Origin of the sequence: uncultured Anaerobiospirillum sp. (assembly GCF_902485895.1) — a bacterium.
Taxonomy (GTDB): domain Bacteria; phylum Pseudomonadota; class Gammaproteobacteria; order Enterobacterales; family Succinivibrionaceae; genus Anaerobiospirillum; species Anaerobiospirillum succiniciproducens.
Window position 1 is genome coordinate 1 of record NZ_CABTML010000014.1, and the last position, 43,743, is coordinate 43,743.

Annotated in this window: 28 protein-coding genes and 2 tRNA genes; 7 read left to right on the forward strand and 23 right to left on the reverse strand. The window is 44.0% G+C overall.

Annotated elements, in window-relative coordinates; translation table 11 throughout:
- Positions 1 to 798: transposase (locus tag RDO37_RS01465; RefSeq protein WP_308497872.1), on the forward strand; the 798-nt coding region annotated here is incomplete at its 5' end.
- Between the two features lie 705 nt (positions 799 to 1,503).
- On the opposite strand, the gene RDO37_RS01470 is transcribed toward RDO37_RS01465, so the two are convergent.
- The 5 genes from RDO37_RS01470 to prfB all read right to left on the reverse strand — a co-directional run bounded on the left by RDO37_RS01470 (position 1,504) and on the right by prfB (position 8,096).
- Complete coding sequence (locus RDO37_RS01470; protein ID WP_308497873.1) at positions 1,504 to 2,724, reverse strand: phosphotransferase; 1,221 nt, start codon at positions 2,722 to 2,724, stop codon at positions 1,504 to 1,506.
- A complete protein-coding gene (trmB, locus tag RDO37_RS01475) occupies positions 2,717 to 3,505 on the reverse strand; it encodes a tRNA (guanosine(46)-N7)-methyltransferase TrmB (RefSeq protein WP_308497874.1) in 789 nt (262 codons plus the stop codon). Before trmB ends, RDO37_RS01470 begins: the two co-directional genes overlap by 8 nt.
- 157 nt (positions 3,506 to 3,662) lie before the next feature.
- Positions 3,663 to 4,544: a 4-hydroxy-tetrahydrodipicolinate synthase gene (dapA, locus tag RDO37_RS01480; RefSeq protein WP_027939519.1), complete on the reverse strand. Its 882-nt coding sequence runs from the start codon at positions 4,542 to 4,544 to the stop codon at positions 3,663 to 3,665.
- Positions 4,545 to 5,233: 689 nt separating this feature from the next.
- Entirely contained in the window at positions 5,234 to 6,766 is a 1,533-nt protein-coding gene (lysS, locus tag RDO37_RS01485; RefSeq protein WP_027939518.1) for a lysine--tRNA ligase, read from the reverse strand.
- Positions 6,767 to 6,997: 231 nt separating this feature from the next.
- Positions 6,998 to 8,096, reverse strand: a protein-coding gene (gene prfB / locus RDO37_RS01490) for a peptide chain release factor 2 (protein WP_169726132.1) whose coding sequence is annotated in 2 segments (ribosomal slippage) — positions 6,998 to 8,020 and positions 8,022 to 8,096 — 1,098 coding nt in all. Because the reading frame shifts where the segments join, the coding sequence is not laid out codon by codon here.
- A 398-nt stretch (positions 8,097 to 8,494) separates the two neighbouring features.
- Here prfB and nadC point away from each other — a divergent pair.
- On the forward strand, positions 8,495 to 9,340 hold the full coding sequence (gene nadC, locus RDO37_RS01495) for a carboxylating nicotinate-nucleotide diphosphorylase (RefSeq protein ID WP_027939516.1): 846 nt from the start codon (positions 8,495 to 8,497) through the stop codon (positions 9,338 to 9,340).
- 401 nt (positions 9,341 to 9,741) lie between these two features.
- Here nadC and alr read toward each other — a convergent pair whose 3' ends face one another.
- The 8 genes from alr to parC all read right to left on the reverse strand — a co-directional run bounded on the left by alr (position 9,742) and on the right by parC (position 21,442).
- Positions 9,742 to 10,824: an alanine racemase gene (gene alr, locus RDO37_RS01500; RefSeq protein WP_027939515.1), complete on the reverse strand. Its 1,083-nt coding sequence runs from the start codon at positions 10,822 to 10,824 to the stop codon at positions 9,742 to 9,744.
- A 467-nt stretch (positions 10,825 to 11,291) separates the two neighbouring features.
- On the reverse strand, positions 11,292 to 12,755 hold the full coding sequence (gene dnaB, locus RDO37_RS01505; RefSeq protein WP_273324664.1) for a replicative DNA helicase: 1,464 nt from the start codon (positions 12,753 to 12,755) through the stop codon (positions 11,292 to 11,294).
- 703 nt (positions 12,756 to 13,458) lie between these two features.
- Positions 13,459 to 13,535 (reverse strand) — tRNA-Arg (locus RDO37_RS01510).
- Positions 13,536 to 14,029: 494 nt separating this feature from the next.
- Positions 14,030 to 14,123: transfer RNA gene (locus RDO37_RS01515), tRNA-Ser, on the reverse strand.
- Between the two features lie 556 nt (positions 14,124 to 14,679).
- The gene (locus RDO37_RS01520; protein WP_044121767.1) at positions 14,680 to 14,871 is read right to left on the reverse strand and encodes a carbon storage regulator; all 192 of its coding nucleotides are present in this window, start codon (positions 14,869 to 14,871) and stop codon (positions 14,680 to 14,682) included.
- A 167-nt stretch (positions 14,872 to 15,038) separates the two neighbouring features.
- Positions 15,039 to 17,669, reverse strand: a complete 2,631-nt coding sequence (gene alaS, locus RDO37_RS01525; RefSeq protein ID WP_308497875.1) for an alanine--tRNA ligase — start codon at positions 17,667 to 17,669, stop codon at positions 15,039 to 15,041.
- Between the two features lie 435 nt (positions 17,670 to 18,104).
- Positions 18,105 to 18,863, reverse strand: coding sequence for a 1-acyl-sn-glycerol-3-phosphate acyltransferase (locus RDO37_RS01530; protein WP_303073844.1), 759 nt, complete (start codon positions 18,861 to 18,863; stop codon positions 18,105 to 18,107).
- A 284-nt stretch (positions 18,864 to 19,147) separates the two neighbouring features.
- A complete protein-coding gene (parC, locus tag RDO37_RS01535) occupies positions 19,148 to 21,442 on the reverse strand; it encodes a DNA topoisomerase IV subunit A (RefSeq protein WP_027939819.1) in 2,295 nt (764 codons plus the stop codon).
- A 471-nt stretch (positions 21,443 to 21,913) separates the two neighbouring features.
- Between parC and RDO37_RS01540 the strand changes: the two genes are divergently transcribed.
- Positions 21,914 to 22,756, forward strand: coding sequence for a L,D-transpeptidase family protein (locus tag RDO37_RS01540; protein ID WP_308497876.1), 843 nt, complete (start codon positions 21,914 to 21,916; stop codon positions 22,754 to 22,756).
- Positions 22,757 to 22,806: 50 nt separating this feature from the next.
- Positions 22,807 to 24,060: a hypothetical protein gene (locus tag RDO37_RS01545; protein ID WP_308497877.1), complete on the forward strand. Its 1,254-nt coding sequence runs from the start codon at positions 22,807 to 22,809 to the stop codon at positions 24,058 to 24,060.
- A 118-nt stretch (positions 24,061 to 24,178) separates the two neighbouring features.
- Here RDO37_RS01545 and RDO37_RS01550 read toward each other — a convergent pair whose 3' ends face one another.
- From RDO37_RS01550 to RDO37_RS01585, 8 genes are all read right to left on the reverse strand, one after another.
- On the reverse strand, positions 24,179 to 24,613 hold the full coding sequence (locus RDO37_RS01550) for a hypothetical protein (protein ID WP_308497878.1): 435 nt from the start codon (positions 24,611 to 24,613) through the stop codon (positions 24,179 to 24,181).
- Between the two features lie 291 nt (positions 24,614 to 24,904).
- Positions 24,905 to 25,888, reverse strand: a complete 984-nt coding sequence (locus RDO37_RS01555; protein WP_027939815.1) for a DNA-directed RNA polymerase subunit alpha — start codon at positions 25,886 to 25,888, stop codon at positions 24,905 to 24,907.
- A 511-nt stretch (positions 25,889 to 26,399) separates the two neighbouring features.
- Positions 26,400 to 26,777, reverse strand: a complete 378-nt coding sequence (gene rplQ, locus RDO37_RS01560) for a 50S ribosomal protein L17 (protein WP_027939814.1) — start codon at positions 26,775 to 26,777, stop codon at positions 26,400 to 26,402.
- A 26-nt stretch (positions 26,778 to 26,803) separates the two neighbouring features.
- Positions 26,804 to 27,799, reverse strand: coding sequence for a DNA-directed RNA polymerase subunit alpha (locus RDO37_RS01565; protein WP_027939813.1), 996 nt, complete (start codon positions 27,797 to 27,799; stop codon positions 26,804 to 26,806).
- Between the two features lie 41 nt (positions 27,800 to 27,840).
- Complete coding sequence (gene rpsD, locus RDO37_RS01570) at positions 27,841 to 28,464, reverse strand: 30S ribosomal protein S4 (RefSeq protein ID WP_027939812.1); 624 nt, start codon at positions 28,462 to 28,464, stop codon at positions 27,841 to 27,843.
- Between the two features lie 31 nt (positions 28,465 to 28,495).
- The gene (rpsK, locus tag RDO37_RS01575) at positions 28,496 to 28,948 is read right to left on the reverse strand and encodes a 30S ribosomal protein S11 (protein WP_044121765.1); all 453 of its coding nucleotides are present in this window, start codon (positions 28,946 to 28,948) and stop codon (positions 28,496 to 28,498) included.
- A gap of 11 nt (positions 28,949 to 28,959) precedes the next feature.
- On the reverse strand, positions 28,960 to 29,316 hold the full coding sequence (rpsM, locus tag RDO37_RS01580) for a 30S ribosomal protein S13 (protein WP_027939810.1): 357 nt from the start codon (positions 29,314 to 29,316) through the stop codon (positions 28,960 to 28,962).
- Positions 29,317 to 30,090: 774 nt separating this feature from the next.
- Entirely contained in the window at positions 30,091 to 31,251 is a 1,161-nt protein-coding gene (locus RDO37_RS01585) for a hypothetical protein (protein ID WP_308497879.1), read from the reverse strand.
- A gap of 791 nt (positions 31,252 to 32,042) precedes the next feature.
- Between RDO37_RS01585 and RDO37_RS01590 the strand changes: the two genes are divergently transcribed.
- The gene (locus RDO37_RS01590; RefSeq protein ID WP_308497880.1) at positions 32,043 to 33,428 is read left to right on the forward strand and encodes a multidrug effflux MFS transporter; all 1,386 of its coding nucleotides are present in this window, start codon (positions 32,043 to 32,045) and stop codon (positions 33,426 to 33,428) included.
- A gap of 103 nt (positions 33,429 to 33,531) precedes the next feature.
- Entirely contained in the window at positions 33,532 to 35,388 is a 1,857-nt protein-coding gene (locus RDO37_RS01595) for a polysaccharide deacetylase family protein (protein WP_308497881.1), read from the forward strand.
- A gap of 216 nt (positions 35,389 to 35,604) precedes the next feature.
- Here RDO37_RS01595 and RDO37_RS01600 read toward each other — a convergent pair whose 3' ends face one another.
- Entirely contained in the window at positions 35,605 to 39,228 is a 3,624-nt protein-coding gene (locus RDO37_RS01600; protein ID WP_308497882.1) for a mechanosensitive ion channel domain-containing protein, read from the reverse strand.
- A 1,367-nt stretch (positions 39,229 to 40,595) separates the two neighbouring features.
- Between RDO37_RS01600 and rho the strand changes: the two genes are divergently transcribed.
- Positions 40,596 to 41,861: a transcription termination factor Rho gene (rho, locus tag RDO37_RS01605; RefSeq protein WP_273326040.1), complete on the forward strand. Its 1,266-nt coding sequence runs from the start codon at positions 40,596 to 40,598 to the stop codon at positions 41,859 to 41,861.
- A 266-nt stretch (positions 41,862 to 42,127) separates the two neighbouring features.
- Here rho and RDO37_RS01610 read toward each other — a convergent pair whose 3' ends face one another.
- On the reverse strand, positions 42,128 to 43,435 hold the full coding sequence (locus RDO37_RS01610; protein WP_308497883.1) for a glycosyltransferase family 9 protein: 1,308 nt from the start codon (positions 43,433 to 43,435) through the stop codon (positions 42,128 to 42,130).
- Between the last annotated feature and the right edge of the window lie 308 nt (positions 43,436 to 43,743).

Genomic DNA, 43,743 nt, shown 5'->3' on the forward strand with positions numbered 1-43,743 from the left:
CATTTCAATGAGGAGGCAAGTAAAGCAATTGTTCAAGACATACGTTTTGTGCCTTATGGTAATTGTTATTACATTGAAGTAGTCTATGATGATGGTCAAGCATCATCCAATAATGTCTTACTTAATAAAAGCAATATCATGGGTATTGATCTTGGCATTAATAATCTTGCAACCATAGTATTCAATCAGCCGGGTATTTGCCCTGTTCTGATTAACGGCAAGCCTATCAAGTCAATCAACCATCGCTTTAACAAATATAAGAAAGAACTACAAGAAGCTCGCGAAGCTAAGCACATCAATTGTATTGTTGTAAAACGCAGGAACAGGATAAACGATTACTTTCACAAGGCATCAAAGCGCATTATAGATCTATGCCTGAAAACCGATACTGGCACGATTGTGATCGGGTATAACAAAGGATGGAAGGAATCGTCCAATATTGGTAAGGTTAATAACCAAAACTTCACCAATATCCCGCATCTAGATCTGGTCAATAAGATCAAATATAAGGCTAAAAAGTACGGCATTGATGTGATTGTGACTGAGGAAAGTTATACTAGTAAAGCAAGTAGTTTAGATCTAGATGATATTCCTACTTACGGTCTAGTTAATAATAAAAAGCCAGTGTTTAGTGGTACTCGAGTAAAGCGCGGTCTTTATAAAGCAAAGAATGGTGTCTTACTCAATGCTGATGTTAATGGAAGCATTAATATCATTAGAAAAGTATTCGAAAATGCTTCTGTAAAGAAGCTATTTGGTAGCGGCTGCGTGTTTCAGCCGATACGGGTAACTTGTTAGCCGTATGAGATTTGGCGAGATTAATTTGGGCCCTACAAGCTCACGTTAGCTACGCCATGAAGCTCACGCCATAATCGTAAGATTTGGCGGGAGTAATTCACTCTGCGACTTAGTCGATCACGAATCAACTCCAGTTGTAGCCAAGCTCTACGTTAATGGTGTCAAAGTAATTTCTGGTGATAGAGATGGGCTATGTGGCCTAAACGGCAACTTCTTTGGCTTATATAAGTAGGTCACTGTCCAAGCTGCTAATAAGTAGTATTGTGTACATGTGCTTCGACTCATCAAAAAAGCGTCATATTAATTCTCAAAGCCTGCAGATTTTTATCTAAGATCGCAGGCTTTTTTGTTAAACGCTAAAGCCATATTGGGCGCATCAAAGGCCTCACGACACAAATAACGCCTCTAGCATCTAGTAGCTGAGTCAAATGAGCATGCCTTATTTATCGAGGGCTGTAATGGGGCACTAAATATACACTGTAATGAGCCACTACATTTACACCCAATGTGATATTTATCTTGAGTTTGTTTACAGGTATCAAAGGGAGTAGTGCTGAGGCTTTTTAACTATGGGGGTGTATAAACAAAAGCGGCACTGACCACATTAAAGGTGGACAGTGCCGAAGTAAGACTCCATAGCGTATATGCACTATGGGTAGTGTCTCTAGCAAAAAGGTAAGCGTAGCCTATGCTTTTTAAGAAATGTTAAACCTTGCCCTGAATCTTAGTCTCAAGGAAAGCTTTGAAATCTGTAAGCTCATCAAACTTAGCGCAGTTAGCAATCAGGTAGTTTAAGACACGTGGAAGGTCTTTTAAGTATCCAGACTTGCCATCACGTAAGTTAAGTCGATTGAACAGGCCTAGCACCTTGATATGACGCTGAATTGCGCAGATGTAAACAAAGCGTGCAATGTCTGCCTCAGTTACCTTCTCACCATCAATGATGCCAGAAGCACTATAGACACGATGTAAGTGGCCTATTAACATCTGACGTAACCTATCTTCAATCTCGAAGTAGCAATCATAGGCTAAAGAGGCTAAATCGTAGCCAATTGGGCCTAAGACCATGTCCTGATAGTCAAGGATAGCTAGACGGGAGAGAATTGATGGCTCACCACCGCCTGGGGTTACGAACATGATGTTGCGGCTGTGGAAGTCGCGGTGCATAGCACGCTGCGGCTGCATAGCACACTGAGCAGCTATAAAGTCAAAAGAGCGCTTAAGCATCTCATTTTCAGCATCGCTCAGCTCTAAATGTAGCGTCTTATCTAAAAGCCACTCGGTGAAGATGCCCATTTCCATCTGCATAAAGTCATGATCAAACTTAGGCAGATTTTGCATGGTCACATAATCACTCTCATCAAAGCTATATTCAGGGATGATTTGTGCCATAGAGGCGTCATCTTGTTGAGATTGTGCTTTCTTTTGTGCAATTAATGCTGCTTCTTCCTTAGAAAAAGGCATGCAACCAATCTTGGTCATCTCTACGACAGCCTTAAAGAGGTAGGCTGGCCTAAGGTCCTCTTGCAGGGTCTTGAACAGATCACGATCACCAAAGTCCTCGAGCACCATAAAGCCTTGTTCAATATCACAGGCAACAATGGCTGGGACTAGGACTTTAGAGTTCTTAAGAGCATGGTTGATTGCAAAGAACTCACGGTTCTTTTGTGTCTCAGGCGGAGCATCCATAACGATGACCGAGCCTGAGTAGGCGCTAAAGCCTTTTTTCACACCAGCCTTATCACAAAGCTCGTTGAACTTAGCCTCATCGAGCTTTAAGCGATAGTAACGGCGGAAAGAGGCGTCACCATTGAGTGGAGCTAAAGAGCCAGCGCACTGACAGCCACAATCGCAAGGGTTGCAATCAGAGCAAGGAATGTCGCAGGACTTTAAGAATGCAATTAGTTGGGAATAACGATCAGACACGTTTAAATACTAAATCCCACACTCCATGGCCTAAACGCTCGCCGCGCTTTTCAAACTTGGTGAGTGGACGCCATTCAGGACGCGGGATATAGCCTCCAGATGGGTTGGTATTCTCAAGACCTTCAGCGGCATTTAAGCACTCAAGCATCTGCTCTGCGTACTCTTGCCAATCTGTGGCCATACGGATGTTGCCACCATGCTTTAAAAGTGGGGTGACAAGCTTTAAAAACTCTGGGTTGACTAAGCGACGCTTGTGATGGCGTGCCTTTGGCCAAGGATCGGGAAAGAAGATTTGCAAAATGTCGATGCTTTCAGGGCCTAAGCACTTAGTTAAGACCTCAAAGGCATCGTACTTAATTACCTTGGCATTGGAAATCTGAGCTTCTTCAATAAGCTTCATACAGGCACCAACACCAGGTGGGTGTACTTCGATTCCGAGATAATTTCGCAATGGGTCTTTTTGCGCCATTTCAACAAAGGATGCGCCCATACCAAAGCCAATTTCAACCACTAATGGAGCTTCACGACCAAAGATAGCAGCAGTGTCTAAGCGCTCAAGTGAGCTTACATCAACTGCATACTTTGGAGAGAGTTCTTCTAAAGCCTTGGTCTGAGCATTGGTCATACGACCAGCGCGGATGACGAATGACTTAACGCGGTGGTTCTTGTGTTCGTTATCATCACCTTGAGTGGCACACTCGCCTTGTGAATCACAGGCTTGCTCTTGTTTGTTAAGGTCAAGTTCTTGGGAGTCTAACCCATTACGGATATCTTCAGTCATAAAGCCTTTTTTAAAAAAAACAAAAATGCCGTCGCGTTTCAGACTTAACAAGCTAACATGTGCTTATTAATCTGAGAAGTGACGGCCAAGACAATAGAATATTCGCACTATGCACTGCAAGCGTATGCTTATGAGTATGCTCAATTATGATCTAAATTTAGATCAGCTGCAGTTCCTGCATAGCGCTCTTAATGGCGCTCTTAGTCTCATCGCTAAGTGGCATAATAGGCAGACGAACCTCATCAGAGCATAAGCCTAATAAAGATACTGCGTACTTAGCGCCTGCTGGAGATGGCTCACGGAACATGAGGCCGTGGAGCTTCATGAGCTTGTCTTGTAATTCACGAGCTTCAACCCACTTGTTTTGTGCAGTGAGCTCTTGAACTTGATGGACTAAGTGAGGGGCAACGTTGGCAGTAACAGAAATACAGCCTACACCACCTGCTACGTTATAGCTAACCTGGGTAGCGTCTTCACCAGATAACCAGGTAAAGTCTTCACGCTTGATTAAAGCGCGTTCAAGCCATGGTCGAGCTAAATCACCTGTAGCGTCCTTAACACCTGCAATACGTGGCAGGGTAGCAATTTTAGCTAAGGTTTCTGGCAGGATGTTAACTACTGCACGGCCTGGGATATTGTAAACAAAGATCGGCAGGTTAGTCTCGTCATGAACGAGCTTAAAGTGCTGATATAAGCCTTCTTGGTTTGGACGGTTGTAGTAACCGGCTACATGTAAAAGACCATCGGCACCAGCCTTTTGAGCCTCTTGAGAGTAGTGAATGGCTTCCATTGGATTGTTAGAGCCAGCACCTGCCATAACTGGGATACGTTTTTTGGCAGCTGAGGCAACAATCTCGATAACCTTGGAGTGTTCTTCTGAGGTGAGGGTAGGACATTCGCCTGTAGTACCTGCAGGTACAAGACAGTCGGTGCCGTTTTCAATGTGCCACTCAACCAAACGCTCTAAAGCCTGCTCATCAAGCTTACCGTTCTTAAACGGTGTAATAAGAGCAACTAGGGATCCGTGAAACTTGTGCATATCAGCTCCGTGTGGGACGAAAAGTGTCATCTAGACTAAGGAGCTAGCAAAAGCTCCTATAGCTTAATGATCCAGTGTATAGCAGGGTCAATGCACAGTGCTTTAAGCAGGGATACAAAGACTCTTGTTAATCTTGCGTACAAAGCTTCATTACAAAAGGGCAGCAAGCGCCAGCATGACTATATGAAGCGTGCCATGAAATATACATGACCTTGTGTTAACAATTTTAAGCAACGCAAGGCAGTCTATAAAGATCAAATATAGCTATACGCACTGTTTTTGCGATTTTTGCGCCCTTTTACTCCCTAACTTGCACCTGATAGCGCCAAAGTTGTGCAACAATCACATTCTCGCCTTGGCAAAGTTAGTTTTTGCATCATACTGGTGCGCTTGCTAAGTTCTTAGTGTTTCAACCTTTAATGACAAAGGCAGCAAGGCAGTGAATATTGGATAAGCACAACGACAAAGAGCAGCTCTCCTCTCTAGCAAAATATGAAAAGCCCGCACGAGGCGGGCTTTTCAATACTATGGGCTTACATGAGTACAGCGCACTTGTAATCTCTTAGATGTCTTTGACATCTAAGAGTGTTAGCCCATGTAAGGCTCTAAGAATCAAGATAAGCTAATTGCCTCTTAGCATTTAGAGCCTCATGTTGCGTACAACAAACTAGAGAGGCTTAAAGGTACTCTTACTTGTTGTTTTGCAGACGTAAGGTTGGGAATAAGATTACGTCACGGATGGTGTGGCAGTTAGCAAAGAGCATAACTACGCGATCAATACCGATACCCTCACCAGCAGTAGGAGGCAGACCGTGCTCTAAGGCTACAATGTAGTCCTCATCGTAGTACATAGCCTCGTCATCACCGCACTTCTTCTGCTCTGCCTGCTGACGGAAACGACCTGCCTGATCATCTGGATCGTTAAGCTCAGAGAAGCCGTTACCCATTTCACGGCCGCCAATGAAGAACTCAAAGCGATCGGTGAAAGCTGGGTTTACGTCAGAACGGCGAGCTAATGGAGAAATCTCAGCTGGGTACTCAGTAATGAAGGTAGGCTGCTGTAACTTAGACTCAGCAACTTCTTCGAATAAGGCAGCAATGTAGTGGCCTAATACCCAACCCTTATTCATCTCAACGTGCAGCTTCTTACACCACTCGCGTGCCTTGTCTTCATCTTCAAGATCCTCCATAGTGATCTTGCCATCAGAGTACTTAACAATAGCCTCACGCATGGTCAGACGCTCAAATGGCTTAGCAAAGTCGAGGTCTAAGCCCTCTTCGCCTTCCTTGCCATAGTGAACCTTGGTGTCGCCTAAAACATCTAAGGCCATCTTACGGAAGAGGTCTTCAGTAAAGTCGATGAGATCGTTGTAATCATGATAGGCCATATAGAACTCAATCATGGTGAACTCTGGGTTATGACGAACGTCGATACCCTCGTTACGGAAGTTACGGTTGATCTCGTAAACACGCTCAAAACCACCCACAACCAGACGCTTTAAGTAAAGCTCTGGTGCGATACGTAAGTACATGTCCATATCGAGGGCATTGTGGTGGGTGATAAATGGCTTAGCGTTAGCACCACCTGGGATGACGTGCATCATAGGAGTTTCAACTTCCATGAAGCGAGCCTCATCCATGTAACGGCGGATAAAGGAAACAATCTTAGTACGGATCTGGAATGCACGACGGGACTCTTCGTTAGCAATCAGGTCTAAGTAACGCTGACGGCAACGTGCCTCTTGATCTACTAAGCCCTTGTACTTCTCAGGCAGAGGACGCAGAGCCTTTACTAACAGACGCAGTGAGGTAACGTGCAGGGTAAGCTCACCAGTCTTGGTCTTGAAGGCATAGCCAGTAACACCAATGATGTCACCTAAGTCTAACTTCTTGAAGAGCTCCTGGTACTGACCCTCTGGCAGAGCATCGCGGGTAACGTATACCTGAATCTTACCGCCCATATCCTGTAAGGTAGCAAAAGCAGCCTTACCCATGATGCGGCGGGTCATGATACGACCAGCGATAGTGTAGGTGTTCTTCTCTTGCTCAAGGGTGTCAGCATCTTTATCTGCGTTAGCCTTGACGATGTCGCAAGAAATAGCATCACGGTGGAAGTCGTTTGGATAGGCTTGGCCTTGCTCACGTAAAGCAGCAAGCTTCTCGCGGCGCTCAAGAATTTGAGAGTTGGTGTTCTCAGTGTTTGGAGTAGTAGCCTGAGTCATGGTCGTTATGGATCCTGGTTAAAAGGCTTAAAAAATTCTGTAAAGATAATCGTATGCCTTACAAGAGCATCTAGATTATCTTGTTTAAGGCTCTATCAAGCACATACACTATTGATGCACTTACTATCAGTATGTTTGACCTTGTAACTTACCTAAGTTACAGGACTGATAAGAGCACAGTGAATTTTGTTGCGTGTATGGACTTAGCTTTAATCGTACAAATAGCCTTAACTATAGGCCTTGCTTTAAGCTTGCCTCAATAAATTGGTCAAGGTCTCCGTTTAAGACCTTGGTAGTGTCACGACATTCAACGTTGGTACGTAAGTCTTTAACACGGGCGTCATCGAGCACGTAGGAGCGAATTTGAGAGCCCCAGCCGATGTCGTCTTTACTATCTTCGATGGCTTGTTGTTCACTGCGTTGTTTGCGCAGCTCTAATTCATAGAGCTTGGCACGCAATTGCTTCATAGCCTGATCGCGGTTTTGAAACTGCGAACGCTCATTTTGGCAAGAGACCACAATGCCTGTCGGAATGTGAGTAATACGTACTGCTGATTCAGTCTTGTTTACGTGCTGACCTCCGGCACCTGAAGAGCGGAATACATCGGTCTTAAGGTCGGCAGGGTTGATATCAATGGTGATATTGTTGTCGATTTCAGGGTAAACGAAAGCTGAGCAAAATGAAGTATGACGACGGTTATTTGAGTCAAATGGTGATTTACGTACTAGGCGATGAATGCCTGTTTCGGTACGTAGCCAGCCATAGGCATATGGGCCCTCAAACTTAACAGTGGCTCCTTTGATGCCTGCAACTTCACCTTCAGTAAGGTCGGTTACAGTGCACTTAAAGCCGTGTTTTTCACCAAATTTGACGTACATGCGCATGACCATCTCAGCCCAATCTTGAGCTTCGGTACCGCCTGAACCTGACTGAATGTCTAAGTAGCAGTCGGAATTGTCATGCTCTTTGGAGAACATTCTTTCGAACTCTAAAGTCTCTACTTTTTGTTCTAAAGCATCGCACTCAGCGACTGCCTCATTGAGAGTGTTCTCATCATTCTCTTCTGTGCCTAGCTCATAGAGCATAGCCACATCTGAAAGTCCGCTGTCAATGTCATCAAAGGTTTGAATGACATGCTCTAAAGTCTGGCGCTCTTTACCAAGAGCTTGTGCTTTCTCAGAATCACCCCAGACCTCTGGGTCTTCCATCAGACCGTTTACCTCTTCCAAGCGCTCGCGTTTGGAAGCTAAATCAAAGATACCCCCTGAGGGAATCAGTACGCTCTTGCAAGTTATCAAGGCGCGTTTGTAAAGAAATGTTGTCTAACACTTTGTATTCCCGTGAAAAAAGTGCGATCAATGTCAACAAAATTCAAAAGGGGATTATAACAAAAAGCCCGCGTTAAAGCCGCACAAAAACAAGGAATGCTACAGAAAAATGCTAGAATCTCTAATTGAGTTGCTGCTCTTTAGTTAAAGTAGAGTATGCACCTGACACAACAATACGTACTCTCAACCGTACTTATGCCTTGTCACGCAAAGTAGCTCAAGAGTGCAGATGTATCTACTAAGTAGATGCAAGCTCGTTATTTATGTGCATAAATTAGTATATAGCTAGGCTCATACAGTGCTAAAGTAGCCTAAAGCTTGTATGTACAGCGTATGACAAAAGCAAATTTTGCTCTAGCTAAACTTGCAGCTAAGGTAGGATGAGATTAGGAGAAAAAAATGTTAGCTGACGATATCAAAGTTTCTGTTGAAATGGCCTTAAGAGAGGATTTGGGCGGTAAGGTAGACCCATCATTAGATGTTACTGCTCAGCTTATTCCTGCAGACCACGTCAATGAGGCTACTGTTATTACCCGTGAGAGCGGTATCTTCTGCGGCAAAGAGTGGGTTGAAGAGGTATATCGTCAATTAGGCAACAAGGTTGAGATTACCTGGTTTGTAAAAGACGGCGACGCGGTAGAGCCAAACCAAAAGCTCTTTAGCCTCAAGGGTGATGCTCGTACCATGCTCACTGCTGAACGTACTACCTTAAACTTCGTTCAGACCTTATCTGGTACTGCAACTTTAGTTAATCAGTACGTGAAGGCTATGGGCGATACCAAGACTCAGCTTTTAGATACCCGTAAGACCGTTCCAGGCTTACGTACTGCCTTAAAGTATGCAGTAACTGTAGGCGGTGGTCATAATCACCGTATTGGCCTTTTCGATATGTACCTCATCAAGGAAAACCACATCATGGCTTGTGGTGGCATCTCCAAGGCTATCGCTAAGGCTCATGAGCTGACCCCTGGTATCAAGGTTGAAGTTGAGGTAGAAAGCCTTGAGGAGCTCAAGGAGGCTTTAGCAGCTAAGGCTGACATCATCATGCTCGATAACTTCAAGTTCGAGGATATGATTGAGGCCGTTAAGATCACTGCTGGTCAGGCTAAGCTCGAGATTTCTGGTAATGTAAACTTAGAGACCATTGGTAAGTATGCAACTACTGGTGTAGATTTCATCTCAGTAGGCTCCTTAACTAAGCACGTACGTGCCATGGACCTCTCCATGCGCTTTGCTAAGGACTAAGCAAGGCCAAAGCCAGTCTAAGCAGTAGCTAAAATAGACTATGCTAGTGCCAATAAAGTCTAAGCAAGAGCTAGGAAAGCAGCGGCCTTTGCATGCATGCATTCATACATGCATGCTAAAGCGCCGCTACTTAGCTTACAAAGAAAAAGCCCTGTTAGCATTAACAGGGCTTTTTCTTTGGATTAAGCCTATGCCAATCTTAAAGCTATGTGCCTCCTGCAGCTACAGCTGCATGAGAAGCGTTGCTGCACTCGCTGCAAGGCTGCAGCGATTAGAGTGTTACTACGTGGCTTTAGCCGCATCCATGAGAGTGTTACTACGTGGCTATGGCCGCAGCGATGAGAGTGTTACTACGTGGCTATGGCCGCAGCCATGAGGGCTGGGCTGTGTGACTATAGCTGCTAGTTGATGGTCTCGATGTTCACACGAGGCATAATGCGGCAGACTAACTCATATGGAATAGTATTGGCTAAAGCAGCAATACGCTCTACAGGCAGACCATCGCCCCACAATATCACCTCATCACCGATCTTATCGGTACTTTCTGGTCCTAAGTCGACAAAGAGCATATCCATACAGACGTGGCCTGCGGTTGGGACGTTGCGACCATTAATGCGTACTGGTGTGCCATTAGGCATAGAGCGAGGGTAACCATCGCCATAACCAGCTGCAACAATACCAATAACGGTGTCATATGGGGCTGTCCATGCAGCACCATAGCCAACCATTGCGCCCTTTTTAACTTTGCGCATAGCAATGAGGGAGCTTTTTAAAGTCATCACAGGGGTAAGACCTAAGTCTGAGCCAGTACGATCGGCAAAAGGTGAAATGCCGTACATAATGATGCCAGGACGTACCCACTGAGTTCGAGCATTTGGACAAGCAATGATGCCTGCACTGTTAGCTAAACAGATATCACCACTAAAGCACTTAGCTACTTTATTGAAGTATTCAATCTGCTGCTGATTGTACTCATCCTTTTCAGGGGTATCGGCAACGCTTAGATGGGAGATAAGGCCGATTGGTTTGGCAACCTTGTCAGAGCTCTCTAAAAGCTGCTTCATCTTGGCCACTTCGTCTTCAGCAGCACCTAAGCGATGCATGCCAATATCAATCTTTAACCAGGCATTAATAGGCTTGCTGATGTGGCTTTGCTCAATGGCTTTAATCTGTTCCATATCATGGACAGCAGTATAAAAGCCGTGCTCTGAAATAACAGGGATATCCTCAGCGTTTAAAAAGCCCTCTAGTAAGATAATCTTCTTTTTGATACCAGAGAGTTTAAGCTCCATAGCCTCAGGCACACGGGCCACAGCAAAAGCTTCAACGTAAGGCTCTAAGGTGCGGGCGACTTGAACTAAGCCATGACCATAAGCATTGGCCTTTACCACCGCGACCAGATTTGACTCAGGCACTTTTGATCTAATGAGCTTAAGGTTGTCAACTAAAGCCTGACGGTTAATTACTGCGGTTACTGATTTCATTTTGTAATACGCCGATGATGCTATGCCATTAGAAAAAAGTGCATGGACATAATCACAAGTTATTACGAGCATGTCCTTACACTTTTGTACTGCCTCATCAATGAGGCCTGTCTATTGTACAAGATATGCTCATAAGGGTCTTACTATTTCTTATTCAAGTGCAAAATAGCACTGCACCATAACGTTTAGTCTCATAAAGAAAAAGAGAGCTAAGGGCAAAGAGAGTCTGTTGCCCAAGATAAAAGAGATGCATGCCTAGCCAATGTAAATGGTCACACTTAGCCTTAGCGGCCATATCCAAGGAAAGTTAAGCGTAGGTAGATATGTGGCAGGCAAGCTTAGGATTTTAAAGATGAGCGCTTAGAAAGCTCAAAGTATGTGGAACAATTAACAGTAGATGGGCTAGATATACTAGCAACAACTACCAGATGAGATCTGGCAGTTGTGATGGTAGTAGTTAATGATGCCTAGCTGTAGGCGATGACATCTGATGTTGGGACAGGGGCGGCATTATCGAAGTTGGCCTCAGCATAGCCCTTGTCGTAGAAGGCAGTGTACTCACCGATAAAGTGAAGATCGATGTCAGCAATGGCACCGTTACGGTTTTTGCCAATGATTAAGGTAGCCTCATTAGAGTTGTCATGACCGCCAGGACCTGGGCCATAAATAGCCTCACGCTGCAAGAACATAATCATATCAGCATCCTGCTCTAACGAACCTGACTCACGCAGATCGGAGTTTAATGGACGGTGATCTTTTCGGCTATCAACTTCACGATTAAGCTGTGCTAATGCAAGAACTGGCACTTTAAGCTCTTTTGCAAGCATCTTTAAAGAGCGTGAGATCTCAGCAATTTCTAAGGTACGGTTAGCTGCTTTACTTTGAGCACGCATTAACTGCACGTAGTCGATCATAATGACGCTAAGACCGCCATATTCATTGGCAAGCTTACGAGCACGACTACGTAGCTCTAATGGAGTTAAATCAGAGCTATCGTCGATATACAGCTTGTCCATATAGCGATCTTGAGGCAGCACCATAGTAAGCATTTTGAGCTTACGAATAATGTCAGACCAGTGGGTATTGTTTACCTTACCTGATCTTAAGTCATTCATACTGATGCGACCAAATGTGGACAGAAGACGCAAGAGGATCTGTTCTGTAGGCATTTCAAGCGAGAAGACTAATGCAGGCTTAGTAACATCTGGATTCATGGCGATATTGGCCACGATGTTCATCGCAAAGGATGTCTTACCCACAGAAGGTCGTGCGGCAATAATATTAAGCGAGCCAGGCTGCAAACCTTGAGTAATATTATCTAACTCCGCAAACCCGCTTGGGACACCCGACATCATATTTGGGTTGCGCATGTCCTTCTGGATTTTTTCGAGTAATTCTACGGCCTGAGCTACTACAGGTTTAGGACCTTCAGTATTGTTATTGGAGTTTTCAACTAGCTCAAAGATAGAGCCTGCGGCCTTATCGTAAATCTCTTTAACGGACAGACCATTAGGCTCATAGCACATGTTAATGATGTCTTCGCTCAGCTCAATCATGGCGCGACGTCGAGCTTTATTGCGGATAATTTGCGCAAACTCAATCACAGCTGATGTAGGCAGGCTAATGCCAGTGATCAAGCTTGCGATATAGCTATAGCCACCCGCTTTGTCGAGATTGCCGTCGGTCTCAAGCATGTCACATAAGACAGTACGGTTAAAGTCATCTGAAGATGCAGAGCGCTGCAAGATGGTCTTGTAGATAAGACGGTTCTTGTTTGAGATGAACTCTTCTTCGTTTAAAGCACCTACTGTCTCTGATACTTTTGAGAGCAAAGTGCCATCCTGGATCAGGGCTCCTAAGAAGCTACGCTCAGCATCGAGGTCTTTAGGTGTGTCTCTAGAGACTGACTGGCTGCTACCATAATCACTCATTTAGGCAACTCCTGATCTAAAGAAAAGTTGAACAAACTAAAAGCACAGGCCTTAATCTTGAGATCTCAAAGTAATGCGATCTCTTAGTATTGTGATCTTAGATCCTGCTTTTAATATCTTGCTGTGTGCAGCTATATAGCCATTATTGTATATGAGATCGCTAGAGTCTAAAAATGACCAAGATCTCTATGTGTAAAGGCTAGATTGTTAAAAGCATGTATATCTTGTTTATGTGCTAAAACAAGATAAATATCAGCGTTTTTTAGCAAAAGATGGATCTAGTAGTGATCTTCTTCGTGTTTGCGGGGCCACTATCTTAGGATCTTGGAAAGGCTCTGACAAGGTATATTTTTTTTGATTTTCAGTGAACTTTTCTAGGCAGTTGCAGATGCTTGTAAGTACCGTAAATGATCTCCACTGAGATCTTTTAAACAATCAAAATATCAGTTCTTGCATGCCTAGATGGTGCACATCATGGATACGATCTCTTGCATACGCAACGAGGTGATATGAAAGGCTTTTGTGGCAATTGAGCTTGCTGATCTTAAAACGAAAGCCGATTTACAAAATGACAAATCTTTAAACGAAAGCGGATAAACAAATAGCAAACACTCAAGACGCAATAAGGGCGTTGAGTAAAATTTGTTTATTTAAAGGGGATTGTGAACGAGGTGTTCAAGATTGAGCGAAAGCTCGAGAGGAGTGGCGCACCCGAAGAGATTCGAACTCCTGACCGATCGGTTCGTAGCCGATTACTCTATCCAGCTGAGCTACGGGTGCGTGATTGTCACTTGACAGGCTTGTGCTCATCAAGTGGCGCTCATTATAGCAAAATAATTTGAAGTGGCAAGCAATTTTCACAAAAATTTAAAGGATTTTTCATCTTTTCTGTGTAAAAGGCTTGCATATGGGATTCTTATGCGGATTTTTTACAGCTAGTTAGATGGTTCTCTATGTTGAAAAAGCCATAGCTGCAGAAAGACTCCCCATAGCTATGTACTCACTCACATTCATGCATATATGATCATGCATGCACTGGCATGCGATAAGTTTGGCATTAAAACAAGGTACAAACATTTGCCTAGAAAGTGCGTTGTTTGGGCACTAAAGGCTTAGGTGAATAGATAGTAGTAAGGCAGGAGGGAATTGTTTGTAAGCTGTAAGCGTGAGATCGATTATCTAAACAAGATAAATATGTGGGTGTTTTATGTTGCATAGATACAACATAAAGATATAAAAAAACAGCATCAAGTGCTGTTCATTTTTTATCACGGTGGCGGAGAGAAAGGGATTCGAACCCTCGATACAACTTTTTGGTCGTATGCTCCCTTAGCAGGGGAGTACCTTCAGCCTCTCGGTCATCTCTCCGCAACGGTGTGCGCGCATTATCAGGCTTTTAGCTATCCTTGTCAAGCATTTGAGAGCAAGTTTTTTCATATGCTTCACTTGCACGTTTAACAAACACCTTATATATGCTTTTTTGTGGCAAGGTGCTAAGCTAAAGATCAAATTCGTCTAGGCAAGTATCCATAGTTAATGATGGCCTTAAAACCAGTGCCTTTGGTTGGTCTTATGGCCATATTGCCTGATGGTGCTAAGAGATTCTAATAATGCCTTATACATATGAGCATGCATTTAAGAGCGCAAATCATCGGTGACTAAGACAAGCTATAGGCTAGTTAAAGCCTAGATGAGCTAGTTGAAGTGGAATATATCAGTAGATGCGTGAAAGTAGGGCTTGTGCCAAGCAATGGTCGTAAGCTAGAGCAGATGGGGACTCTTAGTCGTCTAACCTAGAGTAGATGAGGAGTTTTAATGGCCGTAAGCTAGAGCTGAGGTGAGCTTTTGATGGTTTTAAGCTAGATTTGATGGGGTCTTTTGTACAAGAAGGCAAAAAATAAGGCAGTCATAGACTGCCTCTAGCTTATGAGTTGTAATCTTGATCATAGTCGACAAGAAAGTCTTCCTCATTGTCGCGACCATCTCGCACAATGCGGCAGTCATCAGGAGCCTCAATTCCTAGGCGCACCTGTCCTGAACGTATCTCAACTACAGTGACATAAATGTCTTTGCCGATACGTACTTTCTCGTCTTTACGTCGTGAGATTACAAGCATCGAAAGCATCCGTATATTTGCATATACGGCTCCTGTTCTATAGTCGTTACACTTAATGAAGCTTAAGTTACAGACTGTAGTTTTATATGTAGTGCTGCACTTGGCACTAAAAGTGGTGCAGCACTACATTCAGGCTAGTTTAGCCTTTTAGAACTGTAGATAAGCTATTACAGGTTCTGCTCAAGGAAAGGAGCTACTGCAGCAATTGCAGCATCCAGACCTGCCTTGTTAGTACCGCCTGCCTGAGCCATGTCAGGACGACCGCCACCCTTGCCATCAACGTGTGCAGCAACGGCGTTAACTAAGTCACCAGCCTTAACCTTAGCGGTCATATCCTTAGAAACTGCACCAATGAGGTTAACCTTATCGGTCTTCTCATCAACAGAGCCTAAGACTACTACACAGGTCTTTAAGGTGTTCTTGAGCTCATCAACAGCTAAACGCAGCTCGCGCATGGAGTAGCCATCAACCTTACGAGCAACAACCTTAACTCCCTTGCACTCAGTAGCTTCGTGAGCGAAGTTTACGCACTCAAGATGAACCAGCTTCTCCTTTAAGAGCATGTTCTCGTGCTCGATAGAAGAGGTGTGCTCAATCATGTACTTAGCACGATCTACTACAGAGAAGTTATCAGTCTTTAAGATGTTGCAAGCTTGAGCAACAGCCTGTGATAAGGACTGCTGATATTCAATAGCAGCTGCACCAACTAAAGCTTCAATACGACGAACACCAGATGCGATAGACTCGTCTGAGGAGATCATGAAGTAGCCTAAGTCACCAGTACGCTCAGCGTGGGTACCACCGCACAGTTCTTTAGAGGCATCGCCCATAGTAAGAACACGTACTTCACCATCGTACTTCTCATCAAACAGAGCCATAGCGCCGCACTTCTTGGCAGCCTCTAAGTCCATGATGTCAGTCTGAATTACATAGTTGTCGCGGATCCACTCGTTAACGCGAGCAGTAATCTGCTGACGCTCCATGGAAGTTAATGGCTGAGGATGTGAGTAGTCAAAGCGTAGACGGTCAGGACCTACAGAAGAACCCTTCTGATGGACATGGTCGCCTAAGATCTCACGCAGGGCAGCGTGGAGTAAGTGGGTAGCACTGTGATGAGCGGCAATAGCCTTACGACGCTTAGCATCAACAATGGCCTTGCACTCGTCGCCAGCCTTGAACTCACCTAGCTCAACACGGCCTAAGTGAATAGTTGCCTTACCAACAGCCTTGGTATTCTCAACGATAAAGAGGTTGTTACCGCAACGAATCTCGCCGGTATCACCAATCTGACCACCCTTTTCAGCATAGAAAGGAGTGTTATCTAAAACGATTACAGCCTGCTCATCAGTTAAGATGCCATCAGTTTCTTCAGTGCCCTTGAACAGAGCGATGATCTTGCCGTTATCTTCAGTGCGATCGTAGCCTGAGAAGGTGGTCTGAGCGTTTAACTTAAGCTCCTTGTTGTAGTCGATGCCGAAACTAGAGGCGGACTTAGCGCGAGCACGCTGCTTTTCCATCTCGCTCTCAAAGCCATCCATATCAACTACATAGCCACGATCACGAACTACGTCCTGAGTTAAATCTGCAGGGAAGCCGTAGGTATCGTAGAGCTTAAAGGCAACCTCACCCGGAATAGTACGCTCAGCACCGAGCTTTTCAAGCTCAGAGTCAAGCAGAGCTAAGCCACGGTCTAAGGTATTTAAGAACTGCTCTTCTTCTTTCTTTAAGGTGCGCTCGATTAATGATTGCTGCTCAACGAGCTCTGGATAAGCCTTGCCCATCAGCTCAGCAAGCTTAGCGACCATCTTGTAGAAGAATACGTCCTTAGCGCCTAACAGACGGCCATGACGAACAGCACGACGGATGATGCGGCGCAGTACGTAACCACGACCCTCATTAGATGGCAGAACACCATCTGCAATTAAGAATGCACATGAGCGGATGTGGTCTGAAATTACGCGCAGAGACTTAGAAGACTTGTCGGTAACATTCAGGATGTTAGCAGCAGTATCGATAAGATCGCGGAACAGATCAATATCGTAGTTAGAGTGAACGCCCTGCAGAACAGCAGCAATACGCTCTAAGCCTAAGCCGTTATCAATCATTGGCTTGCCTAATGGCTCAAAAGTACCATCAGCTAAGCGGTTGTACTGCATGAACACGATGTTCCAAATCTCAATGAAACGATCGCCATCTTCCTCAGGTGAGCCTGGAGGGCCGCCCCAGATGCCCTCGCCGTGGTCATAGAAAACCTCAGAGCAAGGACCGCAAGGACCAGTGTCACCCATCTGCCAGAAGTTGTCAGAGTTGTAACGACCACCCTTGTTATCACCAATGCGAACGATCTTCTCAGCAGGCAGACCGATCTCTTTATGCCAGATGTTGTAAGCTTCTTCATCTTCGGCATAAACAGTAACCATTAATGACTCTTTTGGTAACTTAAAGTCTTCAGTCAGTAAGGTCCAAGCGTGGGTAATAGCCTCGCGCTTGAAGTAGCCACCAAAGGAGAAGTTACCGAGCATTTCAAAGAAAGTGTGGTGACGAGCGGTATAACCTACGTTATCGAGGTCATTTTGCTTACCACCTGCACGTACGCACTTTTGAGCGGTAGTGGCATTGATATAAGAGCGTCGGTCCTTGCCAAGGTAGATGTCCTTGAACTGGTTCATACCGGCGTTAGTGAACAGAAGGGTTGGATCGTTATATGGAACGAGAGAGCTTGAGCGCACGATCTCGTGGCCGTGTCTCTTGAAGTAGTTGAGATACGTAGAACGGATCTCGTCTGTAGTCATGTACATGCTAAAACTCTGTGTTTAGACAAGGAATCAAACCTTGGGGTAAATACAATCTTATACCTGCGTACTATGCTCTATGGCATAGAAGCGCCCAATGAGCCTATATGCTCTAGGACTAATATTGCGTTTCACAGGCATAAGATTGTACTTAGCTCAACCATGATCCCTTTAGAAAGGACTAAATACAACCTAACATTATAACCACATTAGGTTGATGCATACCAATTTTTACTCATTAGTGCCGATCTAAAGCCCTATCTAAGACCATGGCCTTTTTGCTAGCGTGCCCCATGAAAGCACCAAGATTAAAAGTAAGGTAGGTTGAAAAGTATAGGCACCAAAAGGCAAATGGCCGCAGCTTAGCGTAGCTTCTATCTATTAAGCTAATGGTGTTTCTTGAGGTGGGCGTGTGTAGAAGTTTATGCTAGTAAGGCTTACTTAGCGATCTGCTGGAAGGACGTAGTCTTTAGGACGCATAACATGTTGATCAAGCTCGTGCATGGCCGCAATCATGTTTTCACGTAAGGCTGCAGTTGCTTTTGCTATATCATGGCGATTTAAGGTAGCACCGTCGATAGGCTCTAAGAGCTTAATGTGAACCTCGCCATTGTTTAGACGACCGAGCTTAATTTGTTTTGTGTAGGTTGATGTAACAAATGGGTAGACCTTAACCTTACTGAGCATAGCTGTATGTAGAGCCCCGGTTTTAAATGGCTTAACAGGGCCATAGCCTGAGCGTGATCCTTCAGGAAATACCCATACAGATAAGCCTTTGTTTTTGATCTTATCTGCAAGTTTCAAGAAGGCTTCTGCAGCTTTAGTTCGATTATCGCGGTCAATTAAAATATTGCCGGATAAAAAGAATATTAGGCCAAAAATAGGGGTGTAGATCAGACTCTTTTTGCCCACACAAACGACACCTGGCTGAGGCAGATCAGCCATAGTAATAATGTCCCAATCGCACTGATGCAAGCCAACAAAGATAGCCGGCATTTCTTTGCGTAATGCCTTAAGGTCGCAATCAATTACTACCTTAACCCCCACAATTGGCTGCACTAAGCGGAGCATCTGCGTCAGTACAAAGACATTGTTTCTATGCTTTGGACGTACGGTACATAAGATTATTCCTGTGATAAGCCAGATCAAGGCTCCCATGCCCAGAATGAGCAGGCGTGTAGATGCAAGTGCATATGACATAGGCGCGTATCTTACTTATACAGGTGAGTGAAATGGCTATCCATCAGATAAAGATGGGCAGGATGGTAACTGTGTAGTAAAACTCAGCAATAAGTTAGCTCTCTAGCTAACTTGCAATCATCTGAGTTGCACGTTAGCAGTGCTAGTTTGAAGAATGCAGTTCTCTTAGAGTTTTGTAGGCTGGACACAGCTAGAGCATTAACTAAGTGCAGCCTTTAATGCTACGAGCCAAGTACCTAGCAAATTAATGGGTACTTGGCTGCAGTTCTCATTTAGGGCTAGAGTTACTCCGAGGCAGTTTCAGCAATGCTTGGCTGTTTAGCCGGCACTAGCTCAATGTAGTCCACACGTTGAATACGTTCTGGTAATGACTCACCAGCACGTTCACGGTTAGAAATACGATCAGCAATGATCTTAGGAGCTAAGGAAAGCTTGAGCTTGCCTGAGTGCAAGTTTGCGCCCTCACCCTCATTGAGGCAGATGATATCTGCAATACCGTCCATACCACTCTTAAGCTTATCGTTAGCAATCTTAATGAGCTTCAATCCCTTACCACGAGGCAGAATATTAAGCTCAGAGGCACGATAGATAAGCATCTTACCTTGCTTAGAAACAATGAGCACGATGGTGTTTTGTGGGTCTTGTACCTTAAGTGGCTTAAGTACACTAGCTTCAGCATCTAAGGTAATGACAGACTTGCCGGCTTTGTTTCGGGTTAGTAAATCTGCAAAACGACAGATAAAGCCATAGCCACGATCTGTTGCGAGCAGGAAATGGTCTTCAACTGAGCCAGTAATTACGGATGTAATGTACTCGTTTGGCTGCAGATTAATCTTGGTAGAAATAGGCTCACCTTGACCACGTGCAGATGGCAGATCCTTAATAAAGATACTAAAGGTACGGCCCATATTACTGATAAAAACGGCGCTTTGATTAGACTTGCCTACAGCCTGTTCAAGGAAGCTATCGCCACTCTTATATGACAGAGCCATTGGGTCGATACCAGTGCCATTAGCTGCACGTACCCATCCCATACGAGAGAGCACTACTGTCATAACCTGGGCTGGAGTGTTAGCTGTAAGGTCGATTTCCTTAGCAGCCTCACGCTCAACAATAGCGCAGCGACGCTTGTCACCAAACTTTTTAGCATCAGCACTGAGCTCAGCTTTGATAAAGTTCTTAAGCTTTTCTGGGTGAGCTAATAAGTCCTCAAGCTCCTGCTTTTCTTTAGTAAGCTTGTCAGCCTCGCCTTGGATCTTTTCCTCTTCAAGACGAGCTAATTGTCTAAGCTTAGTCTCAAGGATGTAATCAACTTGCTCTTCGGTAAGCTTAAAGCGCTGCATTAAGGCCTGTTTAGGATCATCCTCGTTACGAATGATCTCAATAACCTCATCAAGGTTTAAAAATACCGTCATCAAGCCATCAAGTAAGTGCAGACGCTTGTTAACAGCATTGAGGCGATGATTAAAGCGCTTGGTAACTGTATTGGTGCGGAATGTAATCCACTCGCCTAAGATAGTGGCGAGATCTTTTACTTGAGGCTTGCCATCTAAACCTAAGATATTGAGATTGAATTTATAAGTCTTCTCAAGATCTGTCTTGGCAAAGAGATGGCTCATTACACTCTCAGTATCTACACGGTTAGAGCGAGGTACTAAGATGAGCTTGCAAGGGTTATCGCGATCTGATGCGTTAACTAGGTCAGAAATCCAAGGCAGCTCCTTTTTCATCATCAGCTCAGCAATCTTCTTTTCGATATCGCCAACGCTAACTTGGAAAGGAAGAGCAGTGATGACGATGCCATCCTTGGTCTCTTCGTAAACAGCACGCTGTCTGATGCTGCCACGACCAGTCTCGTACATCTTCAATAGCTCATCCTTTGGGGTGATGATGTCAGCACCACAAGGATAGTCTGGACCTTGAACATATTTCATCAGGTCTTTAACTGAAGCTTTTGGATGATCAAGCAGATAAGAGGTAGCCTTCACAATCTCATTGAGGTTGTGTGGCGGAATCTCGGTGGCCATACCAACGGCAATACCCATGGTGCCGTTTAATAAAATGCTTGGTACACGGGCAGGTAGTGCTTTAGGCTCTTCAGTTGTACCATCGAAGTTAGGTTGCCAATCAACGCAGCCTAAGTTCAAGTCCTCTAAGAGGAGGTCTGCCTGTGGAGATAAGCGGGCTTCGGTATAACGCATCGCCGCAAAGGACTTTGGATCCTCAACGTCACCCCAGTTACCCTGGCCATCAATGAGAGGATAGCGGAAGGAAAAAGGCTGTGCCATGAGAACCATAGCCTCATAACAAGCACTATCACCATGAGGGTGGTACTTACCGATTACGTCACCTACAGTACGGGCTGATTTTACGTGCTTAGCCTTGCTGTTAATGCCAAGCTTGGCCATGGCGTAAATAATACGACGCTGTACAGGCTTAAGACCGTCACTTACCGATGGTAAGGCACGGTCACGGATGACGCTCATGGAGTAATTTAAGTAGGCATCGTGAGCAAAGTTGCGCAGTTGCAACAGCTCGACACCCTCTAAACTTAAGTCACTATTGTTTAAGGTGCTCATGAATAAAGGCCATCAAAATCTATGTGGTTAGCTGAACTTCAAAAAATGCATGCCGCAGTAAAACTGCCTAACAATAGTGCAGTAAATGTCGACGGCTTGTTTTGAAATTACCAATACCGAAACTTTGCAAATTGCATTTGCGTGGATTCAGATCCGGGCTAAAATCTTATCTTTGTCTTTCTTATGCTTAAAAAGCTTATTTGCCTAGTTTATAGATTGGCTCGCAAAGGAACCCATCCATGTTTTAACTGTGCAAAGCTTTAAGGACATATGCTCAAATGGTCATATGTAGGCATAAAGACACAATAAGGCTAAGCATTCTACACTATAAGTGTAAATGCTGCGAAATTACGCAAAGTGGGAAAAAACACTTTTTAGCGCATTTATATAAGCATTGCTGAGCTCATGCATTCTGATGCATAGATTATTTTGCTCGCAATAGCCTGCATCTTTGTGTCATAAGAGACGTTATTGTTTGCTGTATGTGGTGTTCTTAACTTAGATGAGAACCTACACGTACTTTCTTTGTTTTTGAGTAATGAGTCTATGGCGATCGACCAACTTTCATTATTTGTATCGGCTTGTGCACGCTTTACGTCACGCTTAGGCGGTGGTTTTAAGTCCAAGATGATGATGCTTATGGCCTTGCTATTTATTTGTAGCAACTCCTTCTTGGGCTCTGCTCAAGCCGCGATTGGCGATCTGTTTAATCGTACTGAGATTAAGCCATACGCTCAGCATGCCTCATCTGAAACAGCTAATTTACCTGCTACTTTATATAACAGTGCCGTTGTAGACTCAGTAGTTGAGGACTACGAATATGACTATGTAAAGCTCAATCGCATTTCCTCGCTGCCACTGTTCCCACGTGGCTATCGCGCACCAAAGTACTTAGTAGACAAAGTAGTAGTCTACAAACAGTACCATCAAATGATGCTTTATAAGAACAATCAAGTCGTACGTAAGTATTGGATTGCACTATCCGATCGTCCTCAGGGACATAAAATTCAAGAAGGGGATCGTCGCACTCCGGAGGGGACATATACTCTCGATTACGTGAAAGAAAACTCATACTACTATCGAGCTTTCCATATTTCCTATCCTAATCCACAGGATATTGCTAATGCACGTAAGCGTGGTGTAAGTCCTGGCGGCATGATTATGGTTCATGGCCAGCCACCATCAAATAGTGAGTATCATGAGACAGTGCAGCGCTCAGATTGGACTAATGGCTGTATTGCTATTCTCAATCCAGAGATGGATGAGTTTATTTCCTTAGTCGATCCTGGCACTCCAATCGAGATTAAGCCTTAGGCATCACTGCACAAACTTGTCATGTCATCATGGCTTTAGGTTAGAAGAATATGGGCACTAAACAACTCTTTTTTAAGCTCAGAGACAAGACTCGCTTCATGTGGGCTCGTAGTAAGTTTGGTTATATCCCAAACGGGGATGTAGCTAAATTTGACTTTAATGAGCTTGAACACGTCGTGATTTTGAAGCTCGATGGCAAGCTTGGCGATACTCAAGTAATGACACACTTTTACTCTCAGTTACGCTCATTAACTAACGCCGCTGGCCGTAAGCTCTTTTTAAGCGCTGTATGCCCTAAAAATCTCAAGCATATCTACAAAGATATCTTAGGTTTTGACTGTGTTATTGAGTCATCACGCAAGCCTAAAGAGAAAGAGATTGAGCTTATCTGTGAGCAAATTATTCAAGCTGCAGTTGATGCAGGTTATAGCGATAAGATTGATTTAGTGCTTTCAACTGAGCCTAACTATAGGCCACGTGACTTCATCTTTAATCATTGTCTCAAGCCTAAATATGTAGCTGGTTGTGATAAACGTCTGAGCGACAATTTAGTAGCACGCGCTGCAAGCCAAGCCGCACTATCAGGCGGTATTGATGAGCAAGTTGCTCGAAAGGCAACAGAGATTAGCTTCTTACTCTACGATGTTGATGCTTATGACAAGCGAGTGTCTCAAGCCTTTTGTGAGTTTATGCAGCTAGGTAAGCTTGAGCCATCTTTAGTAAGCTATAAGCCTTTATTTACCGAAGAAGAGCTTGAGCACGCACAAAACTATTTAGCATGCGAGAGTAAAAAAACTCAAGATAGCCTTATAGTCGGTGTTAACCCATCAGGAGCAGCTAAAATACGTTCATTTACTCCAGAGCTAACGGCTGCCATTATTAGCAAGATCATCTCATCGTCAGATAAGACTAGAGCCTTGCTCCTTTGTCATAGAGGCATGAGCGATTACATTGATAAGGTTATAGCGTCTTTAGGCGAGCTAAAAGATCTAGTGGGCACACGCATTGTGCTCATGCCCAAAGAATCCACCCCTTGCGATTTGGCTGCTTTAATTAGCTGTTGCGACGGTCAAATTGGCGTTGACACTGCTACCGTACATATAGCTTGCGCCACAAGTGTTCGACAGCTTTGCTTCTATCACAATGTGACTACCAACTCATTGCAGTGGGCTCCTTTAGGTGAGGGTGATACTGCAGAGGTACTAAGGTTCTCCGACGCAAACTTTAATACTATTGAGCCAAACCTTATCCTCAATCCTACTGCTGAGTTTATGAATAAGCTGCTAGCTACACAAAATGACTAGTCTTTAGCCATTAAGCTGTTAATTGCTCCTACAGAGTCATAGCGCAATACACATTGCAAAGCTATAACGCGCGTCTTGCAACAGAGCACAAGATTATGCTCAAGACGCGCAAGCGTGCTTAGCCATCAAGCTCAGGAAGCCACTTAATTACAGGATGTTTAATACCGCTCTCTTGTAAGTTCTCAAGGCTTGGGTCAACGTTTACGTAAACAGAAGCCACAATGACTCTTTCGCCTGCGCGAGAGCCTGCGATAGTGGTGGAAATGAGATTAAGCTCTAAGGTGGCGCAATGCTGTGCGCTAGCTTCATCTTCACTTAAGAGGTCTGGCAGTACATTATCTTCCCACCAGCCATCTGATGGTGTGTTCATCTCAAATGAAATATCATACTTATCAGTATCAAGGCGCTGACGGATGCGCTCAACAGTTTTCTCATCAGCCTCAGTAAGATCTAAGGTATCAAAGACCAGCTCTAAAGCAGCATCAGTAAGGTAGTCAAAATCTGCATCGCTGATCTTATCTGTATCGACAGTTACAGCATTAATCTCGCTCATGTGTAGATCCTATAAGTATTTCTTTGTGCTAATGAAGAATGGCAACTTGCTTATGCTCGCTAGCTGCTAAGGTTGTTATCTTTTAGCTATTGTAGGGAATCGCTGTTAATTTCAGTAGCAGTCAAATAAACACATCAATATGTCATAACTGATGTGCAGGATGATTTATCTGTGCTCTGCTAGCTTAGTTCTTTCTTTAGTCTAAAAAATAAAGGCCGCAGAACATAGGTTCGGCGGCCTGAACGTAAGCGCATTGCCTGCCAATGTAGGCAGGACTTTTAAAATTAGATCTTAGCGACCAACATCGATATCTGCTGGTGGCCAGTGCTCGATACGCATACCTAATGACAGGCCGCGCTCGGCAAGCACGTCCTTAATCTCGGTTAAGGACTTCTTACCTAAGTTAGGGGTCTTTAACAGCTCAACTTCAGTACGCTGAACGAGGTCACCAATGAACTTGATGCCTTCTGCCTTGAGGCAGTTTGCAGAACGTACAGTAAGCTCAAGATCCTCAACAGGGCAAATAAGCTTAGGATCGATGAGAGGACGGTATGAGGTGTCTTCAGCTGGCTCAACAGAGTTGCGAATATCAACAAAGGAGTTGAGCTGCTCAGCGAAGATAGTAGCGGCCATAGAAATAGCTGCTTCTGGCTGTACAGTACCGTTAGTCTCAATGGTTAAATCTAAGGCTTCCTGACCAGATGGCAGTGCACGGGTCTTAACAGCTACGTTAAGTACTGGGCAGAAAGATACGTCGATTAACAGGCGGCCGATGAAGCGGTTCTCGCCGTTTTCAACATATGGCTGGCTCTGAGCCTGTACATAACCACGACCACGAGTTACGTGGAGGGTCATGTTAACTTCAACCTCAGGATCAGTAATGTTGCACAGAACTAAATCTGGGTTCTTGATCTCGACGTTAGCAGGACACTCAATGTCACCTGCGGTAACAGGACCGATACCAGTCTTGGAAAGACGCAGGGTAGGTGAGTGGTTATTGCCTTCGCACTGAACAGCAACTTCCTTGAGGTTTAACAGGATTAAAAGGACATCCTCTTTCACACCTTCAAGGGCGCTGTACTCGTGAACAGCTCCAGCAATCTCTACCTCAGTAATTGCATATCCTGGAATAGAGGACAGCATGATACGGCGCAGCGCTGTACCAAAAATCTGGGCATAGTTTGGCTCAAAAGGCTCGAGAGTCACGCGAGATACATTGCGTGAGATAACCTCGACTTCCTTGATATTAGGCCTTAGAAAATCGATTTGATCCAAGGTTCAACCCTCAAAATGGTTATTGATAGACCGAATGTCCTAAGCTTTGAGTGCTCGTGATGTAAACTTCGATTATTAGTGCACAAGCATGAGCTAAGGTGACTTACGAAGTTAATATCTAAACTGCAGCACATACTCTAAGTGAGCGCGAATTGCGATTTATCAGAGTAAAACTTAGTAGACTTTGCGAGCCTTTGATCTCCTGAGATACAGAAGAAATGGAATTCATCGTGCTTGGGCGGTATATGGCAGTGGCTGCCTGACCGCGTGCTTTAAAGGGCGGCATCCATTGATGGAATGGCTTTTAAAGTTCCCAAACAGCACGGTTTGGGTTATGGCGTAGGCAATTAATGCTTTGCCATGAATGAAACCAAGTGGTAAGGCTAGGCCGAACCACTTGGGATTAGCTAATAGCTACCTAGGCAAGCCTAAAGTAGCATGTAGCTTAGGTAGCCTAAAAAAGACTAGCACTATGGCTAGTCTTCTTATTAGCTTACCGTACGAGTGCTAATTACTCAGCAGCCTCAAGGTTAGTACGATCTACTAACATGATGTAGGCCATAGGAGCATTGTCGCCCTGACGGAAACCGCACTTTAAGATACGGGTGTAGCCGCCTGGACGGTTAGCTGAAGCCTTAGCAACCTCGTTGAATAACTTGGAAACGAGGTCCTTGTTACGCAGACGAGCGAATGCTAAACGACGGTTAGCAACAGAATCAACCTTAGCTAAGGTGATTAAAGGCTCAACGAAACGACGTAACTCTTTGGCCTTTGGTACGGTGGTCTTGATAATCTCGCGCTCGATCAGAGCGTTAGCGAGGTTGCGATACAGCGCTGCACGGTGTGCAGAAGTACGACCGAGGTGACGGCCGGCTAAACGATGACGCATTGTAATTACTTCCTAAGTGGTTTTATTTACTTACTCGAACGCTGCATTGTCTGAGGTGGCCAGTTAGGGATACGCATGCCTAGTGACAGGCCGCGTGTAGCTAACACGTCCTTGATCTCAGTTAAAGACTTCTTACCTAAGTTTGGAGTCTTTAAGAGCTCAACCTCAGTGCGTTGGACTAAATCGCCGATGAAGAAAATCTCCTCTGCCTTTAAGCAGTTGGCAGAACGTACGGTCAGTTCAAGATCTTCTACAGGCTGTAGGAGCACTGGATCCGGTAAAGGAGGAGCTGAAGGTGCAGCAGCACGCTCAGGGATATCCTCTTTATCAACGAGGTTTGACATGTTCTGGCAGAGCATGTCTGCAGCAGACATTAAAGCCTCGTCCGGGCTAATAGTACCGTTGGTTTCGATTTCGATAACCAGACGGTCTAAGTCGGTACGCTGTTCAACACGAGCGGACTCAACTTCGTAGACATATCTTGAAACTGGGCAGAATGAAGCGTCAATTAAGATCTCATTCTCATCCTTTGAAGGAAGATGCAGAGGTGAATTGGCCACTACATAACCACTTCCGTATACGACACGGAGATTCATCGACAATGATGCCTTGGCACCCTTAAGAGTACAAATGTGTGCCTCAGGGTTAACGATAGTCATGCCCTCAGGACACTGAATATCGCCAGCGAGAACTACACCATCGCCATATTTGTTTAAACTGAACCAAACTGGACCTTGCACCTGATGATTTGAAGTAATGGCAACCTTCTTGAGGTTCATTACTAACTCAACAGGAGACTCGATCATGTCTTCTTTAACACTGTTCAGGCTATCTACACCATCAAGCTTGAAAGCGTCGATAGCATAACCTGACAGAGACTTTAAGAGCACATCGCTAAGAGCGACACCAATGGTGTTGCCAAAGCCGCGCTCAAGAGGCTCGAGAGTGATGCGAACACGATGCGGGCCAAGTTCAGTAAAACCGACAGGCTTTGGCTGGAGTAATTCACAAACTGACACTATTAATACCCCGTAAGTTAAAAGGAGTGCAGGCTCATTGCCTACTACTTAGAGTAGAATTCGACGATGAGCTGTTCCTTAATGTCGGAAGGAAGCTCTGAACGCTCTGGCTTGTTCTTGTAAGTACCCTTCATGGCGCTGTGGTCTACGTCAATCCAAGTTGGCTTAGTGCCACGCTGACCAGCTAGGTCGATAGCGGTCTTAATACGGATCTGCTTCTTAGCCTTCTCACGTACTGCAACCTCATCAGATGGCTGAACCTGATAGGAAGGGATGTTAATCACGCGGCCGTTTACAGTGATAGCCTTGTGGCTAACGAGCTGACGTGATTCCATACGGGTTGAGCCGAAGCCCATGCGATAAACTACGTTATCAAGACGGCCTTCGAGAAGCTGTAACAGGTTCTCACCAGTGTTACCTGGCATGTTAGAAGCCTTCTTGTAGTAGTTGTGGAACTGACGCTCTAAAACGCCGTAAATACGACGAACCTTCTGCTTCTCACGTAACTGTGAGCCGTAGTCAGATAAACGAGCTTTGTTAGCACCGTGCTGACCAGGAGCGGTGTCCAGCTTGCACTTGGTGTCAATAGCACGTACGCCAGACTTTAAGAATAAATCAACGCCCTCGCGACGGCTTAACTTCAAAGCTGGTCCGGTATGCTTTGCCATTTATTTCTCTCCAATAAAACTAGAACCCGGATTAGACGCGACGCTTCTTTGGCGGGCGGCAACCGTTGTGAGGGATCGGGGTAACATCAGTGATGTTAGTGATCTTGTAGCCAATGGCGTTTAAGGCGCGAATGGAGGACTCGCGGCCCGGACCTGGACCCTTCACTAAAACTTCGAGGTTCTTAACACCGTATTCCTTGGCAGCCTCACCAGCACGCTCTGCAGCAACCTGAGCAGCGTATGGAGTGGACTTACGTGAACCACGGAAACCTGAACCACCAGCGGTAGCCCATGAAAGGGTGTTACCCTGACGATCAGAGATGGTAACGATGGTGTTATTGAAAGAGGCGTGGATGTGAGCTACACCGTCAGCAATCTGCTTCTTGCCGCGCTTTACGCGAACACGTGGAGCAGAGGTTTTGGCAGCTGGGGCAGCAGTAGTAGTTGCTGGAGCAGCAGCAGTCTGTTGGATTTCTTCAGCCATCATGAGCCTCCTTACTTCTTAATGCTCTTGCGCGGACCCTTGCGAGTACGTGCATTAGTCTTGGTGCGCTGACCGTGTACTGGCAGGCCACGACGGTGGCGCAGACCACGGTAAGAACCAAGATCCATAAGGCGCTTGATGTTCATGGAAATTTCACGGCGTAAGTCACCCTCGACGGTGTACTTGCCAACTTCAGCACGAATCTTGTCTAAAGTAGCTTCGTCGAGTTCCTTGAACTTAGTTAACTCAGCAACACCCACAGCAGCGCAAATGTCACGTGCGCGGGTTGGGCCGATGCCGTAGATAGACTGCAGTGCAATCACGGCGATCTTGTGATCAGGCACATTGATGCCAGCGATACGGGCCACTATTGATCTCCTGAAAAAGGTCTGTTTAAAACTAGCTGTCGCAAAGCCCGTGAGGATACGCGACAACCTCTAATAGTGCACTTTGGCAAAATAATTCTTCAGCCGAAATCGTACAACATGCTACAAACAAGCTTATAGGCAGGTAATCCTGTTTTATTGAGCTTTAACACGAGGTACGGATAATTTGCATCAGAGCACTAATGCTAAGCAAAAGTGATGTGCAAAACTAGGCGGGCTGTGATCTGCGTATTCTATGTGATTGATGTCATAAAATCAACAAATACATGCAGGTGCACAAGCGCTACATTGTAAAACTATCGTTCAAAAAAATCTATAGTTTTTACTCATTATTCGTATGCAAAACGCACAAAATAGCCTAAATAAGCTGATGAATAGCCGCTTTGCAAATTTTGCAGTGCTCTGCAAAGATGAGAAATATTATCACTGCAACATACAATATCGAGTGATTTGGTAGTTGTGATCCGGCTGTGATCCGCATGTGCCTTGTGATCTAAGAGCTTTTACACTGCGTTTCTGATCTAATGGCTGTGATCTTTTAAGCAAGGCTTAGCCTGTGGATACTGTTATTTAGGCCATTTCAAAGACGAGTGTGCGTAAGATAAATTAACAGTAATTAACTGTGACTTATGATCTGTACTTATGATCTAGCAGTTATTATTGATTTAATGTGATGGTGTCGCATGGCTAGCACATTGGTAGCTCAGTGCTAGCTCGATGGAGTGATGAGGATTGTTATTCTCTGTCTAAAGAATATTAGTGGAGCATGTTAGGGTTAAGAATGCCTAAGTTTACGAGCAGACGTAGGATTGGCTCTACACCTAAGATGGCACTTACGGCAATAACCATGAACATCATGATAAAACCCAATGCAATCACAGCAAAACGAATAGAGGCTTGAGCCTTAATCATTTCATAAGTACTCAATTGTCTTATGAGTTGATTGACTGGCTCAATTTGTTCTTTGACCGCACTATAGTCGCGAGGCACATCCATATTCACGAGGATGTGAGACAAGAGATCCTGGGCGGTGCGATTTTTGTAATTAATGCCTGGCAGCATATAGCTTTGGGTCAGGAAATACTCTACTGAGTAGAGTAAGAACGAAAGATCTTTAATGTGACGCTTACCGTTACGCATCAGCTTGTGGCTATTTCTAAACTTCTTGCCGAGGTTTGCAGCCATGATCTTATTCATACGTCTTAAAGAGTGCTTATAACCAAGTGCTCGTGAGGTTAACACGACTAATGGCACTAAGGTGGCTGCTCCTGGAAGGTTAGGCACAATACCGACAAATCCTTTATAGCGTAAGAACTCCATACCGCGACCGTCGGTAAAGACACTAAAGGCATTGTGATAGAAAAGATTATTGCCTCGTTGTACTGGAGAGCCACGCATAAAGCGTGAGACCATGCTTAAGAACAAGTCATTAGTAGAACCAGCATCAATGTTCAGGTTCGCTGAGTCCATATAGAAGATTTCGTAGTCTGGGGCTACTACATCGCTATTGTCTGACGATCCTTTCTTCTTTTTACGTGAGGACTTGTCTGCACTCATGCGTAACTCATGCGGCTCATTAACCATGTTGCCATTGTTCATGATGATCTCTTCGATAAAGACGAAGATGTTGCATGGGAATGGGGTGTTCTTAAAAAGCGAGCAGAAATAGGTCTGTATAAAGTCTTTGTGATAAGGCTTATAGTTGCCCTTGATACGGCACAGGTCATAGAAGGTGTTGCCAGTTAAGACTTCATCTTCTAAAAAGTCATAATCAGCTCCACCCAGATCTAGCTGATCATATGAGGAAAAGTTATAGGTAGCATCAGTTACCTTAAAGGCAATGCGCCAAGCTTTGATGTTAGCTTGTGGGTTTACATAATTGTCAGTAGTTGCGACACGTCTGAGCGGTTCACTCATAAATAATCCTCAGATACAGTATCGTAGATCTGCAAAATCCACTAAATGATCAACTAACAGTTGCTGACCAAAAGTTGTACCTCTATACCTACAACATTCGTATGTAGATGATTATTGTTTAGTATTAAGACTCTATTGAACAGCTTAAGTGATTAGGCAGCATCTTGTCTATCTTGTGAACGACCAAATGCCTGCTATGCTCCTAGATTGTGCCTTTTTATCAATGCGTTTCTTTACAGAACTGCAATTTGCTTTTGACTAGTTGTATGTGAAGTCACATACCTTCATGACATCACTTTAAGTTAGTGATGATGCAGACGCACTTACAAATGCTTGATGAAGCATGGATGCTCGATCTGTGAGCGTTTTGCTCCGAATGCTCGCATCTATTATGGATCTGTAGCTATTTAGATATAATGAGGTTCCTTTTTAGATCCCCACCAATGGCTTCGGTCATCAAATTGCACAGAGTTCGAGAATCTTTGGGGTCTGTCTTCTTTGGCTTAAATAACATTGTTAAATGCAGCTCTATGGTTGTCAAAGCAAGTGGACAGAAGCTTACAGATATTAACTCTGATCGCCTCTTATTGTTCATAGTCCATCTTGCCTATGTATCGCGGCATTCATTAATGCTCTCTTTAGTTGCTTGCATATAGCTGTGCACTTAGCTCGTTGAGTGTGAGCTGGTAGTGTGATTTTCTTTGCTCAAAGAGGCTTTTACATATACAAGTAGATCAAAAGATGAGTAATTTCTTTTGGCAAAAGAATAGTGACTGTTGAGTAGCAAGATTATGGAAGAAAACAAGAACAAGGCATATTCAGATGAGAGAGCAAGTTCATTTCAAGGCAGTGTGAAAAGTCAGAGTCATGCAGATGTGATTGCAGGTAGCAGCGTATCTGAATGCTGCTCAGAGAATAAAGCTAACGGCCCTCAAGCCATAGCAAGTAATGAGGTAGATACACCCATTAGCAATGTTGATAAGCTCAGCTGGTCAATCATCATCGTCTTAGGCATGCTTAGTGCCTTTGGACCAATATGCACAGACTTGTACTTACCTGCAATTCCTACCATCACACAAGAGCTGATGACAGACCCATCCACTATGCAGCTGACATTAACAGCATCATTTTTCGGACTTGCCATCGGTCAGCTGATTATTGGACCACTTTCTGATGCCTATGGTCGCAAAAGACCGCTGTACATTTGCTTGGTGATGTTTGTTTTGTCCTCTTTATGGTGTGCCTATGCTCCAAGTATCAATCAGTTGATTGTAGCAAGGTTCTTTCAGGGCATATCAGGTGCTAGTGGTATCGTTTTATCGCGTACTATTGCTTGTGATATGTACACAGGCCCACGTCTAACTAAGTTTATGTCACTATTGATGACAGTTAACGGTGTGGCACCGATATTAGGTCCAATTATGGGCTCTGCTATTGTTTCAGTGTGGGCATGGCCAGTATTGTTTGTGTTTTTGGCCTTGTGGGGGGCGGTGTTACTCTTTTGCACGGTGACAGTCCTCAAAGAGACTCATCCTGTGCAAAATCGTTCTGCAAATCTTTTAGGATCTATCAAGGGCATGCTCAGCGAGCTAACTAATGTACGCTTCGTACTGTTGAGCTTAGCCTTATCGTTTGTGATGGGCGCATTCTTTGGCTACTTAGCTTCTTCACCTTTTATTTTTCAATCAATCTATGGTCTTAGTCCTTTTGGCTACTCCATTGTGTTTGCAATTAACGCATTCTCCATTGGTGTAGCTGCCAATATTGCAGGTTTTCTTACCAAATACTTGAAAGAAAAGACCATTGTGTACGGTGCCATAAGTATGCAGATTCTTTTGTGCATTGTATTTATTGCAGTGGTGAGCTTGCAGCTAGATAATTTATACATAGTAGCTTTGATTTTAGGCTTATTTGTCTCGATGATGGGCGCAGCACAGACAGCAGGCTTTGGCATTGTTATGGGGGCTCGTAAAGGAGGCGCAGGATCTGCCTCGGGTATCTTTGGCGTTCTTACTTTCATTTTTGGTGCGATTACCTCTCCTTTAGTGGGCTTAATGGGAGAGCAATCTATGGTGCCGATTATGGCAACTATGTCAGTCTGTTCGCTTATGGCTATTTTGTGCTTTGCTCTAGCGCAGCGTTTTCATGATGGACAGGCTCACGAAGTTGCTCACTAGCTGTATTGGTATGATCTTATATATTGATGTAACTTGCCAAAAGTGACAACGGATAGCATGTGCTAAAATTCACTATACGAGTCAAGAAAAAGGTTTAGTGCTTATGAATATTCTTATGGCCCTTTCTCAGCGAGAGATTACTGGTGCTGAGGTGTATGCAGCAACATTAACTGAGCAGTTGATGAAACGTGGTCATAAAGTCGTAATCGTTTCTGACACACTAACTGTCAAAAGCGAGGCTCTGTTTATACCACTAGCCTTCAATGAGCGCTCCCTTGCTGATCGCTTTAGTCATGTGCGCACATTGTGCAGGATCATTAAGGAGCATGACATTCAAGTAGTGCATGCTCATTCACGCGCTTCGGCATGGAGCTGTGCAATTGCTTGCAAGCTCTGCCGTATCCCGCTCATCACGACCACACATGGTCGACAGCCAGTTCACCTAAGCCGCAAGATCAACAAAAGTTTTGGTGTTAAGAGTATTTGCGTATGCGAAAACATTCGTACTCAGATCTGCAATGATCTGGGCTATGCTCAAAAAAATACCATTCTGCTAAGAAATCCTGTGGATGCGACTGCATTTAATTTTACTCCTAAGAGTACAAGCAAGCACGAGGGTGATAATGCTCTTAAGAGCAACAATCAAGATGGCAAGCACGAGATCTTAGTTGCTCTAGTGGGGCGCTTATCTGGGCCTAAGGGTGATGTCGCTTATGAGGTGCTTAGCAAGTTAAGCGAGCATAAGCACATTCAAGTTCAGATCATTGGTAGTAAGTTTATCCCTGAGCGCTTTAATAAGTTTGAGAGTCTAGAAAACGTCCATTTCCTTGGTTATCGTACTGATGTTCCTGAGCTCATGAAGAAAGCTGATGTAATTATCGGCGCAGGTCGCGTTGGTATAGAGGCTATGCTTACCGGACGCCCTCTGATTGCAGTTGGTGAGGCTATCTATGAAGGTCTGGTCACTAAAGCAAATATTGGCGCAGTGCTGAGCTCAAACTTTGGCGATATCAACTCAATTAATGAGACCCATTTGGACTTTTCAAAGCTTAAAGATGATGTTGAAGCTGCAGTAAAGCTTACAAGCGATGAACTTGCAGATCTTAAAGACATCATTAAACATGAGTTCGATATGGAGCGTATTGTTAACACTGTAGAACAGCTCTATAGCCGCACTTATGTCGAGTACAAACGCTATGAAATGCCAATTATCATGTATCACCGTGTGATAGATAGTCCTGATGAAGTCGGTGTGCATGGTACTTATGTAACCAAAGAGCTGTTTAAAAAGCACATGCAATTGCTTAAAGATAATGGCTATCGTACCGTTACTTTTAAGGAGCTTGCAGAGGATCATTTACTTACTAAGCGCTTTGATAAGGGCAATAAGTTTGTCGTCTTAACTTTTGATGACGGCTATGAGGATAACTATAGTGTGATGTTCCCAATCTTAAAAGAGTTTGGGGCCAAAGCTGTGATCTTCTTGCTATCAGAGTCTAAGTACAATGAGTGGGATGTTAATAATCCTCATAATCCGGAAAAACGCTTTGATCTTATGAGTGAAGAACAGGTTAAAGAGATGGCAGCCTACGGTGTTGAGTTTGGTGCGCACACTAAGACTCATCCTTACTTATCAAGTTTGCCTATTGAAGAGGCTCGTGAGCAGATAGTCCAATGCAAGCAAAAACTTGAGCAAACCTATGGACAGCCGTTTATTACTTTTGCCTATCCATATGGCGATCTTAACGATGAAGTGAAATCTGAAGTACGAAAAGCCGGCTTTACTTTTGCCGTATCTACTGACTCAGGCGAGATCAATGTAGATTCTGATCTCTTCCAAATTCGTCGTATTGGCATCTTTCCTCGCAATAGCATGCTGACTTTCCGTCGTAAGATTTCAGGCTATTACAACTTCATCAAGATGCGTCGTGAAGAAAAGGCCTATGGGCACCACAAGTAACACCATTAAGCCATAAGTCGTTAGAAAAGTGCATCTAAGAAAAAGTGCCTACATGCAGGCATGGCCATAAAGCAAGTGGATACAATGATGCACTGTGGGGCGGGCAGTAAGTAAAAGGCCCGCATGAGCGGGCCAATGAAAGCAGCTATACTGGGCATTTCAAGGGATCTGCCACTAAGGTGGGGTTAGTATAGCTGCATGATAGTTATCAGTTGCCTACACAGGGATTAAGGCATTTTTCTTTTTGGCAGCTGCACCCATAGCTGCAGCTTGCATGACGTCCTTTTCAGTGTAAGTAACAGTGGTATTGGTATCGAGGTTACGGATAGTAACATCGAGCTGATCAAATGGGATTTCGATGTTGTGATCACGGAAGAGGCGTAAAGCCTCAGTGCTTAAGTAGTCATAAACTGCCTTACGCTTACCGATCTCGTTAACAAAGACCTCACACATAATAGTAACAGCCGATGCATCTAAGCTCTTGATAAAGACCAATGGCTTCTTGTCGCGATTTAAGTCGCGACAACGACGGATAATACCGCGCAGGATGTCTTTAGCCTTATTAGTATCTGCACCGTAAGCCACACCGATAGCAAATTCAAGTTTAGTTACAGTATTAGATAGCGACCAGTTAGTCACTGCAGAGGTAATGAATTGCTTATTCGGAATAACCACCTCTTTGTTGTCAAAAGAGGTAATGGTAGTAGCACGAATACGTATACGGCTAACAGTGCCTGAAAGATTAGAGAGCGTTACGATATCGCCAACGCGTAGCTGTCTTTCAAACAGAATGATGATACCTGATACGAAATTACCGAAGATCTCTTGCAGACCAAAACCGAGACCCACAGATAAGGCAGCAACCAGCCACTGCAGATTATCCCAAGAGATTCCCAAGGCACTAGCTGCGAAGATAACGCCTAAGGTGGTAATGGTATAAGAGGTAATAAGCTTAATCGTGTAGCTTGTAGACTTAGCTTCAACTCCCTTTCTGATCATAAAGAGTCTTTCAATGAGCAGAGGTAAGTTGTGATTCAAGACTACAGCTACAATGACAATGACAATAGCTAGCAGTACATCGCCTAAAGACAGAGTTGAGCTAATGGTTTGTCCGTCAACAATCTTGGTGCTCTCCCATAAGTAGATATGGTCAAGATATGTAAGTACACCAGCAAGATCACTCCATTGTTGGTACATGAAGTAGATAAAGACAGTGAGCAAACAAGCATTAAACAGCTTATAGGCACGGCCGTTTACTAACTCCAATCTAAATGACTCGAGGCGCTGCTTACCTTGCATCTCAGGTGTTGCTGTTGCAGTTGCGGTTAAGTTTGCAGCGTTGGCTTGTGCTTCATGTTGCTGTTGCATACGGCTTCTAATAGCAGAGAGCATCTTCACCTCAGCCACGTATAACTCACGACGTAAGGTGTTAGATAAGATGAGATACAAGAAGCAGATATACAGAGTAATCGCAACACGGTTGAGCAGCTGAATAACGGTGTAGTAATAGCCAAGACCCAGCATTACAGTGATGGTAAGCGGGGTGATAATACTAATTATGGATATGGTCCAGAAGGTCATATCTGGCTTAACACGCTCAATGGAGCGTTTAACTGTCTTAATGGCAAAGAAAGTTAGGTATAAGAAGCCAAAGACCATCAATGGATAGCCAATTACATCGCCAGAAATCTTAGTTGGCTCAGCCTCACGCATATTGGCAATCATCAGCATAGGAATGGATACAAACCACAGCTGATCGATAATGGCGCGGTTTTGCGCAATGACTCGTGGAGAGACTGAGAAGTGACGCTGCACTAATGAGTTCGGCTCCATGATATGGCGCATATACAAAAAGCAGATGAGATGCAGCATGAGCAAGAAGGTGATGTTCTTTTGCGCGTCAAAGTCATCCACAGTAAAGAATATAAAGATGGATCCTATTAACGTGATAAATGCCACCTTGGGCAGAATCAAGAAGAAATGATAAATCAGCGCTCTTGGAGTGACGGTGTAATTGTCGGAAGCTTTATCTAAACGCAATGCGAGTTCATTGGTTAATCTGACAAAGAAAGGAGTTGCTCTCTTGAAGATAAAACCAATGAGAAGCAAAGGAATTAATACCTGCAGATAGTTAATTAAAATCTCATGGGTAACCAGTTCTGTGGTGGTATATCGTAAGAAATTACGGAACTGCAGCATGAAGGTTGGGTAGAAGTTAGTGATGAAATCAAGACTAATACCCTGATTGCTAGCAAGCCAGAACAGATGGTCATTAATGGAGGTGGTCAGCGTGCTTACAGTAGTATTGAGCTCGTTGTATTTAGCACGCAGATCAATAGCGATGGTGAGTCCATCAGACATAGTGTTGTAAAGCTCATCTGACAGGGCTCTTCTTTGACGGATAAGCTGAATTAACTGCTCACGATAAGGCTCATAGCTAGGATCACGACGAATCATATCGTCAACAAAGATCTGAATATCAAAGATCTGCTCACGATAGCTACGTAACTCATACATGTACAAGTTGAGATTAGGAATGAGCTCATCAAGCTTAAAGGAGATAGAGATCTTTGGTAGCTCACCAAGCTGACGATTTAAAAGACGTGAGAGGATAACACTACCAGATAAGTCAGACAGCTGCTCTTTGAGGCTCTTGTCGATTTGGCGGGCGCTGTTAAGCGCTGAGGTCACATCTTGCAAGTCTTTTTTAAGACGAGCATTGTCAGATAAGGTCTTATCAATATTATTCGCAAGCTCACTGTTGTATTTAAATTCAGCAGCTAGCTTAGGAGTAGAGATATCTACTTCGTTTTCGTTGAGTTCAGGGCGATTAACAATTTCATTGTTAAAGAGAGTATTTTGCTTGGCTCTAACGTTAGATAAGTAGTTATTGAGGTAGTCTTTTTGTAGATTGCCAATACGAATCTTGTAATTTGCAATATCCTGGAAAGTGGTTAAAGATCTTAGCTCACTTTGTAACAGGGAGTTTTGCTTTTCAAGCACAAAGATTTCAAAAGACAGCAGCCCTGACTCGTCAGATAAGAGCTTCACTGTTGGATCGTTCAAGCGCTTAGAAATCTCAAAGATAGTGGCGTTATTAGCTGTAATGATGTTTTGTGCACGTGAAGGTAAGAGCTGCATAGAGTTATATGCAGAGGTCGACTCATTGAGTTGCTCTTGTACGCTGTTAAGACGCTCGGTAAGAGTAGCAATAAGCTTGTCTGCCTCTTGAGCGTTTCTAAACTTGATTTTTGGAGGGGCGCGATTATATAGGTTATTAGCATTGCTAAGTGACTGCTCTAAGTCAGATAGCATTTCTTTTGCTTTCTCTACCTCAGTGGTGATGAGAATTTCTTCTCTAACTACAGTGTCATAGATGTCAATGACATCGATAGCATGCTTAAGGATTGCTTTGGATCGGTTTTTTTCATCTTGTGTTAGGTTTGGGTCGCTATCAATGCCCTCAAGGCGCTGCAAGAGTACAGCACGATTAGGCACCATATCATTAACGGCCGCACTCTTTGTCTTAGATGCAGCTTTTAGTGCAGCTTTGGGATCGCTTAGAGTATGGTCAGCATTAATGTCGGTGCGCAATAAAGAGTTAAGCTCATGAGAAATGTTCAAAGTCTGAACACTTTTACTCTGAGCACTAGCATTTGCTGTGTTGTTTTCAGCTGCTTGTGGAGCAGTATCGCTAGTTGCTTTGCTGTTATTGCCAGTAAGCTGATCGGTAAGACTAGCTGCGGTGGCGCTGCCTATGCCTATAGAAGCATATGAAAGACAAACAAACAGCATTGCATATACAACTGCTTGGAATGCTGATAAATACGATCTCTGCATACTAAGATTCCTTGAGCGTCAGTGTTAGTCACACAAAGGACAAGACTCAATCCTATACATCCAAAGGGCGCAATGTGATGAATCAAGAGATTAAGATAAATTGTGCAAATTATAACAGTGCAACCATTTTCGTTGCATACAGATAAATCAAAAAGACCATTTTTTTCGCCATTGTGACCATCTGTCTTTAGGCTAATCATAGAGGGTTAATGAACATGTATGCTTAAGTTTATTTAAGGCATGTACATGTTAAATGACAAGGATGGTTAGCCTGATGCATCATATGCCATAAACAGTGATAATTTGTATGGTGCAAAGTGCTGTTTAATTTATAAATTGTGATATCATGTGCACTCAGCGATAGCCTTGAGGCTGTCGCTAAGCCCATGCGTAGCATGTTTCATGCAGTTTGCCTTGAGTTTGACAAGACAAATTCCAACCCTATCAAGCGACGTTTGCTCATCGCGGGCACAATTTAAGTTATCCCTCCGAAATTCAGCAATCTTTGCTTGACGACATGGTTACTCTGAACCATTGCACTTCTAAGTTTTCCAAACTTTCCCCTGACAATGCACTTGTGTTTAGGTAAGAGCTTGAGCTCGTTACCTGAGGCTGTATGTCTTTGTGCAGCGTCTTTGCCGTGTGTAGGTTCATTTTGGACTAAAAGTTCAATCTCTCTCCTTAGAGTCTATCTTTCTAGGCGTATTAAACGATTAACTAAAGCTGAGCATCATAATGACGCTAGAGTAAGGTTAATAACTTTAGCAAGCTGCGCTTATAGATATGAGTACTATCTTTATTTGCGCTTGTTAGTCTTTCATTGCCTTGTAAATTAGATAGCTCGTAATAGGTTGAAAACTAGCATCAGTTGAGCACTTAAAGTCTTAAAACTTAAGAAAGACCAAAGCTTAGCTTTAATAGCTCAGCATTTAAAACATCAAGGTCAATACTTAAGCACAAGGCTAATGCTAGTGATGTAAAAGTTTTTGGGCACTACTTAATGGCTTTTAGCGAGCTTAGAGAGTGTCATATTAGGTGTGAATTAATACTCGAACCATCTTATATGCCAAAAGTGTACTGCAATGATGCAGGTGTCTAATGCATGGCAGTCATATACAAAGCACAGGTAGAGTTGAAACTTGTCAAGATGGTGAGAAACGATTTGATTGTTAGCTTCGTGCCCACATAGTCTTGCTTGTGGAGTAATAAGCTACAAATGTTTTTGCTCAGTGCCTTTGGGTGCTGATATTTTTGGCCTGAGCCTGATTTGCTAGGTCAGCCTTACTAGATCAGATACTAAATTTTAGTCCACGATTTTGGTTTAGATGAGGCCTTGCCAGGCTCTTTGCTACTGTAATCTTTTTAGTATGAATCTTAACGAACTCAAAAATACGCCAGTTGCACAGTTAGTTGATATGTGTGAGCAGGCTGGTATCGAAAACACCGCCAGATTAGGTAAGAAAGAAATTATCTTTAACCTGCTCAAGCTTTGTGCTCGCACAGGTGAGGATATTTTTGGTGAAGGCGTAATCGAAATCCTGCCTGACGGCTTTGGTTTCCTGCGTAGCGCTGATAGCTCCTATTTAGCAGGACCTGACGATATTTACGTATCTCCTTCCCAGGTTCGTCGTTTCAACCTCCGTACTGGTGACTCCATTTCAGGCAAGATTCGTCCTCCTAAAGAGGGTGAGCGCTACTTTGCTCTGTTAAAGGTTGATACTGTTAACTTCGAGCAGCCTGAAAAGGCCCGTAACAAGATTCTCTTTGAGAACTTGACTCCTATTTTTGCCCAAGAGCGTATGCGCCTTGAGCTTGGTAACGGCTCAAAAGAAGATATCACTGCACGTGTTATCGATCTGACTGCTCCTATTGGTAAGGGTCAAAGAGCGCTGATCGTTGCTCCTCCAAAGGCCGGTAAGACTGTTTTACTGCAAAACGTAGCTCACTCCATTTCTGCTAACAATCCAGAGGCTGTACTCATCGTGCTGCTTATCGATGAGCGTCCTGAAGAAGTTACTGAAATGCGTCGCATGGTTAAAGGTGAGGTAGTTGCCTCAACTTTCGATGAGCCTGCTGCACGTCACGTTCAGGTAGCTGAGATGGTAATTGAAAAGGCCAAGCGTTTAGTTGAGCACAAGCGCGACGTAGTTATTTTCATGGACTCCATTACTCGTTTAGCACGAGCTTACAATACCGTTGTACCTGCCTCTGGCAAGGTTTTAACTGGTGGTGTTGATGCTAATGCTCTGCAAAGACCAAAGAGACTCTTTGGTGCGGCTCGTAATGTTGAGGAGGGCGGCTCTCTGACCATTATCGGTACTGCACTTATCGACACCGGCTCTAAGATGGATGAAGTTATTTACGAAGAGTTCAAGGGCACCGGTAACATGGAACTGCATCTGTCTAGAAAGATTGCAGATAAGCGTGTTTACCCTGCAATTGACGTTACTCGTTCAGGCACTCGTCGTGAAGAGCTGCTCACCTCTCCTGATGAGCTGCAGAAGATGTGGGTACTGCGTAAGTTCCTGCATCCTATGGGTGAGATTGAGGCTATGGAGTTCCTGCTCGATAAGCTTTCCATGACCAAGACTAATGACGAGTTCTTCAGTGCAATGACCCGTCAAAAGCAGTAATAGCTTCTGCGCCCCTATTTGTGACTGCGCAGTAATAGCTACTGCGCCACCAATCGCGACGGCGCAGTAATCGCTACTGCTATAGAAATCGCGACGGCTTACGCCCTTGCAAGTCTTAGCAAAAAAGGCCACATCATGTGGCCTTTTTTGATCGTAAATGACTAAGTTACTTGGTCGCCTCCATGAGGCATGCACATTCAAAAATAGAAAAGATCTCATACGCGTAATTGGGTATGAGATAACTAAACATCTTGTGCGTTGAGAAGCTAAAGCTCTTTTGGAAAATGAGCGGCTATATAGTCATGGCACATGAGGCAGAACTCATCAAACTTATGGTGCTCATCGTTAGCTACTTTATGGTTAACGATTTGCATCTTTAAGTCGTGAGGCTCAAGTGTAGGCACCTTTTGTTTAGCAGCTAGCTGCATAAAGCCATCGGCACGCCAGCGATATTCATCGTAAAAAGGGAATGAGCCAATTACATCACGACCAATATTGTCAGCAATGTGTGCCGGTCCCGTACTTGGACTTACGATGAGATCGCATTGCTCAATAAGCGCGATGACATTGGACATATCACCCTTGTTGATCAATAGCTTGAGATTGTCATATGGAATCTCAATATCATGAAAGCTTTGCTGTCCATAGCTTGAGATGATAAAGAGAATATGAGGAAAATCTTTAGCTAGTTGCAAGGCAAGTTTTACATAGTCATCAGGATGGTAGCTATAGCCCTTTTTGAAAGTAGAGATGCACAATGGATTTATGATAATCATATCCTTGTATACGCGTTGTGCAGTGCGCTTCATGTCATCGCCATGACTGTTTATAGCATCATCATGTGCACTGTGCTCATGAGTCTGATGATTATCCTGCTTTGCTCTGTGCTTAGGTACCAAACCTGTGATTGGGTCAGCCTCTTTAGTTAGATAACCAAGCTTAGTTAGGTAATCTTGAATAAAGTGACGAGCCTCTGGGCTTGCCTTGATGATGGATTTTTGTAGATCAAGTTCATTAAAGGCTTTTAGATAGCGCTTTTTATCTAATGTCTTAAGCAGGAATTGGAAGCCAAAGATTTCATGTTGTGCGCGGCGTGAAAACGGACGAATAAAAGGCAATCTTGATGTGTATAAAGCTCTAGTGTATGAGTAAGTTAGTACTTGTTTGCACTTTGATGTTAATGACAGCTTAATGTAATGTCGGTTACGCTCCGTCATAATGAGCAGATCAGTTGCTTCCCAATGATCTTGCTGTTGCTCGTGGACAAATGGTTTAGCTGCAGGACCTTGCTCAATAATATCGCTAGCGCTTAAGAAGTTGCGATTTTCTCCATTGAGCTCTTTAACAAACTCATCTTCATTAAAATCACCGTCCAAAATGTAGTAACGGTCGGCTAGATGAAACTGTTTGTAAAAGAAAAATGATGCCAAGTTGCACATAAAGCTAATCTTAGCATCGGGATACATGGCTCTAAGCACGTGCAGGGCAGGAATATAAACTACGCTATCGCCTATGCCTGACTTCATGAAAACACTGATACAGTGTGGATTCTTGAGCATCGGTTCAAAGAGCATAATAACTTCTCTAATTATTAAACAAGCCTAAACAAGTTGATGATATAAAAACGCCGTATCACCATATCTAAAATTAGATGCTGACTATAAAACACAGATGCATTTGGAATCATCAAAGCAAGTGTCGCTATCACCTTGAGTTCATTCAAATTAATGAGTGTTATAGGCAAGTATACAGCGTATGTTTAACTGCTCCAAAAAAGTTGTTAAAAGTTACACATCCTTATTGGACTTATCCGCACTCTGTTGACGGCATAGGAGGTTAGTTTCCTCACTACCTATGTCCCAACTAGAGCCTATTGATGCCC

Excerpts from the sequence above, each read along its gene's own strand:
- RDO37_RS01595 (WP_308497881.1), top strand. The coding sequence starts at position 33,532 with ATGAATATTCTTATGGCCCTTTCTCAGCGAGAGATTACTGGTGCTGAG.
- alr (WP_027939515.1), bottom strand. The coding sequence starts at position 10,824 with ATGAAATCAGTAACCGCAGTAATTAACCGTCAGGCTTTAGTTGACAAC.
- parC (WP_027939819.1), bottom strand. The coding sequence starts at position 21,442 with ATGAGCACCTTAAACAATAGTGACTTAAGTTTAGAGGGTGTCGAGCTG.
- RDO37_RS01590 (WP_308497880.1), top strand. The coding sequence starts at position 32,043 with ATGGAAGAAAACAAGAACAAGGCATATTCAGATGAGAGAGCAAGTTCA.
- RDO37_RS01550 (WP_308497878.1), bottom strand. The coding sequence starts at position 24,613 with ATGAGCGAGATTAATGCTGTAACTGTCGATACAGATAAGATCAGCGAT.
- rpsD (WP_027939812.1), bottom strand. The coding sequence starts at position 28,464 with ATGGCAAAGCATACCGGACCAGCTTTGAAGTTAAGCCGTCGCGAGGGC.
- RDO37_RS01600 (WP_308497882.1), bottom strand. The coding sequence starts at position 39,228 with ATGCAGAGATCGTATTTATCAGCATTCCAAGCAGTTGTATATGCAATG.
- RDO37_RS01545 (WP_308497877.1), top strand. The coding sequence starts at position 22,807 with ATGGGCACTAAACAACTCTTTTTTAAGCTCAGAGACAAGACTCGCTTC.
- dapA (WP_027939519.1), bottom strand. The coding sequence starts at position 4,544 with ATGCACAAGTTTCACGGATCCCTAGTTGCTCTTATTACACCGTTTAAG.
- RDO37_RS01530 (WP_303073844.1), bottom strand. The coding sequence starts at position 18,863 with ATGTCATATGCACTTGCATCTACACGCCTGCTCATTCTGGGCATGGGA.
- rho (WP_273326040.1), top strand. The coding sequence starts at position 40,596 with ATGAATCTTAACGAACTCAAAAATACGCCAGTTGCACAGTTAGTTGAT.
- nadC (WP_027939516.1), top strand. The coding sequence starts at position 8,495 with ATGTTAGCTGACGATATCAAAGTTTCTGTTGAAATGGCCTTAAGAGAG.
- alaS (WP_308497875.1), bottom strand. The coding sequence starts at position 17,669 with ATGTACATGACTACAGACGAGATCCGTTCTACGTATCTCAACTACTTC.
- RDO37_RS01520 (WP_044121767.1), bottom strand. The coding sequence starts at position 14,871 with ATGCTTGTAATCTCACGACGTAAAGACGAGAAAGTACGTATCGGCAAA.
- RDO37_RS01610 (WP_308497883.1), bottom strand. The coding sequence starts at position 43,435 with ATGCTCTTTGAACCGATGCTCAAGAATCCACACTGTATCAGTGTTTTC.
- rplQ (WP_027939814.1), bottom strand. The coding sequence starts at position 26,777 with ATGCGTCATCGTTTAGCCGGCCGTCACCTCGGTCGTACTTCTGCACAC.
- RDO37_RS01585 (WP_308497879.1), bottom strand. The coding sequence starts at position 31,251 with ATGAGTGAACCGCTCAGACGTGTCGCAACTACTGACAATTATGTAAAC.
- rpsK (WP_044121765.1), bottom strand. The coding sequence starts at position 28,948 with ATGGCTGAAGAAATCCAACAGACTGCTGCTGCTCCAGCAACTACTACT.
- dnaB (WP_273324664.1), bottom strand. The coding sequence starts at position 12,755 with ATGAGTGATTATGGTAGCAGCCAGTCAGTCTCTAGAGACACACCTAAA.
- lysS (WP_027939518.1), bottom strand. The coding sequence starts at position 6,766 with ATGACTCAGGCTACTACTCCAAACACTGAGAACACCAACTCTCAAATT.
- trmB (WP_308497874.1), bottom strand. The coding sequence starts at position 3,505 with ATGACTGAAGATATCCGTAATGGGTTAGACTCCCAAGAACTTGACCTT.